This window comes from Nocardia grenadensis (assembly GCF_050942415.1).
GTDB lineage: Bacteria > Actinomycetota > Actinomycetes > Mycobacteriales > Mycobacteriaceae > Nocardia > Nocardia grenadensis.
The window spans coordinates 4,697,436-4,754,150 of sequence record NZ_CP192054.1; the positions used below are offsets into that span (position 1 = coordinate 4,697,436).

Here is a 56,715-nt window from a genome sequence, read left to right on the forward strand (position 1 = left end):
CGCATCCTGCACGACCCCGACCACTTCCCGGCCGACCCGCGCCGCTGGCAGGAGACCGTACCACCGGATTGCCCGCTGCTGCCGATGATGGAGTACCGGCCCAATGCCCTGCGTTCGGCCGGTGACGAGCATCTCCGCCTGCGTTCGCCCATCGTCGCGGGTCTCGAGGCGGTGGATCTGCATCAATTGCGCGCCACCATCGAACGGCTGGCGATCCCGTTGATCAACGACTTCTGTGAGACCGGCACCGCGGACCTGCGCACCGAGTACGCGTTCCCGCTGACCTTCGCCACGCTGACCGAACTGATGGGCCTGTCACCGGAAGCCGGGCATACTGCGTTCGAGGGTATGGCCGCGATTCTGGACGGCACCTCCGCGGAGAGCGCCGCCGAAGGCAATACGCGTTTCGCCGGGGCACTGATGGAGGTCGTCGGACAGAAACGCGCACCTGCCCGGCCCACGATGTGACCTCGTACATGATGCAGCACGAATCCGGGCTCGACGATATGGAGATGGTGCAGCAGGCGGCCCTGGTGTACGCCGCCGGTACCGAGCCGACCACCTCACTGATCACCACCACCCTGCGGCTCATGCTCATCGACGAACGGTTCGGCAGCCATATGCTCGGCGGTTCGCTGTCGACCCGCGACGCGATCGACGAGGTGCTGTTCACCGATCCGCCGCTGCCGAACTTCTGCACCTCCTACCCGCGCCAGCCGATCCTCATCGGAAACACCTGGCTGCCGGCCGATCAGCCGGTGGTGATCAGCATCGCCGCCTGTAACACCGACCCGAAGATCGGTGGCGGCGAACGGATCGGCAACCGCTCCCATCTCGCGTGGGGCCAGGGCAGTCACGCCTGCATGGCCGAAAACATCGCGCGCATCATCGCCGGTGAGGCGGTGGACCAGTTGCTCGACGCCCTGCCGGAGATCGAGCTCGCGATCCCCGCCGAGGAGCTCACCTGGCGCCCCGGACTGTTCCACCACGCCCTGAGCGAGCTCCCGGTGCAGTTCCCCCCGTCCGCTCCCCTGACCCCGCTGATGACAGGAGCACCCCGATGACCCCGGAGCAGTCGCAGACCGAACCGCTGGTCCTCGACCCCGCAGGCGCCGATTTCCACACCGAGATCCATCGGATCCGTACCCGCGGCCGGATGGCCCGGATCGAACTCCCCGGCGGCGTGCCCGCCTGGTCGGTGATCGACGCCGAGCTGCTGGAGAAGTTGTTCACCGATCCCCGGGTCTCCAAGGACGCTCACCGGCACTGGCCCGCCATGCATACCGGCGAGATCCCGCAGGACTGGGTGATGTGGCCGTGGGTCGCGGTATCCAATCTGCTCACCGCCTACGGCGACGACCACCGGCGGCTGCGGAAACTGGTGGCGCCGGCCTTCACCCACCGCCGGACCCAGTCGCTGCGGCCCCGGATCGAGGCGATCACCGCCGAACTGCTCGACGATATCGCCACCACCCCGGCCGATCGGCCCGTCGACCTGCGCGACCGTTTCGCCTGCGCCCTCCCGATCCGGGTGATCGGCGAACTGATGGGCGTGCCCGCCGAATTGTCCGCCGCCCTGCGCACCTACGCCGGCGGCACCCTCGACACCACGCTCACCCCCGAGCAGGCCCAGGCCAATTTCGCCGGCCTCTACACCACCCTGCACGAACTGCTGAACTACAAGCGCCGCAACCCCGGTGACGATCTCACCACCATCCTCATGACGACCCACGACGAGGACGGTTCGAAACTCGGCGAGCAGGAGCTGGGCGACACCCTGCTGCTCATCATCGTCGCCGGCCACGAGACCACCGCCAATCTCCTCGATCACGCCGTCTACGCCCTGCTCACCCATCCGGAGCACCGCATCGCCGCACTCGACGGGCAGCTCGACTGGACCGAGATCATCGAGGAGACGTTGCGCTGGGAACCTCCGATCGCCCATATGCCGATGCGCTTCGCCCTGGAGGACATCGATCTGTCCGACGGCTACCGCATCACCAAGGGCGACGCCATCCTGGCCGGGCTGGCCGGCGCCGGCCGTGACCCGCGGGTCCATCCCGACCACCCCGACACCTTCGACCCGACCCGGCAGTCCAAGGACCACATGGCCTTCGGGCACGGCGTGCACCACTGTCTCGGCGCCCCGTTGGCCCGGCTCGAGGCCGCGGTCGCGCTGCCCGCCCTGTTCGCGCGCTTCCCCGAGATGCGCCTGGCCGCCGACCCCGCCGCCCTCGGCAATGCCCCGAGCCTGGTCACCAATGGACATCGCACCCTCCCGGTCGTGGTCTGAACCCGATCCGGAACTTAGGATTGACTAACCTAAGGCCGATCGCTAGCGTTTCGCATTACCCGAGTGGGTTTCGCCCTGCGTTCCCCCACCCGGGCCGCGCCGGCGGACGAGGTACGCGTCCTCGCGAACATCGCCGCCGTCGCATCGCTTCGCAGGTTGGTCTTAGAAGGGGCCGTCATGTCCAAATTCATCAGAATCGCCACTGTCTGTATTCTCACCGCGCTCATGGGATTCGGCCTGGCGCACCCCGCATCGGCCGATTTCTCCATCCGGGCCTCCCAGACCTCGGATCTCTACGTCCGCGACGAGGTCCCGAGCCTGGCGCAGATCGAGAAGCAGTTCGCCGCGTTCTGGAACCCGAATATCGCCATGGAACCCAAGATCGAAGTGAGCTACAACGGGCCGTCCGCCCGCCCCGCCCTCGAACGGGTCATGGAGGGCAGCAAGACCATGGATTTCTTCTCCATCCAGGGTCGTGCCATCGCACCGGTCGATATCTCCGGCAACACCATGTCCGTCACCGTGCACGGCGTGATGGCCGGGTTCCCCGCACAGAGTGTCCTCTACCACTACATCCGCGAGGGCGGCCTGTGGAAGTTCGACTGGAAGGCCACCTGCCAGGAAATGCAGTGCCAGGGTAACCCCTCCTTCGGCTACTGAGTTCGGACACACCCGGGCGGAGCGACCATGGATCATTCGATCCGGGACCGCTCCGCCCGGGGGGTTACCCATTTCCGAAACAATCTCCGGGACTTCGTTTCCCGGCGGTTTCCGGCACCAGTCACCCAGGAATCCCAATGATCAGCGTTCGGGGCGTTTCCAAACGCTTCGGTGAGAAACTCGCCGTCGACGACGTCACTTTCGAGGCCGAGCCGGGCTCGATTACCTATTTGCTCGGCCCGAACGGTGCCGGGAAAACCACGGTGATGCGCATGATCGCCGGCCTGGCCCGCACCGGTTCCGGCACGATCTCGGTGAACGGCAGCGGATTACGCGACTTCCGCAGTACCCCGACCGAAATCGGTTTCGGCCTCGGCGCTTTCGCCCGGAACCCGGGGCACACCGCCGAACAACATCTCCGCTGGCAAGCCCGCCTCGGCGGCCTCCCCGCCTCGAATATCGGCCCGGCACTGGACCGCGTCGGCCTCGACCGGGTCGCGAAACGCCCCGTCGGCAAGTTCTCCTACGGCATGCTGCAACGCCTGGGCATCGCCTCCGCCTTGCTCGGCGACCCGAAAACCCTGGTCCTCGACGAACCCGCCAACGGCCTGGACATCGAAGGCATCATCTGGCTGCGCGAACTACTCCTCGGCCTGGCCGCCGAAGGCAAATGCCTGCTCGTGGCCTCCCACAATCTCACCGAAGTCGAGATCACCGGCACCCGCGTGGTCATCATGGGCAAGGGCAGAGTGCTGTCCGATACGAGTAAGGACGAACTGGTGACGGCAGGGTCCGGCCCACGCCCGCTGGAAGCGGCCTACATCGAAATCACCAAGGACAGCATCGAATACGCCGCTACCGGAGGTGCCCGGTGATCGCCACCCATCTCGTGCGTGCCGTCCGCAGCGAACTCGCGAAAATTTCCTGGCGCAGCCCGATCTGGTACGCCATAGTCCCTCTCGCCGTCGCGATCCCGCTGGGCATCAATTTCGGTATCGCCAAGGCCACCGAATCCAATGCCCTCAACGGCGCCGGCGGAATGGACACCGACAACGCCGCCTATTGGGTTCTCGTGTTCTCGTCCTTCATCCTCATGGCAGGCGGGGTCTCCTCACTGTGCGCGGAATTCAAGGACAACACGATCGAAACGGTTTTCGGCATCCAAACCCGCCGCTGGATCCTCCCGGTCGCCAAACTCATCGTCTTCGGCGTGATCGCCGCGATCACCGCCGCCGTCGTCACCTTCCTGGTCCTGTGGGCATTTCCGCAGGTGTTCCCCGGGATCTGGGGCCGGGTCGAGGTGTTCTCGGGGGACGGGGTCCAGTTGCTGATCGGGGTCCCGGTCTACACACTGCTGATCTCCGCGCTCGGCTTAGGAGTGGCGGCACTGATCCCGAAGCCGGGGCTGGTGGTCATGATCGTGCTGCTGTGGAAATTCGGGGTGGAGGTTTTCGTGACCTTCGTCCCGGGGGATCTCGGCGTGACCCTGCAACAGCTGTCGCCGTTCAAGAACGGGGAGCTCGGGGTGGGGCAGTTGGCGACGATCGAGAGCATGTTCGGCGGGCAGAACGGGTCACTGATCTACTTCGCGGTGGTCTGCGTGGCGATCTTCGCGGCGGGCACGGTGCGGCTGTCCCGCACGGACCCACAAGGCCACTGACCGGCGACAACGCCCGTCACGGCTAGAACGGCGGATCGTGAATGGCGAGAAGCGGGCGGCGGACCCGAATGATCGGGCCGCCGCCCACACATTCGGCAGAGTGGCCGACCCGCGCGGAACCCCGCCTGCCCTCGTCCCCGGTCCGCAGCAATCCCCGCGACGACGGAAAACGGCTGTTACTGCGCGTGGCGGCGCACCGAAACGACGCGACCGGGGCACTCCTCGGGGCCCGATTCGACCGACCACGTCGTCATGCGAGACCTGTCCACCGGGGTGGTCATAGAAGGGCCACCGTCGAACTCCTGGGACACGGTGCGGCTTGCCGGGCAATCCCATAAGGACATGGCCGCGGCCGTCGATTCCGTGGTAGCGCGTACGCGACCACGAAACGGTCCCGTTCACCACCGACTTCCCGCGGCAGCCGCTCTGTAATAAGGGCATGACAACAGCGTTGACCGATCGGGAGCCGCTCGGGTCCGGCACCCGAACACGGCACCGGGGCATTCTCTGGTTCCTCATACTCGCCTTCGCGGGAGCGTGGATTCCGTGGGGAATCGCCGGAGCCGTCGGATTCTCCCTCGACAATCCGGTGGTCCAGCTGCTCACCGGGGCTTTCGTTCCCGCTCTCGCCGCGATCTGCACCCGGCGGTGGATCACCCGCGAGGGCTTCGCCGATGCCGGTTTGCGGCTGCGGCTCACCCGCCAGTGGCGGTCGTACCTGGTTGCCGCACTGCTCCCGATCGGTGTTCTCGCCCTCGCGCTCGGGCTGGCGTTGGTGCTGGGTATGTGGCGTCCCGAGGCCGGAGATTTCGATTCCGGTCATGTGCTGTTCCTGGCGCTCGCGCCGATCATCCCGGTCGTGGCCGCGCCGATCTTCTTCGGTGAGGAATTCGGCTGGACCACCTATCTGCGCGACCGTCTGGTGCCCGGCCGCCCCGTCCTCACCACATTCGCGACCGGCGCGATCTGGGGGGTGTGGCATTGGCCGCTGCCCTGGGTGGGGTATCTCGGGGCGGGTGGTTCCGCCGCCGACGCGTTCATCGCCATGCTGCTGTGGTTGCCGCTGTCGATCGAGCTCGAGTTCGTGATCGGCTGGTTGTGGACGCGCAGCGGTTCGGTATGGCCGCCGGCTCTGCTGCACGGCGGGAGCAACCTCGTGCTGGCGCTGGGACTGGAACTGTTCGCCGGTACCGCCGACCCGTCGGGCGCCGCCACTACTCTGCTGATGTGCGCAGCATATTCGCCCGTGGTCGCGTGGATCGTCGTAGCGACGAAGCGCGGCGGCCCACAGCGCAGGCAACCGGCGACGACGACCGGAGTCCGGCGGTGACCGCGGTGAGGTCCGCACTCCGGACCGGCCCGCGTTTCCTCATCTCCCGTTGGCCGTGGCGCGCGTTGCTCTCCGTATTCTGCGGTGGTGTCCTCGCGGCGGCCGCGGCGGTCGGTTTCGTGCCGGTAGTACTGCTCGGGCTGACCCGCGATCTGCGGGCCGCCCTGTGGGAGCCCATGCTGCGACTTCACTGCGCTCGGCTCCGACTCGTCGACCCCGACACCGCGGACCACGCCGCCGCCCGGGTGCGGGCCGACGCGGCCGAGCGCCGGTTGCCCAGCGCCCGGCACGCCACCTACCTCGTCGCCACCACTGTGTTCGGCGGTGCGGTGTGCTGCCTGGCAGTGTTCGGTTTCATCGTCGCCGCGGTCCTGCTCGCCGCGCCGCGCCTGGTCCGGAGTGATTACTTCGACCTCGGTCCCTGGGTGGTCGACGAGCCGACGGAAGCATGGATCTGCGCAGGCGCGGGGTTCGTCGCCGCGATCTTGCTGTTGGTACTGCTCAGCGCCTGGTCGGCGCTCGAAGCGCTGGTGGCCCGGACGCTACTACTGGCCCCCGACGCCGACCGTTGGCAGCGCGAAGCCTTCCGAATCGAGAACTCCCGTTCCGCGCTGTTGGAAGCGGAAGGGTTCGAGCGCGAACTCCTCGAATCCGAACTGCACGACCGGGTCCAGCATCGCCTCGTCGCCCTGTCGATGACCCTGGGCCTGGCCGAATCCCAGGATGCGCAGGGACCCACCGGCCGCGTCGCCGCCGAAGCCCACCGGCAGGTCGACGAAATCCTGAGCGAACTGCGGGCCGTCCTGCGCGGCTTCTCGCCCCGGGTCCTGACCGAGCGCGGACTGGGTCCGGCCCTGATCGATCTCGCGGCGGATCTTCCACTCGATATCCGCATCGACCTCGACGACGCATCCGGCCCGGGAAGCCGGCTACCACCGGCCGTCGAGCACATGTCCTACGTCTTCGCCGCCGAATCCCTCACCAATGTCGCCAGGCACACCGACGCCACCCGAGTCGACCTCCACGGCACCCACACCGGTACACAGTGGATTGTGACCATCACCGACGACGGCCCGGGCGGCGCCCACATGGTGGGCGGCCACGGCCTCGACCGCCTGCAACGCCGCCTCGCGGCCCTGGACGGACAACTGACGGTGTCCAGCCCACCCGGCGGACCGACCACCATCCGAATGGAGTGCACAGTGTGACAGCCCCACCCTCTCGACTACGGATCGTGCTGGCCGAGGACAGCCCGCTGCTACGCGCCGGGCTGGAGAGTGTGCTCGCCTCGGCCGGCCATGAGGTGAGCGCGGCAGTCGGCGACGCACCCGGCCTCCTTCACGCCTACGCGGCCTACACGCCCGACCTGGTGATCACCGATGTCCGGATGCCGCCGCACGGCACCGACGACGGTCTCCGCGCCGCCGCCGAACTCCGTAGGCGCGACCCACGCCTACCGATAGTGGTTCTGTCACAGTACGTTTCCGTCGCCTACCTGGACGACTTACTCGGCGATGATTCGACCGCCGGGGTGGGGTACCTCCTGAAAGAACGCGTCGGACACGTCCGGCAGTTCCTCGACACCATCGCCCGGGTCGCCGCAGGCGAAACGATCGTCGACCCCGAGGTCGTCCGAGCCCTCGTCAAGTCCAGCCGGCACCACACTCCCCTGGCCGACCTCACCGCCCGCGAACGGGAAGTACTCGCACTGGTGGCGGAAGGCAAGACGAACTCCGGCATAGCGGAGGTGCTGACGGTTTCGGAAGCCGCTGTGCGCAAACACATCGGCGCCATCTTCGCGAAACTTCCGCTACTCGACGGCGATCGGCGAGTTCAGGCGACGCTCATCTACCTGCGTTCACTCGGCCAGCCCCCGACCCCCTGACCGACGTTGGGCACTCGGTGCCGCTCTCCTCCCTGAGCGCACTGCCTTGCCAACGAGGTCGGATACAGCGCGCACCCACCATCGAGGTCCCTGCAGCCGACACTTCCGCATGGCAAACTGCCACAAGAACCACGGATTTGACGCGTTCGTGGTTCAAGTGCGTTTGCAGATCTGCGGCTTATCCACCGTCAACGGTGCACAGGCGCCAGCGTTGATCTTCGCGTCAAACGTTCGAGTCGCCATCGCCTGCACAGTTGGTCAGCGTGGTTTGGTCATGAATCCCGTACTGTCCGGACTGGAGGAGCGAAGTCGGATCCGCCGTCAGTGCTCGATCGCATCCAGGTAACGCTGCCGCTCATCGGCTGGGATACCCTTGTCCTTCTCCATGTTCTTACGGACGATAGATCGAATCTTCTCTATGTCGATCTCCAGAGATTTCAGAGTATAAACATCTTCACCGTTGGCCTTGGTGGCGTCGATGTCGAGTCCTAGCTCACGCAGTTCCCGGGTTCGGCGCTCCGTGTGGACGGAATCTGCTGTCACGATGCGAAGCCTTGCAGCGGGTACTGGGGCGCCCTTGTCATCGAAGAGCACGCCGAAGAGTTCTTCGTGCGTCCTGCTTCCGTAGGGCACACGTAGATATTTTTCGGGGATCACGTCCCGGTAGCGGCGGACGATCTCCGTGCCGAGCCTCTCGCGCAAATCGTGGAAAGTCCCGCAACGTTCGGGCAGATACTGTCGCATCCGAGCCTGCATGGCATCAGCGGCAAGTGACTTCGCCCGCAGGTAGGCGTCGAATGTGTCCTGTGCCGACTCCCCCGCTTCGAGCTGCTCGAGAAGCTCCTTTACCGCTACTGCGGCCTCACCTCGAAGACGAGGCCAATCATCTCCTCGGGAAAACGTGCTCTCAGTCATGTGCGATATCGCCTCTCATCGCGTCAGAAGTTGGTCAAGGAGGTGCTCAGGAGGGTAGCGCAGCACGTGGGTATCCTCTCCCGCATTTTCGATTGCTTCCAGATCTCCGAGCCACTCCCGAAGAAACTGCGCGCTCTGGCGGTCCTCGGTATTAGCACGCTTGAAAACGACACGGCTACCGATACGGACCCGGGTGTCATGTAATCGGACAGGGGGGGCTTCTGCCAGTGCATCCTGGAGGTCCAAACCGGCTGCGAGACGGCGGATATCGGATACAAAGTCTAGTACGGTGACGCGGTCTTTGCCGGGTGCAAGTCTCAGACCGCGTCCCAGCTGCTGTACGAAGATTCGGCGGCTATGGGTGACGCGCTGGAAGACCACGATATTTACGTCCGGTACGTCTACGCCTTCGTTGAGTACATCGACGGCGCAGAGGACCCCCGTCCGGCCGTCTGCGAAGTCCCACAGTATCCGGTTGCGCTCTGCTGCTCTTATTGCTGTGCCGTTCGACCGTCGCGAAGCTATCATGTCGGCCGAAGTGAAACCAAGTGCGTTGATACGCGCTGCCATGCGCTCTGCGTGATCGATCGTGCCGCAGAACACGATGCCCCGCGGCCGCTGTTGCTCGCCCCAAGCCTCTGCGAGGCGATTTACGACGGCGTCGTCCCACTCGTCGATGAACAGCGTGCGGTTGATCCCCCGGGGGGTCAACCGCACGCCCAATTGAGGGGCATCCCTCGCGAGCCGGTCCCAATCAATGTTGTCGGTGTACATCTGGTAGTCAACGTTCGCGAGATAGCCTTGGCGCAACCCTCGGACGATATCGACGTCAACCACAGGTCTGTCAAACCACCGATGTAAAGCTTGGCCGTCAGGCCTCCACGGCGTGGCAGTGAGACCCACGAGAAAGGCGCCGCCGTCACCGGCGGAGAGTTCGTCGAGGACCGAATCATAGGCCTGCATGCCCAAGTGGTGACATTCGTCTACGATTACCAGGCCGAAGTCGGGCAGAGTCCGTCCGGAGGTGATGGCATGGGCGATACTGTCCACACAGGCGAATACGACATCGACCTCTCTCAGGGCATCCACGTCCGGCCGCTCGTACCCGTTCCACACACCGGTGGCGGCAGAGGCCGGGAGGAGCGGCCAGAAGGCGCGCTCCAACTGGTAGACGAGCTCGTTGCGGTGGGCAAGCACTAAAGTCTTCAGCCCAGGGCGCAGGCCCGTGAAACGGCGGTGAAACTCGCCTGCTACGAAAGTTTTTCCCAGCCCCGTTGCCAGGACGACCAGGGCGCTGCGGGCCCCGTCCATACTCGCCCGCACAAGGCGCTCCACTGCCAATTCCTGGTACGAGCGCAGCTGGAAACGCTCGGGGTCGCGAACGGACATAGGCAGTTCCGGGACACGCTCTGCATGCCGGATGAGTGTGCGGCGGTCCCAGAGTTGTAGAGGTATACCGGAGGCGGCCAGCTGTTTCTGCTGTGTTCGGACCGAGGAGTCGAAACCCGCCGAGCTCACGATCACAGGAATATGCGCGTCGTAGCGTCGGCAGGCCTCCACGGTCTCGGCCACGACAGATGCACCTACACGGCTGCGCCAGTGTTTGATCTGAAACAACCACCGTTTCCCACCGAAGGTCCCGATAACATCGGCCCCACCGTCTCCTGAAGCCCCAGCCAGCTGTACTCCAGCGTAGCCGCGGGTCAGGAGCAAGCGCTGAACAGTGCGCTCGAGCGCTTGCCATCCTGTGCCGGCCAGCAGCAGGTCCGTTACGATGCGCTGCGCGCTCACGCGAGCTTGCCGTTGAGGAAGTCGACAGCAGCCCGAGCGCGCACCACCAGGAGTCGCTCCGGTTGCTCGTAACGGAGGTAGGAAGCACAGTCTTCCAGACAACGCAAATACTTGGTGTGCAGCTCTTCGCCCACTTTGGCAGCGACAACAGGCCCCAAAGCATCGCTGGGCCACGGCTCGCTCCACACCCGACCGCCAAACCACGTAGGCGCATGGCGGTTGAAGAAGGCAACCAGGCTCTCATGGTCGCAGTACCGCAGGTAGGCACCGGAACTTCGAAGCCGGTCCATTTCGGTCAAGTCGACACCGGAGTTGATCATGGACTCTGCCAGGCTCTTCTGCTGACCTTCGTCTAGCTCGTCGTAGAAGTCAGCTGCGTTTGAAGCATCGACGACGCGCTCCCGCAAGGTGTTGAACAGTTCTTTGATCTCTTCGCGAACTGTATCGGCGCTATCGGCCACACGTTCGCCCCACCCAGCCTTGAGTAACTGGGATGTGAGCGCAGCGATCGTATGCCCTGGATGGGCAGCGAGGCGTGAATCCGAGTGCAACGTGTGCAGGAACCGTGCAGCCTCGACGGCCAGAAGATGCTCCGGGCGGAATCCCATCGACGTGAACGCTGGATGGGTGAGGTCTATGTATACCTCAAGGCGCCCGGGGGCCTTGCTCGTGACGAGGGGAACCGATGGCTGCCGGTGTGCCGCAGCTATCGGTCTCACCACTACAAACACTGCGACGTCCAGGGGATCTGTGGTCTTGCCGTTCACGAGTTCAACGCTGAGGCTGCGAACGCTCAGATCCGCGTTCTTTTCGGCCGTCGTCCGCAACACTTCGGGACTCGCCGGGTGAGGCGCCCCTTGAATGGCGCCGCATGTCGTGCATGTTTCAATGCCGGCCTTGTTGCTACATCCGCAGAACGCACAAACCCAGGGAATTTGAACCTTCGGGGTTTGCGCTTCTCCGCAGTTGGGACACGATTGCGCCGAACGCGGAATCTCCCTACGGCACGCATCGTTCAGACACTTTTTGCCGAGAAGGACTCTCGTGCACCCCTGGCACCTCTCAGCTTCGGGCGTATTCTGGAACCCACATTCCTCGCACTCCGGGAGTTCTTCGATGGGCGGTTCGTTCGCCGTCTCTACGAGCTCCCACCACTTAAGGTCGTCGTAGTAGCCGGGCTCTCTGTTCCAGAAACGTTGCTTTAGCTCTTCCTCGCGGTCGCGGCTAATACGCACCGCCCTGCCTTTAGCCTCGTCGTACTGTCCGGGGTACATGTCTGCCCGGCCGATCTTCCGCACTCGGCGGTACCCCTGGAAGAGCAATGAGACGGGTGAATCATTCGGCGGTTCTCCTGACTTCTCCCACGACGAGGGGAGCAAGGATCCGCCTCGCAAGTGCTCCATCGCCTCAAGCCACTCTGGGGTGTTGCGCTGGAAGTCCTGCTTCTGGAAGTCGACGGGGACGTGATCGAGGTGCACTTCCCCCACGATCCGTCCGTATTGGGAGTCCATGGGGTACTCGCGTTCCTCCACACCCGTCGTTGGATTCGTGTAGCTGAAGAACGCGCCCTTTTCCCCCGCGCGAATCGTCCTCCCATTTCGCACCAGATCGATTCCGTACTCGTTTGCGTCGTCGTAACGTTGGATGCCCACCCACCCGTGGACACGTTGCACGACGGGCTGGACGTCGCTTGCGCCGCACGCAGGGCAGTTCTCGGAGTCCCCGACCTCAGTTCCGTCCTTCCAGCAGCGGTAGGACCGACCGAGCACCTTATCGACGGAGATCTTCGCCGGGATTTTTCCGAATTTAGGATGTTCGACGAAGCGCGACTCGTGCCACACACAGTACTCGTGCCCACGGCATGCCTCACCGTTGACCGCGATGTGCAGCGCATTTGCACCATCCCGGCGTAGAAGTGTCGAGTAACGGCGCCCAACCATGTCGCGCAGCTGCTTCTTCGGGAATTTGGCCAGCTGGCGGATGAAACCCCCGTTCGGTTCATCCCTCGGCCACCAGTCGCGAACCTCGACAACGGTTCCGTGTTCGAGCCCCGTTGGCTTCTGGACGCGCTCGGCGGTCACCGCGAACTCGCCATTCTCCTGCAGCATGGGCAGGTCCAGCACGACACGCACCGCATCGGGCTCCTCTGACTGCGCGGAGATCACCGTGGTCACTCGCCCCAGTTTGCTGGTCGCGATGTTGAAACCCATTCCAAAGAGCCCAAGCGAGCCGAACTGCGGCTTGCTGCTGAAGCCGGCGCGCATCGCCTGGGCGATCTGCTCTTGGCTCAGCCCCGGCCCGCTGTCCCGCACCCGCACGACGCCCTCCCCACGCTCGACTTCGCTCTGCCCAGGGACTTCGATCCGGACATGCCTGATGTGTTGAGTCTTGCCGAGCTCCTCGCCGTGGCGGAACGAGTCGATTGCGTTGTCGATCAGCTCACTGACCGCGTCGAGAGGTTTGAGCGGCGTATGACTCAGCGCAACCAGGACTTGAGGAGTGGGGGTGATGTCAAGTTTGTTGACAGCCATTGCCGAGTGCCCCGTTCCGTCCTTCGTGAAAGTTGCCGCGAGCGAGCCTAGTATGAAAATCCAGCCAGCCGTTTGGTTTAGCGCAACTTGGGGCCAGTCACGGCGTGCGGCTTCGGTTCGGCGAGGGCCAGCTGGTGAAGGATGAGCCGATCAGCCCGGGGGATGAATCCGTACACCTGGCTGAACCACGGGGCCACCCACGAAGCAGGGCTTTGCGGCCAGTCGCTTGCGCGTAGCACAGTGCTGGACTCCCAGTGCGGTGCCGGTGGTGTGTTCGTGAAGCATGCCGCAGTGTAGGAAATTCTCGGCTCAGCTTTTACCCGCGTGCGCAGTCCTGTGTCGGCGGTGATAGCGATCAGCCACCACTGGAACGTGCGGTGGGTCGGCGACTGCACCGCATCACGAATCGCTGACGTGGTGAGTCCAGCCGCCCGGTACGCCGCGAGAGCCAAACCCTCAGGGGGCTCGGTCCGAGCCGCGTCCACCTCGTCCAACACCAATTCCTCAGGTGTGCCAACTTCTATTGCGCGCTCCAATTCCTCATATGTAGCGGGAGCGATATCCACGTCGAGAAACTCGTGGATACCTTGGAAGAAGTGCTGCGGTGTCTCGATACGGAGGTCGGCTCCGGTCCGCTCGTGCAGTTCCTCGGAGAGCGACGGCCACGGGCGCGCCGAGCGCCCGCCTTCCCTGGGCTGATACCAGTCGCCTTTGGTATCGGCCGAGACGAGTAGCACAAGGCCGGGGTTGTCGGCTTGCGCCATCCGGTCGATGATCTCCTCCCATAGTAAGTAGTCACCTGCGGCCTGCAGAGTGGTGGCTTTGCCCGCGTCGGCGAACCCGGGGGGGATACCGTTCGGGAATCGGTATGTCTGAGCCTCCTCCACTCTGCGCCTAAGGGTTTCGGCCGCAGGACGCGCGGCAACTCGGTCTCCGTAAAGACTGGCGATCCGGGGCAGCACCGGGTCATCCCGGTCCACGGACTCCGGCCCAAGGTCGTGTCCGGCGGATAGGTCTTTGATATGCGCAAGGAGTATTTTGTTCCAGGGGCTGAGCAGCTCCTTCACGGCCTCAGTGGTGATCTCCACCTCCAGCTGAGCCTTAGCATCGGCATCCTGGGCATAGCGGACCAGCAGGTGCTGGACGTGTTTCGCCGCCTCAAGCACTGACTTCTCGGCCTGCTGCAGCTTCTGATTGACGAAGGCCGGTGCTTTCTTGAGCTCCTCAGAGCGGTTTGCGACAACGCGGTGCCGTCCTCGCACAAATTCCAGACCAACCTGATAGGGGAGCCACAGGCGGTACTGAACCCGTTCGAGTGCGTGGAGCAGTTCGTTCCGGGCGGCAGGCGTGTACTCGTAAAGGTTAAGTAGAACGTTGGTATCCAGGACGACAAGGCCTCGACGGAAGAAATCCTCCCGCGCGCTGTCCCCGATCGCTGCCCCGTTCCGAAGCCACGCCCGGTATCGACGGACGAGCTCCAAGTTCGCGTCCAGCGCTGCCCCCTTCTTCGCCAATTATCAACAGGTCAGCCTCGCGGCAGGATGGTGAGCTGTCAAGCCACTTACACTAAAATCTCAGTTCAGCCAGCTACGCATCCTCTCCCGTCGCTCCTAGAACCAACCAGCAAGGCATGCAAGGGAATCGCACCAACGCAAAGGCGACCTGTGGTCAAATCACCCCAGTACCTTTGCCGTGCTGCTGTCGACGTCGCCCCGGCCGCCGTGGGCACGGTCCCCCAACAGCTGGTCTTCTTCATACGCCGGGCACGCAGCGGGGACGAGTCACGCGATCTCGCCTATAGGAGGCTTAGCCTTAGGCTAAGTGGGATGGGGCCGGTCAGCGGGCGGCCGCCAACTACCGCATTCCCGTTTCTGAAGAAGACAGCTCCCGAGCGCCCGTTCGGTTCCCGCGGCCACGCAGGCGTGTTGCTGGCCACTGCGGTCACGATACGTTAGGTTCGAACCCGTGTTCGATTACGTGGCTCACGCGGACGGCCGCCTCAACGGCGGGCTCATGCTCCCAGACTCGAATTACCACCCACCCCGCGGCCCGCAGTGCCTGGTCAGCCAGCCGGTCCCGCTCAACATTGCGGCGCAGCTTGGGTGCCCAGTACCAGTCGTTAGTAGTCGGTTGTCGACCATGCTGGGGACAGACATGCCAGAAGCAGCCGTCAACGAACACTGCGACTTTGCGGGAGGTGAAGACAACATCAGGCCGCACCCGAACTCCCCCATCGAGCCGGAGCAGCAAGTCCTTACGGTAACGGTAGCCCTGAGCGTGAAGGGCGCGCCTCAAGGCCAGTTCAGGCTTGGTGTCGGCTCGGCGGTTGGCGCGCATATTACGCGAACGCCCTTCGTTGAGCGGCGGCGGAGCCGCCCCCGCTGCATACCTCGCCCTGCTGCCCACGTTATCGTCCATGCCGAAGACCATGGTACCGGCGCCCGCAGGAGCAGGTTAGCTTCCGCGCTGCCGGAACCTACCGCATGCCCAGTCGGCCAACGGGCACACCACCAGCAGTGAGAGGAACGCCGATGGGGAAGCTGACGGTCGTCGAGATCTGTGCCGGCGCAGGCGGGCAAGCGCTAGGTCTCGAGCGTGCGGGCTTCGAGCACGAGCTGGCAATTGAACTCGACGCCGCTGCCTCGGCCACACTGCGCGCTAACCGTGACTGGCACGTCATTACAGGCGACGTGGCTGAACCTGCCGTGTGGGACGAAGCACATGGCAAAAAGTTGGCTTTGCCCGAAAATTTTGACCTGCTCGCCGGTGGAGTTCCCTGCCCACCATTCAGCATCGCCGGCAAACAGCTCGGCGCGAATGATGAGCGCGATCTGTTTGCCTGGGCTGTCGAGCAATGCGACGTGCTGAAGCCTAAGGCGTTGCTCCTTGAGAACGTGCGCGGCCTGAGCATGCCCCGCTTCTCCGGCTATCGCCAGCACATACTTGACCGCCTGGGTGAACTCAGCTATGTGGCTGAGTGGCGGCTCCTGCAGGCGTCGGACTTCGGGGTTCCCCAGCTGCGGCCGCGATTCGTGCTCGTCGCACTGCAGGATGAGTACGCTCCATACTTCCGCTGGCCCGAGCCGCAAGGTGATGCACCCACCGTGGGTCAGACCCTCAGAAACTTGATGGGCGCCCGCGGCTGGAAAGGCACCAGCAAATGGGCCGATAAAGCCAACGATATTGGCCCTACCATTGTCGGGGGTTCCAAGAAACATGGCGGCGCGGACCTAGGGCCCACTCGCGCGAAGCGTGCCTGGGCGCAACTCGGAGTCGACGCGATGGGCGTCGCTGACGAGCCTCCTGGCCCTAATGACGAATATGCGGTCGGCCCGAAGCTGACAACCGAGATGGTGAGCCTGCTCCAGGGTTGGAAACCCGAGTGGAACTGGCGATTCGAGGGCAGGAAGACCTCGCGGTACCGGCAAATTGGTAACGCTTTCCCGCCGCCCGTCGCCGAAGCAATTGGGCGGTCCATTAGGTCAGCACTGCTGAAAGAGGGCAAGCGCTCGGAGCGGACAGTCGACACCGCGCACGACCCGATATACCGCGCCCTCCGCACCGCTGAGGACTATCTAACCGCCAGCCAAATCACCCGAGCTATCGGTGTCACGCTCGAACCGCACGAGCTGGAACGGCGGATCAGTCTCCTTAGCCGCGACTTCGACTTAGAAGTCCGCAACGGCAGCGGCTTGACGGCCTATAAGATCGGCGAATTCAAGGCTTTCATCGGGCAGGATGACCATGTTCGTCATGACCTTTTTCTCCGGAACCGCGCCAGAATCAGCTGACGAACACCATCGCTTGTACCAAGCCCGGGACTATCTCGGTAACGGCTCTGGCCCACTTTCGGCGGTGGCCGGTTGTTCAGGCCAGGAGGATGCGGTGGCGGAGTAGCCGGAATCCGGCGCGGCCATACACTTGTCGCTTGATCAGTTTGGTTTTCGTGTTCACACCTTCGACCGGGCCGTTGCTGTAGGGCATGCAAAGTCCGGCCAGGACCGCGTGGTAGTCACGGTCGATACCGCGCAGGAACGGATCGAGCTCCGTTAGCGCTGCGGCGCGGGCGCTGGTCATCCAGTCGTCGAGGTCACGGCCGCGGTGTTCGGTGACGATGCGGGCGAACCTGCTCACCAACTCCGCGAGCACCGTCAGGTCCGGGCAGGTCGCCAGCAGTTCGGTGTCATGAGCGTGCCGCTGCTCGCCCAGTTCACTGGGGCGGGTGGTGATCCAGGCGGTGAGCCGCCGGGGCGAGAGCATAACCCGGTCGCACTCGGCGCGGCCCTGATTCAGGTACTGTGCAGGGATTTAGGCTATCGGCGTAGCCGAGATCAGTGGTCTCGGCCAGCAGGGTAGTGACCGCGACGCCGGGTTCTGTGGCGCGGCGGGCGCGCAGGTGATCGCGGTAGGGTCGACCAGGCTTGCCCGGTATTGCGGTGGGCGGCGCAGTTTCTCGGGTTCGCTGACGCGGGAATACCGTTTGACGGTGTTCAAGCCGAGGCCGAGCCGGCGGGCGCAGTCCATGAGTCCGACCCCGTGGTCGAGGAGGTTGTGGATGGCGTGCCAGCGGGCCAGGGTTGCGGTTTCTCGGGTCAACTTCCGGCGTTTCGGGCCGACGGCGGCCCAGCAGCGGGCGTGGGCGGCGACCACCTTTTCCGCTGCTCGGACCAGATTGTGCCACAGGTGCCAGCGGTCGGCTATCTGGATCGCGGTCGGGGCTCCGCGGCGGATGGCCTCGGCATAGGTCGCCGACCCGTCACGCACGACAAACTCGACGCCGGGATGGGCCCGCAACCAGGTTTCCAAGGTGGTAGAGCGGCGGTCGTGCAGGACGTCGACGCGCTGGTGGGTCGCGCCGTCGATCAGCACGGTCCCGTATCGGTGGCGGCGCAGCAAGGCGAAATCATCCACACTGAGCACCCTCGAGGACGGCAGCCGGGTGGGCGCCGTGGTGTGCGGTCCACTCCTGGAGGAAACGTTCGGCGGCGGTGGAGTGGGCTCGGTAGCCGAGGCGGAGGCCGTCGAGGAAGACCATGAGGTGGACGTCGGCGCCGAACTGTTGGATTGCCTGGGTGTTCATGGCCGCGCCTGGGTGAGAACACTCAGTAGCCGTCGCAGCATCGCGAGGGAGAGGTGGGTGCTCGGGTGGGCGGCCCGACCAGCGGGTAGGTAAGGCCGCGAGAGACGGCTCGTTCGCCGAGACTGCGTGTGGCAGGGACGAGTTCGCCGGCTTCTGCCAGGAGTGCGAAAGCGGCGGCTTTACGTGGGCAGTCCAAGCGATTGCAGTTCAGGTGGGTCTGCATGATGTGGTGCGCGTCGGCGATGTGCAGCCGGGTGTCGGGTTCGCTGTGCGAGGCCTCGGGCAACCAGATGGGCTCGCGGGGAACGTCATGTGGATTCGTGCCGATTTTCATCCAGAGCTGCCCCGGACAGACCGTCATGAGGTCGCAGGTGTCGCAGACTCGGCCGGGGTGGTTTTCGAGATGCTCGAGGTCGGGGGTGATCAGCGTTGTTGTGCCGGTCGCGCGGACAATCCCGAGGACGTGACCGATGGCGTCCGGAACGGAGTCGGGCCCGAGTCGGACTATATAGACCAGCGTGTGACGCTGCCGTCGGGCGAGTCGACGGATAGCTTCCGCGTCGCGGGTTTCATAGGGCGAGAGGTCGGATCGGAGATAGCCGATCGCGCGGTGGCGATGCGATTGGTGCAATTCGTTCACCGGACGTAACGTCATCTGTTCTATCCCTTTTCGAAGATGGCGATTTGCCCGGTGACCGCGCATGCCAATTCCTGTCGGCACGGCAATGCGATTCCGACAGCTTTCCTGAATATTCGCAATGAAAGTATCTGCGCTCGGGATTTATCCGGGTTCGCGGTCATCGGGTGGATACAGTAGACACCGAAAGCTGTTCGCTGGAAAGACTATTCGGGCCCATTTGGCCAGGTCGCCAGGCGTCCAGCATGGGTAGGTCCAGAAAACATAGGTCCGTACTGGACCACGATGAGATAGCGAGGGTGGGCATGGCTATTGGTTCGACTCTTCCACGGCGCGCTTTGGGGCGGCGGCTTCGGGAACTGCGGTTCGAATCCAAGAAGAGTCAGTTGGCCGCAGGCTTGGCGATCGAAGTGTCCAAGCAAGGGATCGGGAGGTTGGAAGAGGGGCAACCGGTTCGGATCAGTACCGCGCAGTTCCGGGATCTACTGGAGTTCTATGGGGCCGACGACGAAGTAACGGATGAGGTTCTGGGCCTTGTCCAAGAGGTGAAGGTGGCGAAGGGCGATCCGTCGCGTGGGTGGTGGCGCACCTACGCCGATGTGGTGAACCCACACTTCGACCACTTCATGAGCCTCGAGCAGGCGTGCTCCCGGATGACCGCATTCCAGCTGACGCTCCTGCCCGGGTTGGTGCAGACTGCCGAGTATCGCCGGTGGCTGGTTCGGACGGCCGACCCCGAAATGCCGGCGGTAGACGTCGATCGGCGACTCGAGCTGATGGAGAGGCGGCAACGCAGACTTGTTGCGGATCAGCGGTTCACAATTGATGTGCTGCTATCGGAAGCAGCATTGCGACACCAGGTGGGGGGACGCCATGTGATGGCCGGTCAGGCTCAGCACCTCGTCGATCTGGGAAGGATGCCGCATGTTTCCATCCGGGTGATTCCGTTCGGCGTCGGCGGGCACTGTGGATTGATCGTCCAGTCGTTCACCCTCTTCGAGTTCCCATCCCTGCGTACAGCTCGCGCCCCGGAACCGCCGGTCGTGTTCGTGGAGGGCTTTACGGGAGCGCTGTTCTTGGAAGAAGACAGCGCGATCGAACGCCACAGGCAAGCCTTGGCAGATCTTCACGCGGTAGCGTTGAGTGCCGACAACAGTAGGCGCCTGATACAGGAGATCGCAGAGGAGTTTGGCGCGTGACCAGGGATCTAACCGGCGTTAGCTGGTTCAAGAGTAGCTATAGCCAACCGAGCGGAGATTGCGTGGAGGTCGCGCATGCGACCGATGCGGTCGGTGTCCGGGATTCGAAGAACCCCGCTGGACCTATGCTCGTCTTCGCCCCGGCCGAGTGGGATGCGTTCATCGGGGAGATCTCGTCGAGTATCTGAATGCCGCGACTACAGGGCGACTGAATCCGCCGCGATGATCCGCAGCAGTGACACCCGTACGCCGAACAATGCGGAACCGCAGTTCCTCTGACCCCACCCGATCGTCGGTGATCAACATACCTGCGGAGACGAACGTGAGCGCGAAGACGACGGCGACTCGTTCACCAGTGCGACAACGCTTGTCGCTACCGCAACCGGTCGGTGCGGTAGCGACAAGCGGCCACCGGAATTACCGAACCAAAACTATGTGTCGATGACCTGCGTCCCACCCGCCGCGTTGTCGTGCCAACCCTGCTTCGTCGGGCTCGAGCTGATCGTGAACGCGATGGCGATGGCCGCGACGAACCACAGCAACCCGCCCACCCACGGGATCAGGTTGAGCAGCATGTAGGCGTTGCGGATCGCGGAGTCCTTGAGGCTGGGTTTCGGTGCCCTGCCCGAACCGTTGACGTGCAGGCTGAGGAGTTTTTTGCCGGGTGTCGAGCCGGAGGACACCTCGAAGAGGACGAAGTACAGCCAGCCGAAGCCGGCGCCGGGGAGGACCGAGACCCAGTCGGGGAGGTCCCAGACCGTGCCGAGGAGCCAGAAGAAGATGGCGCCGATGATGCCGGCGATGATCCAGTCGACGAACCTGGCTGCCGCGCGTTTGCCCAGGCCGGCAGGTTTGATGCTGCCGGCGGGGCTGGCGGTGGGGCTGTATGTGGGGTCGAATCCACCTGCGGTCATCACGCCTCCTAGCGAACGCTGTGTGGCTCCGGGTGCCTGTCACGTGCTCACGGCATGTCGATCTTCAAGGATTCCATGGTGGGGGCGGCAGCGGCGGCGCCGACACTGTTTCGTGTCCATCTCGCAGCGCGGACTCCATTCGGCCGATAGCGGAAAGTGACACGTGCCAAGCGCCCGGGTACCCGCGCCGAATCTTGGAAACACTGTGTCGCTATGATGCGGACATGATGTTTCCAAACTTCGTCGAAAGATGGCCCAGATGTTCCTAGCCATCCGAGAACTGCGTTTCGCCTGGGTCAGGTTCTCCCTGGTCGGTGCGGTGATCTCGCTGATCGCTGTTTTGATGGTCATGCTGTCCGGGTTCTCCCAGGGGCTCGTCCGCGACGGCGTATCGGGACTGCAACAGCTGCCCGTCACCTCCTTCGCCTTCGCCGACACCGCGCACACCGATTCCGCGTTCTCGCGCAGCGTCATCGACCTGGAGGCGGTGGACACATGGGCGGCGCAACCCGGTGTCGAACATGCCGCGCCCTTCGGTAATGCTCTGGTCAATGCGCGCAGCGATTCCGGCGTCGATATCGACCTGGCACTGTTCGGGGTCCAACCGGATTCCTTCCTCGACCCGGCCGTAGCAGCGGGTGAGGAATTGGGTGCGACGGACGGAATCGTGGTCAGTGAAACCGCCATCGAACAGGGACTGAAGCTCGGCGACACCCTCACCGTCGATCGCGTCGGCACCCGGCTGCGCGTGGTGGGCTCGCTCAGCGGCCAGCACACCTACGGTCACGTGGACGTCGCCTATGTGCCGCTGCCTCTGTGGCAGGAGATCCGATCCGGAATCGGACCCGGCAGCCCGGTGCCCGCGCATGTCCATCGAGAAATCACCGCCGTCGCCATCCAGGCGACCGACCCCGATATGGACTTCGGAGCCGGTGACGCGGCGGCGGGCACGAAGAGCCTCTCACTGAAGAAATCCTTCGACGCGTCTCCCGGTTACAGCGCGGAGACGCTGACCCTGACCATGATCCAGGTCTTTCTGTACGCCATCTCGGCGCTGGTCGTCGGCGCGTTCTTCACCGTCTGGACCATCCAGCGACGGCAAGAACTGGCCGTGCTGCGGGCGATGGGCGCACCCACCGGATACCTGCTGCGCGACGGACTCACCCAGGCATTGATCATCCTGCTGCTCGCGGTGGCCGTGGGCGTGGGTGCGGGCGTGGGCTTCGGCAGCTTGATGGGCGCTGCCGTTCCCTTCTCGATGACCATCTCGGCCATCGGATCGGCCGCCGCGCTGCTCATCGTCCTCGGCCTGGCGGGCGCGGCCGCCGCCATCACCCGGATCACGGCCGTCGATCCGCTCATCGCCCTGGGAGGTAGCCGATGACCGACGCAGCTGTCCACGACACCGACGCGGGTCTGGTGATGCGTGAGGTCACCCTGAGGTTCGGTGACGGTGACGAGACCGTGCGGGCGCTCGAGAATGTCTCACTGACGGTCGCCCCCGGTGAGTTCGTCGCAGTGGTCGGCCCGTCGGGTTCGGGCAAATCGAGCATGCTGGCGGTCGCCGGCGCATTGACCCGGCCCGACTCGGGAACGGTGACCGTGGCCGGACAGGACATGACAGTATCCAGCCGCAAGGCGCGCGCCCGATTGCGCCGAGACCTGGTCGGCTTCGTCTTCCAGTCCGGCAATCTCATCCCGGCCCTGACCGCCGTCGACCAGCTGCGGCTACCCACCGCTTTCGGTGCCGAGCGGGCCGCCCGCGACCCACACCAACTGCTGGCCGAAGTGGGCTTGGCACAGAAGGCGAACCGCCGGCCGCATCAGCTCTCCGGCGGCGAACGGCAACGGGTCGGCATCGCTCGTGCTCTGGTCACCGCACCGACACTGCTACTGGTGGACGAGCCGACGGCGGCGCTGGACCGGTCCCGCAGCCACGAGGTGGTCGAGTTGCTCGCGAAGGAGACCCGCACGCACCGCGCGGCCACTGTCATGGTCACCCATGACCACGACGTGCTGAGCCATTGCGACAGCGTGTACGAGATGATCGACGGGAAGCTGACGCGGACCGACTGATCCCGGCCGCGTCGTCGTCGCCGAGAAGAGGGAAGTGCGCGCCCATGCCGAAGATCCAGGCGGCCACTGTCGCCGAGCATCGCGCGGCGCAACGCCGCGCCATCCTGGACGCGGCCCGCGAGCTCCTGGCCGAAGGCGGGACCGAAGCGCCGGGCCTGGCCGCTGTCGCCGAGCGAACAGGCCTGGCGCGTCCCAGCGTCTACCGCTACTTCCGTTCCCGCGACGACCTACTGGAGGCCGTGATCGCCGACAGTTTCCCCCGCTGGTCCGCCGCGGTCACCGACCGGATGGCAGGGGTGACCGGTCCCGCGGCGCGGGTGCTCGCCTACGTCGACGCGAACCTGCATCTGGTCGCTTCGGGCGAGCACGCCGTCGTCCGGGGCCTGGCCGCGGTCGTGCCCGGCGAACGATTGGCCGAGGACAGCAGGATCCTGCACGAACAGCTACGTGTGCCGCTGACCGTGGCGCTCGCCGATCACGGCGCCACGGACGCGGAGGGAATATCCGATTTGATCCAGTCGATCGTGCTGGCAGCCGGCCGCATGATCGAGAGCGGCGCGCCGGAAGCGCATGTGCGCGAGCTCACCCACCAACTGCTCGAGCCGTATCTGCGGAAAGGGTAGACCGAAGGTGAGCGCCTGGGCGGGTGCGTATGCCCGGGTGCTTCGCCTATCGGGTAGGGCCGCTGGTGAGCTACCCGGGCGCAGTCGTCGGCGCGATATCGCGGGTTACTTCTTGCGTCCCACAGCCGCGTAACCCGCGGCGGGCGGGCGGGGTGCGCCGTTCGGCAACACGGTCACTCCGTCCACCGCCTGCTGTTTCCCCTCCGGGTGCCAGTCCTCGATCGCGACGATCCCCGGCTCCAACAACTCCAGGTCACGGAAGAAACGTGAGACCCCGGCGTAGTCGCGTGCCTCCATCTCGATCCCGCTCTGCCGGTAGGCCCGCACGGTGCCCTCGACCATGGCGGGGTCGAAGTCGGTGGTCAGATGGGTCATCACCAGGTACGACCCGGACGGCAGCGGCGCGAGGAGGGTATCGACGATGTCGTAGATGCGGTCGCCGGAAACGAAATGGCACAGGGCGATGAGGCTCAGGGCCACCGGCCGGTCGAAATCCAAGGTCTCCCGCACCGCGGCCGCGGACAGGATCCGGTCCGGGGCGGTCAGATCCGATTGCACGTACTGGGTTACACCGTCGGGTGTTCCGACCAGTAGTGCCCGCGCGTGGGCGAGCACGATCGGATCATTGTCCACGTAGACCACCCGGGCGTCGGGTGTCGTTTCCTGCGCCACCTGGTGCAGGTTCGGTTCGGTGGGGATTCCGGTGCCGATATCGAGAAACTGGCGGACTCCCAGCTCACTGAGGTGACGCACCGCGCGCACCATGAACGCGCGGTTGTCCCGCGCCACGCCGCGCACCGACGGGATGGCCTGCTCGATCTTCGCCGCGGCCTCCCGGTCGGCGGGATAGTTGTCCTTGCCGCCCAGGAAGTAGTCGTAGATGCGGGCGCTGTGTGCCCGGTCCTGCCGAAGATCCGTCGAACCCTTGTGATCTGCCACGATCTACTCCTCACTCCGGCGCCGCTGTCCGCCGCAACGAGTTAACCACCCGGAACGCACCGCCGCACATGGCCGGCCGGAAATTTCTGTGCCACAGCGAATTCGGTCGAACGGTCGATCAACACGTCAGGCGGAAGCGGGCGGGGCAGAGACCCGCGCCCCGTCGATACCGCTGCGGTGCGCAGACTCCCGGAGATCGCAACCGTCGGCGATATCGCGGATCAGCCGGGCGAAGCGTTGCGGTTCGGCCAGCGGTAGATAATGCCCGGCCCCGGGCACCACGAGCACCCTTGCCCGGGGCGAGGCCGCGACGAAACGCTGCTCGTGACCGCGGAAATGGTCGCGGCTTCCGTTGATCAGCCAGACGGGGCCGGGGTATCGACGGAGTTCGCCGAGCGGATCGAAACTTGCCGTGGCTCTGGCAATATCGGGAATCACCTCGGTGGCGATACCGCCGGCCGCCACGGCAGCGGCGACCTGCGCGGGGAGGACGGCGTCGAAGAGCCGACGACTGAGCCGCTCCCCTCCGTCGCACTGGATCGACAGCAGTAGATGTGCGATCCGGAAGGGAATCGTCAGGGCGGCGTTCGGAATACGCGTCGACCCGGCGACCACCAGACCGGCCACGCGGTCGCCGAGTTCGGCGGCCACCGCGAGGGCGACGTACCCGCCCAGCGAATGGCCGACGACCAGGGCCCGGCCGCCGACGCTGTCGATCGCCGCGCGGACGGTCTCGATCGACGCGGGCATGGTGAAACGTTCGCCGCGATGGGCACCGTGCCCAGGGAGATCGGGGGTGACCACCGATCGCTCGGGGCCGATTTCTGCCTCGACGGAGATCCAGCAGCGGCCGCTGAGCCGGATACCGTGCACCAGAACCACGGGAAGAGCCATAACGCCTCCAAACGCAACGCAACGTTGCGTTGCACAGTAGTCGGCCTTGGCGGTGCAACGCAACGTTGCGTTGTATTGTCGGCATATGGATGACCCCGCCGATACGAGCACGACCGCCCGGCCCCGCCGGGCCGAGGCGATCTTCGCGGCCACCCTCGAACTTCTCGCCACCACGGGCTACGAGGGACTGACCATGGAGTCGGTCGCGCTCCGCGCCGGTGTGAACAAGACGACCCTCTACCGGTGGTGGAAATCCAAGGACGAGGTGCTCGCCGCCGCGCTGACCGGCTCGGATCTGCTCGGCTTCCCGGTGCCCGACACAGGAAGCCTTCGGGGCGATCTCGTCGAAACGAGCCGGAGCATCCACCATCTGCTCACCGATGCCGCGACCGCCCCCATCGCGGCCGCCGTCCTGGCGGCCTCCCCCGGCCGGCCGTCGCTGGCGGCGATCGGCCGCATGTTCTTCGCCGACCGCGCCGCCCGCGAACACCCGATCTTCCGCCGGGCGGTCGAACGCGGCGAACTCGATGAGGAGACCGATCCCCGCCTGGTGATGGATATGCTCGCCGGAGCGATCTGGTTCCGCCTGTTCCTACGCGCCGAACCGGTCGAGGCCGCCGATATCGAAGCGGCCGTCGCTCTGGTGCTGGGCGGCGTAGCCCCCTGATGGCACACCGCGGCAGGCGGCCGCCCGCATTCCGCCCGGCGCGGGTTCGCCCGGGCCGACGTACGGCACAACTTTCCGGGTGCGGGCGGATTCCCGGCTCGGCTACCCCCGCAGAGTGCGGTCGAAGAGGGCCAGCAGTTCGCGGTAGTGCCGTTCGGCGAACTCGGCATCGTAGGCGGCGGTATCCGCCTGGGTGTAGCCGTGTTTCGCACCCTCGTAGACCTCGGTGCGGTGGCGCTCACCGGCTGCGGCGACCGCCTCGTCGAACCGATCGAAAGAATCGGGCGCCCTCGCCACGTCTTCGCCGGCGTGACCGAAATACAGCTCCCCCGTGATGTTCCCGACGAGCAGATGCGGACTGTCCGCGCTCTCGGTGATCAGCGGACCACCGTGGAATCCGGCCACCGCCGCGACCCGATCGGGGAACGCGGCCGCGACCAGCACCGCGAGTCGCGCACCCATGCAGTAGCCGGTGACACCGACCTTCCCCGCGGCGACCTGTGGCGCCGCGGCCAGCCAGGCGAGATAGGCGCCGGCATCGGACCGCAGCAGCTCCGGTGTCAGCTCGCGGATCATCGGGACGAGCTGCTGGAAGATCTCCGGGCGCGCCTCCGGGTCGATGAAATCCGGTAGCTCCAGCACCGGCGCGCGACCGTGCCGGTAGAAGGCATTCGGCAGCAGGACGGTGTAGCCGTGCGCGGCGATACGGTCGGCCATGGCCCGCAGGCCGGGCCGCAGTCCGAAACCGTCCTGGATCAGCAGTACTCCCGGATGGGCGGCACCGTCGTCAGGGTAGGTGACGTACGCGTCGGCGACACCGTCCGGGGTTCGGATATCGACCGACATACCGTGGACTTCGGTCATCGTGAAACCTCCTGTGGTGTCGGGCGATCTCGAACATACCGGGTTCGGATCGGCCGATTCGATACGGTGCGCGGCCCACCGATCGTGGTTCGGCGCGGCACCATCGCGGTTCCGGCGGCGCCGCACGGTTCGTCGAACTCCCCGGCGTACTTCAGCTCGTACGTGCACGGGCCGGCCCGCCTTCCGCGTCCTGGTCGAACCGCATGCGGGCACGTTCGACCTCGGGCAATGTTCCGGTGGCCCAGTGCAGGAGCGCGTCGATGAGGTCCTGTAGCGACCGGCCGAGCGGCGTCAACCGGTACTCGACGGCGACCGGCCGGGTGTGCGTGACGACCCGGTCGACCATCCCGTTGCGTTCGAGCCGCCGCAGCGCGGTGGTGAGTGATTTCTGCGTCACGACCGGGATGGCCCGGCGTAGGTCGTTGAAGCGCAGCGGGCCGTGCTCGCACAGCGCGTCGAGCACTTGGAGCGACCATTTGTCGAGGACCTGATCGAGTAGTTCGCGGTGGGCCTGCGTGAGTTGCGGGCCGACCGGGGGCAGTGGCGCGGTTTCCGGCATGACACCTAGTCTCGTTGAAGTTCCCTTCGGACACCAGGTAGACATCGGATACCTTGTTCGATCAGTGAAAGGGATCATGATGGCAGTGCAGTTGCGCACCCCCGAAGGCATGTTCGCCCCCGTGCCGTACCACCATGTCGCGATCGGCTCGGGCGCCCGGCAGGTACACGTGGCGGGCCAGATCGCGCGCGACGCCGCCGGAAATCCCGTCGCGACCGGTGACCTCGCGGGCCAGGTCGCCCACGCCCTGCGCAATACGGCACGCGGTCTGGCGGGCGCGGGAGCGACCTTCGCCGATGTCGTCCGGCTGCGCTTCTTCGTCACGCACTGGACCCCGGACAAGTACGACGATTTCGTCGCGGGTATCGAGCGCGTCGTCGAGGAACTCGGCATACCCCAGCCGTTGCCGCCCTTGTCGGCGATAGGTGTCGACTACCTGTTCGAGCCCGATGTGCTGGTCGAGGTGGAGGCGTACGCCGTACTGGACTGAGTGGTGACGGGAGCGCGCGGGAAAACTCCGCCCGAAGGTCACATCGGCCGCACATTGCGCAGTAGAGCGGATCCTCGACGGACCCCGCTCGGAGGACACCGACGTCCGGCACGGGTCTGCCTCTTGGGCATCATCGGTCTGTGTCCTTGGGATGACGAGGCGATGCGTAGACGAGCCGAACAGTACGGCTGCCGTCGTCGATCACATATCGAATCCGGCCGCCGCTCGTCACTTCATATTCCCACTACTCGAGGTCGGCTCCGTTGTGCCGATATGTGCCGAGATCGCCGCGCAGCCGGTGCTGACGATCGGGGTTGGTACGCGAGCGCGGATCGGCACGAAGTACCTCGAAACAGCGGCGAGTATTCGGCAGCGCCAGCCGACAGAGCTCCTCCCAACCACGAACTGCGTCGGTGGTACCGAAGCGGACTTCCCACTCGCCATCCGGCGCGGGCACCGTAACCCGGTCGCCACGCTTCGGGCTCATATGGTGAGGCCCACAGGACCGAAATCACCGCTGGTCGGAGTTCGCGCTGCGCGATACCCGTCCGGGTCGGCCTTGATACGCGCAGTTGCCTGCCATCCCGCAATGGCCTCTCGGACAGCGGGGTCGGTATCCAATTCGGCTGCGTCCGAGAGCACTTCGGCCAGTTCGACCGTGAATTCCCGGATTTCCTCTTCGGAGAGGTGACGCACCCAGGGAAATACGTCGGGGATGGCCAAGCGCAGCGTCACGGCGGCCGCGTCGTGTTTCAGCAGGGCGAGAAACAGCCGGGAGGCGGCCGATAGCGACTCGTCCCGTAAGTCTTGCCGGTCAGCGGCCGTGAGATAGAAATCCACCGCATCGCGGTGCGTGATGCGCACCCGGCCGAGCCGGGTGGCTCGCTCGGCAACCTCTTCGGGATGCCGCGACACGTCGGAAAAGGTGACGTGGTCATCGGCAGTCAGGCTCACGATGCGATCGCATATCAGAATATAATCTGAATACAGGTATCGGTTGCGGAAGGGGCCCTCCCGCAATCTGCGGAAGGGCCCCTTTCAGCGCTGGATCGGCGGACCGCTCAGGCGGTTTCGGTGATCGGCCGGTCCACCCAGCTCATCAGGTCGCGCAGCTTCTTGCCGGTGACCTCGATCGGGTGCTCGGCGTTCTGCTTACGCAGGCCCTCGAGCTCCTTGTTGCCACCCTCGACATTGGCGACCAGACGCTTGACGAAGGTGCCGTCCTGGATGTCTTTCAGGATGTCCTGCATCCGCTTCTTGGTGTCGGCGTCGATGACCCGCGGGCCCGACAGGTAGCCACCGAATTCGGCGGTGTCGGAGACCGAGTAGTTCATGCGGGCGATACCGCCCTCGTACATCAGGTCGACGATCAGCTTCAGCTCGTGCAGCACCTCGAAGTAGGCCATCTCCGGGGCGTAGCCGGCCTCGACCATGACCTCGAAACCGGTCTTGACCAGCTCCTCGGTGCCACCGCACAGCACGGCCTGCTCACCGAAGAGGTCGGTTTCGGTCTCTTCCTTGAAGGTGGTCTTGATGACGCCGGCGCGGGTGCCGCCGATGCCCTTGGCGTAGGACAGCGCCAGCGCCTGACCCTCGCCCTTCGGGTCCTGGTCGATGGCGATCAGGGCGGGGACACCCTTGCCGTCGACGAACTGGCGGCGCACCAGGTGGCCGGGGCCCTTGGGGGCGACCATGCCGACGGTGATCTCGGCGGCCGGCTTGATCAGGCCGAAGTGGATATTGAGACCGTGGCCGAAGAACAGGGCGTCGCCGTCCTTCAGGTTGGGCTCGATGTCACTGGTGAAGATCGAGGCCTGTGCGGTGTCGGGGGCGAGCAGCATGATGACGTCGGCCCACTCCGAGACCTCGGCGGGGGTGCCGACGGTCAGCCCGGCCTCTTCGGCCTTGGCCCGCGACTTGGAGCCTTCCTTGAGGCCGATGCGGACCTCGACGCCGGAATCGCGCAGGCTCAGCGAATGCGCGTGCCCCTGGCTGCCGTAACCGATCACCGCGACCTTACGGCCCTGGATGATCGACAGGTCGGCATCGTCGTCGTAGAACATCTCGACTGCCACTTGGTGGTATCCCTTCTGACTTATTCGAACCCGCGAAACGCGGGAAACGGTAAACGAGGCACGTAATGCGGCCGGGCGCGGGGTGCGCCCGGCCACGGATCAGCGGGTGGCGGTGATGGATTTCGGTCCGCGGCCCACGGCCACCACCCCGGATTGCACGATCTCCCGGATGCCGTACGGCTCGAGCATGCGCAGCAGCGCGTCGAGCTTGGACCGGGTGCCGGTCGCCTCGACGGTGAGCGCGTCGGGCGAGACGTCGATGACCTTGGCGCGGAACAGGTTGACCGATTCGATCACCTGGGTGCGCACGCTGGCGTCGGCGCGGACCTTCACCAGGATCAGTTCGCGGGCCACGGAGGTCTCCGGGTCCTGTTCGACGATCTTGATCACATTCACCAGCTTGTTCAGCTGTTTGGTGACCTGCTCCAGCGGCAGATCGTCCACGGTGACCACAATGGTCATCCGGGAGATCTCCTTGACCTCGGTCGCACCGACGGCCAGGGATTCGATATTGAACCCGCGCCGGGAGAACAGGCTGGCCACCCGGGCCAGCACGCCCGGCTTGTCCTCGACCAGGACGCTGAGGGTGTGGGTGGTGCTCATGCTGTGTCCTTTCGGGCCTGACCGGACGCCTCCGTGGTTACGCTGCGCTGCCTCCTCCGACGCTGACCGGTCATGCTGCGTCCTTTCGGGCATGACCGGACACCTGCGTGGTTACGCTGCGCTGCCTCCTCCGGCACTGACCGGTCATGCCGGGTTCCCCTCGGTCTCGGCCTGCTCGCGGTTCATGGCCTCGTGGATGATGGCGGGTTCGGCGGCCTGCTCGTCCTCGTCGAACAGCGGGCGGATACCGCGCGCGGCCATGATCTCGTCGTTACTGGTGCCGGCGGCGACCATCGGCCACACCTGCGCGTCCTTGCCGACGATGAAATCGATCACCACGGGACGGTCGTTGATCGACTGCGCCTCGCGGATGGCGGCCTCGACGTCCTCTTCCTTCTCCACCCGGATGCCGTGGCAGCCCAGCGCCTCCGCCAGTTTCACGAAATCGGGGATGCGCAGACCGTGGGTCTTGAGATCGGTATTGGAGTAACGCTGGTCGTAGAACAGAGTCTGCCACTGGCGGACCATGCCCAGGTTGCCGTTGTTGATCAGCGCGACCTTGATCGGCACGCCCTCCACCGCGCAGGTGGCGAGTTCCTGATTGGTCATCTGGAAGCAGCCGTCACCGTCGACCGCCCACACCTCACGGTCGGGCGCGCCCATCTTGGCCCCCATCGCCGCCGGAACCGCGTACCCCATGGTCCCGGCACCGCCGGAGTTCAACCAGGTCCGCGGCTTCTCGTACTTGATGAACTGGGCGGCCCACATCTGGTGCTGGCCGACACCCGCGCAATAGATGGCGTCGGGGCCGGCCAGGCGGCCCAGCGTCTCGATGACGAACTCCGGCGAAACCGACCCGTCCGACGGCTTGCTCCAACCGAGCGGGTAGGCATCGCGGACACCGTCGAGGTAGGTCCGCCAGGCGGTCAGGTCGAGTTCGAAACCGGCCGGGTCGGCGCGCAGGGTCTCGATGAGTTCGGTGATCACCTCACGGCAGTCGCCGACTATCGGCACATCCGCGTGCCGGTTCTTACCGATCTCGGCCGGGTCGATATCGGCATGGATCACCTTCGCGCCGGGCGCGAAGGAATCCAGCTGCCCGGTGACCCGATCGTCGAAGCGGGCGCCGAGGGTGACCAGCAGATCGGATTTCTGCAGGGCGGCCACCGCGGCCACGGTGCCGTGCATACCCGGCATACCCATATTGAGTTCGTGGCTATCGGGGAACGCGCCGCGCGCCATCAGCGTGGTGACCACCGGGATACCGGTGAGCTCGGCGAGCTCCAGCAGTTCGGCCGACGCCTCGGACTTGATCACACCGCCGCCGACGTAGAGCACCGGCTGCCTGGACTCGGCGATCAGCCGGGCGGCCTCGCGCACCTGCTTACCGTGCGGTTTGGTGACCGGGCGGTAGCCGGGCAGCCGCATCTCCGGCGGCCAGCTGAACGTGGTCTGCTCCTGCAGCACATCCTTGGGGATGTCCACCAGCACCACCCCGGGCCGACCGCTGGACGCCAGGTAGAAGGCCTCGGCGAGGATCCGCGGGATATCGATGCCCTCTTTGATCAGGAAGTTGTGCTTGGTGATCGGCATGGTGATGCCGGAGATATCGGCTTCCTGGAAGGCGTCGGTGCCGATCAGGCTACGGCCGACCTGACCGGTGATGGCGACCATCGGCACCGAGTCCATCTGGGCGTCCGCGATCGGGGTCACCAGATTGGTCGCGCCGGGACCGGAGGTCGCCATACACACCCCGACCTTGCCGGTGGCCTGGGCGTATCCGGTGGCCGCGTGGCCCGCGCCCTGCTCGTGCCGCACGAGCACATGCCGCACCTTGGTCGAATCGAAGAGCGGATCGTAAACAGGAAGGACAGCACCGCCCGGAATACCGAATACGGTGTCGACGCCGAGCTCCTCGAGGGAGCGGACGACGGACTGCGCGCCGGTGACCCGCTCGGGCGGGACCTGGCGGCGGTTCGCCTGGGTGGTCGGAGCGCCGGCCGGAGCCGACGGGTTCGAAGGCGCGGGCCTGCGGGCCGCGGGCCCGGGCCGGGTGGTTGGTGCGCTCACCGTCTTGGTTCCTTACTGCTTGTCGTTCACTGGTCCCGACATAAAAAAGCCCTCGACAGCCGGCGGCTGTTCGAGGGTGGCGCGTCGCAGTGCGAGCTGACGTATTCGACTCCGGATCGTCTGGCTCAGCGCTGGACGCGCCGGCCGATTACGAGCAACTCGTTTCGATTCACGCGCATGACGGTATGTGTGCGTGTGGTGCGGAGTCAAACAGCTGACCGCTGTCTTCCCATTATGTGGGAAGGTAGCGGGTGCTCACGCCGGTCCACCATGATGCGAGGATGGTGAGGTGTCATCACCGCATCAGTCCGTGCCACCTCCTGAATCGTCCCACAACCCCGCGACCGCGGAGGTAACGGGTGGGGATACGGCGCCACCCGGACCGCGGCGTGTGATCCGCACGACACGACTGTCCTTCCTCGGCGTGTTCCTCCTCGCGATGTGCGTGTTCTTCCCCATCGTGGGCTGGCCGGCCGGGCTGTTCTGGCTCGCGCTGATCCCGCTCGCCGCGATCGTCTGGCTCGTGCGCACACAGACGACGGTCTCACCGGCCGGCCTGGATCTGCGGTCGGTCTTCTCCTCCCGGCACATCGACTGGGCGCAGCTGAAGGGCCTGAGCATCCCCAAACGCGGGTTCGTCCGCGCCCATCTGGACGACGACAGCGAGGTGCCGCTGCCGGCGGTGAGCTACGACCGGTTGCGTGATCTGGTGGACGCCTCCGGCGGGCGTATCCCCGACCCGTTCGCGGTCCCCGACCCGGCCCCGGCCGACGCCGACGCTTCCGCCACCGACGCCGGCGCGTCCGATGACAGCGCACCCGGCACCGAGGAAGATCCCGCGGCCGCCGAACCGGCGGCGGGCAACGCGGCGACCGGCGAGGCGACCATCGGCGACGAAGCGACCGGGAACGCGGCGTCGACCAACACGACTTCCGAACATCCCGGGCCCGCCGGCACCGACCGTTCCGCGCCGGCGGGAACGGCTTCCGATGCCGCACCCGCCGGTAACACGGCTGCCGACCGGCCCTCGACTGCCGGCTCCGACACGCCACGTGGCACCTCGCCAACCACCGGGGCCGCCGATACCGACACCGGCTCCGCTCCCGAACGGGAGTAGCCTGGAAAATCGCCGATCGCACCCGACCGCGGTCCCCGCGCCGGGCGATACGGCGCTGTCGCAACTTTCAGCCCCGCGACCCGACCGAGGACACTCATGCCACCGCTTCGTTCCCGAACAACCACCATCGGCCGCAATGCCGCCGGCGCCCGCGCCCTGTGGCGGGCCACCGGTATGACCGATTCCGATTTCGGTAAGCCGATCGTCGCCATCGCCAACTCCTACACCCAGTTCGTGCCCGGGCACGTGCATCTCAAGGACGTCGGCGAGATCGTGGCCGACGCGGTGCGGGAAGCGGGCGGGGTACCGCGGGAATTCCACACCATCGCGGTGGACGACGGAATCGCCATGGGACACGGCGGCATGCTGTATTCGCTGCCCAGCCGGGAGATCATCGCCGATTCGGTGGAGTACATGGCGAACGCGCACACCGCCGACGCGCTGGTGTGCATCTCCAACTGCGACAAGATCACCCCGGGCATGCTGAACGCCGCCATGCGGTTGAACATCCCCGCCGTGTTCGTCTCCGGCGGGCCGATGGAGGCCGGTAAGGCCGTGGTCGTGGGCGGGGTCGCGCAGGCCCCGACCGATCTGATCACCGCGATCTCGGCCAGCGCGAATTCCGCGGTGACCGATGACGGATTGAGCGAGGTCGAGCGCAGCGCCTGCCCGACCTGTGGTTCCTGCTCGGGCATGTTCACCGCCAACTCGATGAACTGCCTCACCGAGGCCCTGGGTCTGGCGCTGCCGGGCAACGGGTCGACGCTGGCCACCCACGCGGCCCGACGGGCGCTGTTCGAGCGGGCGGGCCGGGTGATCATCGATATCGCGACCCGCTGGTACCGCGACGACGACGCGTCGGTGCTGCCGCGCAATGTCGCGAACGAGAAGGCCTTCCGCAACGCCATGGCCCTGGATGTGGCGATGGGCGGATCCACCAACACCGTCCTGCATACGCTGGCCGCGGCGCAGGAGGGCGAGATCGATTTCGATCTGCACACCATCGAGACCATCAGCCGCAAGGTGCCCACCCTGTCGAAGGTGTCACCGAACTCGGACTATCACATGGAAGATGTGCACCGGGCCGGCGGTATCCCCGCCATCCTCGGTGAGCTGCGCCGGGCCGGGCTGCTGGAAACCGATGTGACGACCGTGCACAGCGCGTCGGTGGACGAATGGCTCGACACCTGGGACATCCGTTCCGGTAAGGCGTCGGAGGAAGCGCTGGAACTCTTCCACGCGGCACCGGGCGGAGTGCGCACCACCGAACCCTTCTCGACGGAGAACCGCTGGTCGTCGCTGGACACCGATGCCGCGGGCGGCTGCATCCGCGATATCGAACACGCCTACACCGCCGAGGGCGGGCTGGTCGTGTTGCGCGGCAATCTCGCGGTCGACGGCGCCGTGCTCAAGACCGCCGGTATCGATGAGGAACTGTTCTCCTTCGAAGGCCCGGCCGTGGTGGTGGAGTCCCAGGAGGAAGCCGTCTCGGTGATCCTGGGTAAGAAGATCCAGCCCGGTGATGTGCTCGTGGTGCGGTACGAGGGCCCGGCCGGCGGGCCGGGGATGCAGGAGATGCTGCATCCGACCGCCTTCCTCAAGGGCGCGGGCCTGGGCAAACAGTGCGCCCTGATCACCGACGGCCGATTCTCCGGCGGTACCTCGGGTCTGTCGATCGGCCATATCTCGCCGGAGGCGGCCAGCGGCGGTGTGATCGGTCTGGTGGAGAACGGCGACCGGGTCCGCATCGATGTCGCGACCCGCACCCTGGAGGTCCTCGTCGACGAGGCGGTGCTCACCGAGCGCCGGGCCAAGATGGAGGCCCGCGAACGTCCCTGGCAGCCGCAGAACCGGGAGCGGACGGTCACCACCGCACTCCGCGCCTATGCCGCGATGGCGACCTCCGCCGACAAGGGCGCGGTCCGGCACGTGCCCTGATTCGCCCGTGGAAACGATGAAGGCGCTCCCTCGGATTCGAGGGAGCGCCTTCTCGTCTCACGAAGTCAGTCGAAGGGGCCGATACCGGTGAGCGGGTTGCCGTTCTGCAGCCACCAGTAGGTGAGCACCGCGGCGGCGACCGCCAGGACGAAGACCACGAACGATCCCGCTCCCGGCCGGACCGCCCAGCCCCGTCCGCGGTCGAGCGACCAGCGTCCGGGCCCGGTGAAGATGAGGGCGACCGCGGTGCCGACGAGGATGCTCTCCATCTCGACCGCGCCCGGACCGGCCTTGTACTGGAATCCGGGATACATCCCCTGCTTCCAGAACCAGGCGTCCAGGATCACCGCCAGCACCGCGCCCGCGGCCAGCGGTGTGGCCAGGCCCAGGATCAGCAGCACCCCGCCACCTACCTCGCCGGCGGTCACCATGGCGGCGGCCAGCGAGGGATGCTGCCAGCCGCCGCCCTCCATCATGGCCTTGGTGCCGTCCAGTCCGGGGCCGTGGAACCAGCCCGTCAGTTTCTGGAGGCCGTGGTAGAGGAAGGTGGCTCCCACGACCAGCCGCAGGATGAAGAGCCCGAAGTCGAGAGTGCCGCGGCGGAAATCGCCGTTGCGGCGGCGCAGGCCCCCATTGGGCTGATTACCGGCCGGCGGGATGCTCGCGTAGTCGTAGGTGTCGTCGCGGCCCCCGGCGACGCCGGGACCACCCGGACCCGGCGTATCGGCGGATGTGCCACCGGTGGTCGCGGACGCGTTCACCGGAATCTCCTTCGTCATGGCCACTGGGGGGAACTGGCCGGTCGGGGAATCGTAGGGACTCCCGACCCCGCCCGCGGTGGTCGACACCGCGCGCTGCTCTCCGGTAGACAGATTCCCGGGCCCCGCGGCCTCGGAGGACGCGGACCCGTTTCTCGCCTTGGCACTCACTCCTCAACAGTAAGCCGACCGACCGCCCGGCACCGGATGAATCGGCGGCGTGTCCGAGCCACCCGCCGGCCCCGTGTCACAGGGCGGACGAACCCGCACCGAAAGGACGCTTCTCGCCGCCGCGGGGCCTTCGGGGCACGGCCGGCGTCGTTTCCACTACGTTGGGAGATTATGAGGTCGGTTGGCGCGCGGCGCGTGACGGTGGGGCTGGTACTCGGAGCGTTGGTGCTCAGTGGATGCGCCCGATTCGACGATTCCGCATCCAGTCCGTTCACCCCGGAACCGACGCTGGACGGCGCGGAACTCCGGCCGAAGAAGCCCGAGCGTTCCGAGAGTTCCACCACCCGGCCCAGCGGTCCGTGTATCGACCCGGATCCGGCCGTGGTGGTGAGCTGCCTCGACACCACCGGCGGACTGGTCGAGATGGGCGGGTACGCACTGGTGGCCGAACGCCGTAGCGGCCGCATCCTGCAGGTGGCGCCGGAGCAGCAGCCGATCGAAGTGGCCCGGGTCGATGTCGACCCCGCGGGCGACGGCGGGTTGAGCGATATCGCGATCTCCCCCACCTACGCCGAGGACGGGCTGATCTACGCCTATGTCACCACACCCAGCGACAACCGGGTGGTGCGCTTCGCCGAAGGGGGGCCCGCGAAACCGGTATTGACGGGAATCCCCAAGGGCGCCACCGGTAATCGCGGTGCGATCGAATGGTCGAAACCCGATCAGATGCTGGTGCTCACCGGCGACACCGGCAATCCCGCCGCGGCCGCCGATCCCGGGAGCCGAGCCGGGAAACTGCTGCGGGTGAACAATCCGAGCTCCACCGGGGACGCGCCCACCGAGGTCGCGGTCGCCGGAATCGGCTCGGCGGGCGATATCTGCCTCGGCGGTGACCAGATCTGGATCACCGACCGCACCCCCACCATGGACCGGCTTCAGCGCATCGGCCCCGACGGTGTGGTCACCACCGCCTGGACCTGGCCCGACCGGCCGGGCGTGGCCGGATGCGCGGTAACCCCCGAGGGCGTGGCGATCTCGCTGACCGATGCGAAAGCGCTCGCCATGGCCGCGCCGGACCCCAAGACCTTCGCCGTCACCGCACCCCCGAGCGTTTTCGTCGCCAACAAGTACGGCCGCCTGCTCGGTGCGTCCCCGGCGATGGACGGGACCATCTGGGTGTCGACGGCGAACAAATCCGACGGTGGCGAGCCGACGCCGAACGACGACCGGGTGGTGCGCATCCCGCCGCCGTCCGCCGGTGGGGGCGGACCGGACTAGAGTGCCGAGTTGTGGGCGAGCAAGCCGCTCGCCCACAGGTCGGCGGTATGCGTGCCCGGGCACGCCGGTCCACGACCCGCACATTGCCCGGAGCGCCATACCGGGCCGGCCCGCGCTCCTCAGGGAGTTCGCGGCGCGACCGGCTGCCGAAGGATCGTGCGGAGTTTCTCGGGTGCCACCTTGCGGGCATCACCGAGATAGATCTCGTGGTGCCGGCCGACCATCCGGAACCCGTTATCCGGCACGAATTCATGATGCATCCGTGCCAGTACCTCGGCCTCGTCGTCGTAGGAGCCGATATGCAGCGTCTGCACACAGCGCCCCTCCGACAGGCCGGCCAGACGCACATCGAGCAGCCGCGCCGGCCGGTTCTTGGCCGCGACCTGTTCGACGGCGCGCGCGAACAGCCCGGGTTCTATCCAGTCGGGGACCATGATCATCAACGTCCAGTCCCAACGGGACTTGTCCCGCGCGGCGGTGAAGGCGTCCATATCGTCGGCCCACCACAGACCCTCCAGCGGCATGACGACATAGTCGCGGCCGAGTTCACGTTTGCTGGCGAACTTGAGCGCGTAGGCCAGGGGGTAGAGCGCCTCGGTCGCGTGCGCGAAGTCGGGATCGGTATTGGGATCACCGTGCCCGTCGATCATGAGGTATTGCAGATCGGGCACGTCCACCACCTCGAATCGGCCCCGGCGGGCGCGATAGGCCGCGATCTCTTTCTTGAAATCGATCTTGTCAGCCGTTTTGTCCACCATCGGATACCTGGACTCGCCGCGCGAGCCACGACCTCTCTGCCTCCAAGAGGCTCAGCGAATAGGAGAAGACCTCGCGCGCGGGTAGCGCGAGGGGGGATTGCGCGGCTGCCGCCGCCTCGATCGCGGCAATTCGCGCCCGCACCTGCCCGAGCCGTTCGGCCAGCGCCCGGCGGTATTCCGGCTCGGTGAGCAGCGACAGATTCGACACACCCACGAGAAAGGGATTCGATACCGGCTGCGGTTCCGCGACGAGCGCCAGCGCCGCGCGGGTGGCCGCCTCCTGCCCCGCCGCGGTGGCCTGGAAGACACGTCGACCCTTCGCGGCGGGCGCCTCGGGCGCGTGCACGAAACCGCGTTTCTCCAGTTTGGTGAGCAGGTAGTAGATCGAGGAGAACCCGATCTCGGTCCACTGCCGTATCCCGCGGCGCTCGATCACCTGCTCCAGGTCGTAGCCGTGCTGAGGGGACTCGATGATCAGACCGAGGACGACGAGTTCGGACGAGGTGAGCTCCACAGCATTATTCTAGCACTAGAATAGTGCGGCGGGCGGGACCTCTCACCACGTCGACGAAAGGCGTCCACACCCGGACGAGGTATCCCACTCCCGACTGGTGCCGACCTGCCCGCCACGCGAACCGGCCCGCCCCGCAAGAGGCGGGACGGGCCGGTATCGGAATTTCTCGGAGCTACCCGCCGCAGGCGGCGAGGACCAGTTCACGGACCCGGGCCGCGTCGGCCTGACCCCGCGTGGCCTTCATGACATCACCGACGATCTTGCCCGCGGCCTGCACCTTGCCGGAGCGGATCTTGTCGGCGATATCGGGATTGGCAGCCAGCGCCTTGTCGACCTCGGCCTGCAGCGCGCTGTCGTCGCTGACCATGCCCAGGCCCTTGCTCTCCACGATATGGGCCGGATCGCCTTCGCCGTCGAGTACCAGGTCGACCACCTGTTTGGCGACCTTGTTGTTCACCGTCTTGGCCTCCACCAGGCCGATCACCTCGGCTACCTGCGCGGGCGTGATCGGCAGGTCCTCGAGGGCGACACCGCGCTCGTTGGCTTTCTCGGTGAGGTAGGCGACCCACCAGGAACGTGCTTCCTTGGCGGGCGCGCCGGCATCGACCGTGGCGATGATCAGGTCCAGCGCGCCGGCGTTCACCAGATCACGCATCACCTCGTCGGAGACACCCCAATCCGACTGGATGCGCGCGCGGCGCAGCCACGGATATTCGGGAATGGTGCCGCGCAGTCCGTCCACCCAGGCCGTATCGGGCGCCACCGGTTCCAGATCGGGTTCGGGGAAGTAGCGGTAGTCCTCGGCGGTCTCCTTGCGGCGGCCCGGCGAGGTGGAACCGTCGGCCTCGTGGAAGTGCCGGGTCTCCTGGATCACCTCGCCACCGGTCGCCAGCACCGCGCCCTGGCGGCGCATCTCGAACCGGACCGCGACCTCGACGCTCTTGAGCGAGTTCACGTTCTTGGTCTCGGTGCGGGTGCCGAAGACCTCGGCGCCGACCGGCATGAGCGAGACATTGGCGTCGCAGCGCAGCGAGCCGTGTTCCATCCGGACATCGGAGACATCCAGGGATTTCAGCAGGTCGCGCAGCGCGGTGACGTAGGCGCGCGCGACCTCGGGCGCGCGGTCACCGGCGCCGGTGACGGGTTTGGTGACGATCTCGATGAGCGGCACCCCGGCCCGGTTGTAATCGAGCAGGGAATGACTCGCCCCGTGGATACGCCCGGTCGCACCGCCGACGTGCACCGATTTACCGGTGTCCTCCTCCATGTGCGCGCGCTCGATCTCCACCCGGAAGGTGGTGCCGTCGTCGAGCGGGACGTCGAGATAGCCCTCGGTGGCGATGGGTTCGTCATACTGACTGATCTGGTAGTTCTTCGGCTGGTCCGGGTAGAAGTAGTTCTTGCGCGCGAACCGGCCCCACGGGGTGATCGAACAGTTGAGCGCCAGGCCGATCCGCACCGCCGATTCCACGGCCTGCTGGTTGACCACCGGCAGCGAACCGGGCAGGCCCAGGCAGACCGGGCAGACCTGGGTGTTGGGTTCGGCGCCGAAGGTGGTCGGGCAACCGCAGAACATCTTGGTCGCGGTGTTCAACTCGACATGGACCTCCATGCCGAGCACCGGCTCGTACCGGGTGACGACCTCGGCGTAATCCATGAGTTCGACGGTGGGTGCGCTCATGGCCCACAGTCTAAGCGGCCGGGAAGTACCCTCCGGTGGGCGGTCAGTCCGCCCGCACCCGGACGCCAAGCCAGCCGGTGACCGTTTCGAGGGCCATCGGCGCGATGGTTGTCTCGATGGACTCGTACTCGGTGGGCAGGCCGGTTCCGGCGGGCTGCATCAGATGGTTGAGCCCGTCCAGCACCGTGACGGTGGCGTCCGGGCCGGCGCCCAGCAGATCACGCATGGGCTGCGCGTTCTGCGCCGGCGGGACCTGCACATCCTTGGACCCGAAGAACGCCAGCACCGGTATCCGCAGCGCGGACAGCGCGGGTGCCGGATCGTAGGACACCAATGCGGCCATGTACGGGGTGTTCTCCCCGGTGAGGGCTTCGGAGACGGCGCGCAGACCCTGGGGCAGCGTGCGGTTGTAGGTCTCCGACAGCCGCGCCGCCCTGGTGAGCCGGCCGTCCCGCAACGCCGCGGTCCAGTCCCGCAGGAAGGCGAGATGGGTGTCCAGCTGCTCGGGCGTGGCGCCGGCCTCGGTGAAGGTCCGGCGGCCCTGGGCCAGGACGATATCGGTGCCCGGGACGGCGGGGGCGGCCATCAGGATCGTGAACGCGATCCCGTTCTCGGGCCGCGCGGCGACGAGCGGCGCCAGATAGCCACCCTCGGAGTGGCCGAGCAGGCCGATACGGCCGGAATCCATCTCCGGGCGCTCGCGCAGGAAACGCAGCCCGGCCTCGATATCACCGGTCAGGTCGGTGTAGTTCGCCTGGTTCAGGTTGCCGCCGGTACCGCCGACCCCGCGATCGTCGGTGCGTAGCACCGCGTACCCGGCACGGGTGAGGGTATCGGCCAGCAGGAGGAAGGGCTGATGTCCGGCAATCTCCTCGTTGCGGTCCTGGGGCCCGCTGCCGCTGATGAGGACGACCGCCGGCAGCGGGCCGGTGGCCGCCGCGGGACGGGTCAGCGTCCCCGCGACGGTGATACCGCCGCTCGGGTACGAAACATCTTCGGAGATATAGGGATACGGCGGCGCGGGTCGCTGGGGGCGGGCCGGGGGTCCGACCGGCCGGCGGTTCAGCCGCAGTCCGAAACTGTGCCCGGACTGGCTGAAATCACCCACGATGGCATCGGCCGATTCGTCGAGCCGGCCCGCGAACCGCGCGTCACCCGGCATATCCGGCACCCCGAATTCCACCCGCTCCGGTTCGGCCACCACCCCGGCCAGGGCACGGCCGGTGACCTTCTCGGCGGGTATATCGATCCGCCCGCTGTGCCGGCCGGTGAAATCCACCGCGACCACGACCGGCGCGCCGGGAACCTCGATGGCCCCGTGCCATTGCCCGCGGACCCGGTCGTCGACAGCGCCGCCAGAGCAACCGGCCAACACCGGGACGAGCATCGAGAGAACCGCAACCAGCAACACTCCCCTGCCATGGCGCATGGTGCGACTGTATCTCCGCGCCACGGCCGGACCCGGGTGAAGCACCGGGGTCGCAGCGAGGATTTCGGCCGGACCGCCGATTCCGGACCCGCCGGGCGGCGCTCAGCCGAAGAAGGCCCGGGCCTCATCGTAGCGGTCGGCCGGAACACGTTTGAGTTGTTTGGTCGCCTCGTGCAAGGGCACCAGCCCGATCTCGGTGCCCCGCAGGGCCACCATCTGACCGAAATGCCCGGCGTGCACGGCTTCGGCCGCGTGCAGGCCGAACCGGGTCGCCAGCACCCGGTCGTACGGGGACGGGCTACCACCGCGCTGCACGTGCCCGAGCACCGTGGTGCGGACCTCTTTGCCGATACGGCGTTCGATCTCCACACCCAGCTGCTGCGCGACGCCGGTGAACCGTTCGTGCCCGAATTCGTCGATCCCACCCTCTCGCAGGGTGAAACCGGAATCGGGGGCCGGGTGCGAGCCCTCGGCGACCACGCAGATGAAATGTTTGTCTCCGCGCTGGAAGCGGCTCTTGATGAGCGCGCAGACCTCGGTCACGTCGAAGGGCTGTTCGGGGACCAGCGTCAGATGAGCGCCCGCCGCCATACCGGCGTGCACGGCGATCCAGCCCGCGTGCCGACCCATGACCTCGACCAGCATCACCCGCTGATGGGATTCCGCGGTGGTATGCAGCCGGTCGATGGCCTCGGTGGCGATGGACAGGGCGGTGTCGTGGCCGAAGGTGACATCGGTGCAGTCGATATCGTTGTCGATCGTCTTCGGGACGCCGACGACCGGAACGCCTTCCTCGGACAGCCAGCTGGCGGCGGTCAGCGTGCCCTCCCCGCCGATCGGGATGAGCGCTTCGATGCCGTTGTCGTCGAGGGTCCGGCGGATCCGGCCCAGGCCGGCGCGCAGGATATCGGGGTTGGTACGCGCCGTACCGAGCATGGTGCCGCCCTTGGCGAGTAGACGGTCGGTACGATCGTCGTTCTGGATCCGGATCTTGCGGTCCTCGAGTAATCCGCGCCACCCGTCCTCGAAGCCCACGATCGCGTCACCGTAGCGGCCGTTCGCGGTGCGAACGACAGCGCGGATCACCGCGTTCAGTCCCGGGCAGTCCCCACCTCCGGTCAGGATTCCGATGCGCATGGCGCCCATCTTGCCCGCTGCGCGACACCTTTGCCGCGTCGGGCCCGTGAATGTCCGGTAACACCCGCGCACCGTGCGGGGCCACCGGTCATCGAGCCGGGCACGACCCGCCGGTGAACTCGCCGAGATGCTGTGAGATCAAGCCCGCCATCTCGTCGAGAAGACTCATCCCGTCGAAGAACGTGCCCGAGTCCGGTTGCGCGGCAAGCGCTATTGCCACCGAGCCGTCGCGTGCCGGTACCAGCCCGAACTGACGCACCAGATAGGCGCCCTCGGCGTCCGGACCCCAGCCGCTCTTGAACTCGGCCGCGTCGAACACCGAACCGAGGCCCCACTGCTGGTTCGCGCTGACCGAACCCATCAGCTGCACGACCTTGTCCGTCCCCGGGAGACAGGGCAGTTTCGAGGCGAACCGCACTTGGTCGGCGAGCGACCATTCGGACTGGCCGAACGACGAGTATTCCGCGCGCTTGGGCTTCTCGGCCACGACGGTGACATTGTCACCGCCCTCGCGCAGCACGGCCTGCACCGACTGGGCCGCCTCCCGCGGGGTGCCCAGCGCGGACCACAGGCTGTCCGCGGCGGAATTGTCCGAGGCGGTGATGGCGGCCGAGACAGCGTAGGACTGGCCGCCGGGGTTCTTCCGTTCCGCGGCCACCACCAGCGGGACCTTCATAGTCGACCAGGCAGGGCCGGTGGTCCATTTCCCCAGTCCGACGAGCTGCTCACCGCCCACCGGCATGATCGCCAGACCCAGCTTCCCTTTCGCCGACTGCTCCATCACCGTGAAATCGGCCGCCAGCGTGCCCGGAATGGTGATGGAGACCTCGCCGCCCGGCGCTTCGGCCGCCGCCTGGGTGATCGAGGTGGCCAGCGGACGCTTCTCCGGCTCGGATCCGCAGGATGCCACAAAGGCCGCGACGAGCAGGCAGGCGGTGACCGCGAGCAGGCGGCGGACCAGTGGGATTTCCCGTTTCTTATCGGCCGACACTTCTCTCCGCATGGCTCTTGCGATCTCCCACAGTCCCGATGATTCGTACCCGGTCGGAAAACCGTACTCCATCGACGGCCTCGGGCCGGATCGGATGAGCCCGCCGAACCGGCGCGGGAGTGCCCGATTCCGTATCGACCGGCAGGTCAGTAGAGATAGACGACGGCGTTGTTCCCGCCCCGGCAGGTGACCACACCGCCGGCAGCGACGCATTCGAGCGTGTAGGCCTGGCCGGTCACCGGACTGGTGGCCTCGACGGAGACCGGATCGCCGTCGGCCGAGACGACGGCCGGATCGAGGTAGGCCTGCCGGACCGCCTCGGCGAATTCGCAGCTGGTCACCGCGGTACCTGTTGCCGCCGAGCCGTATTCGGAGCTGCCCGTCGCCGAACCCGAGCAGGGTTGCGCGCCTGCGGGCAGATCGGCCCGGCGCGTGGTGGTGGTCGCCGACGTGGTGGTGCTCGTGCGCGCGGAGGTGGTGGTGGAGGGTTCGGCGCTGCTGCCGGCCGCCGAGGTCTGTTCGGGCGCGGAGGTGGTGGCGGCGCCGGTCGTATCGGCGGCGCCGGTGGATTCCGGGCCGCCGGCGCCGCCGAGGAACTGGAGACCGAGTACCGCGAGGATGACCACCACCGCGAACACCCCGATACCGGTCAAAATCGGAACGACCTTGGACCGCTCGCCGCCGGGGGCGTTGTCGCGGGTTCGCGCGTTCGCGGCGTAACTGTCGCGATAGCCGGCCTCGTAGGCGGCCGCGTACGGGTCGGCCGGGGGCGGGCCGGAATCGTCGGCCCGGTAGCCGTAGTGGTCGTCCGGCGCCGGAGCGTCGTAGCGGCCGGTCGGTTCGGACGGCGGGTACTGCGGCCGGTACGCGCCGTGCGCGTCCTCCGCGGAATAGGCGAGCCCCGACGAAGCCTGATCCACCGGCCGATAGGCCCGGGTCGCCTCCTCGGCGGAGTAAGCGAGCCCCGCGGGCGCCTCCTCCACGGGCCGGTAGGCCCGAGTGGCCTCCTCAGCGGAATAGGCAAGCCCCGACGAAGCCTGATCCACCGGCCGGTAGACCCGGGTCGCCTCCTCCGCGGAATAGGCGAGTCCCGAAGACTCCTGGGCCGTCGGCTGGTAGGCATGCGTCGGCTCGTCGGCGGAGTAGGGCGCGGGCGCCTCGTCCACCGGTTGGAAGACACGGGTGTTCTCCTCGGCTCCGGGGAGCGGATAGCCGGGTTCACCGTAGATGCGGGTCGCCTGATCGTGCGGGTAGAAATCCGCCACCGGCATACCCCCGGTCGCGGGCGCCGGATTCTCGTACTGTGACGGATCGGCGGCCGGATGCAACTGCTCGTTCTGGTAGAGATGCGCGTCCGGGAACGGGCGGATAACGCCGGCCGGCGCCTCGGGGTCGGCCGGCGTGGGATCGTCGGCGGGTAGCGGTGTGAACTCGGTTTCGGTGGGCCGGAAGGAGGTCGGGTCGCCGGGGATGATCGCGGGCAGCGTGGTGGCCGGGTCCGGCGCGCCCTCCTCGCGCGGCATCCGGACCACCAGGGTGGGAATTCCGCCGGTCGGCGGCGCGGACGGACTCGACACCTCGGGGATAGCGGGAGATTCGCCGGGTCGCGGCTCCGGACCGGCGGGATGCGGGGAACGCGCCGGGGAGTTCAGCGCGGTGCGGGCAGCTACCGCTAGTTCACCTGCGGTAGCGAAGCGCTCGTGCGGATCCTTGGCCATACCCCATGCGATCACATCATCGAGCCCGGCCGGTAATCCGGTTCGCTGCACGCTTGCTCGCGGGGGTGGTTCGGTCAGATGCGAGCGGATCAGCACACCCACACTGGTCGTCGAGAACGGCGTCGCCCCGGTGAGGCATTCGTGCAGCACACAGGCGAGGGAATAGATATCGGCGCGCGGGGTCACCGGGCCGCTGTCGAAACGCTCCGGCGCCATGTACGTATAGGAACCGATCGCCACACCCGCCTGCGTGACGCCGGTATCGCTCTCGTGGCGGGCGATCCCGAAATCGGCCAGATAGGCGAAATCGGCCGGGGTGACGAGGATATTCGCCGGTTTCACATCGCGGTGCACCAGACCGCCCTCGTGCGCGGCATCCAGCGCGGCGGCGATCTGCTCGATCACGCCGACCGCCCGCTGCGGGCTCAGCGGCCCCTCCGCCTGCAACAGTGCCCGCAGATCGATGCCCTGGACCAGGCGCATATCGATGAACAGGCGACCGTCGATAACACCCCAGTCGTGGATCGGGATGATGTGCGGTTCGGCGAGGCGGGCGGCAGCCTGCGATTCCCGGCGGAACCGGATCTGGTACTCGGGGTCGCCGGCGAGCGCGTCGGAGAGCAGTTTGAGCGCGACGACCCGCTCCTTCACGGTGTCGTAGGCCTCGTAGACCTCGCCCATCCCGCCTTTACCCAGCAGTGAGCGCAGTTCGTAAGGACCGAACCACCTATCGACTTCCGAGCCAGGCGCCTGCACCCGTCCATCCTCTCCACGCGCGGGCACCGTCTCAGCCGGCCACGGATCGCACCCGGGCTGCCCGTCAGACCCTGGATTGTCCAGGGGACACCACACCGTGGTCAAACGCGTAGACGATGGCCGCCGCGCGGTCGCGCACGCCCAGCTTCCCGAAGATATGACCCACATGGGATTTCACGGTCACCTCGGAGATTCCGAGCGCGTGCGCGATTTCACTGTTGGCCCGGCCGCGGCCGATCAGCGCCAGCACCTCGCGTTCCCGGGAGGTCAGCGCGACGGCCACCGCGGATGCGGCCGGAGCGGCGGCGGTACTACGGTAGGTGGACAGCACCCGCCCGGTGACGGCGGGGTCGAGCCAGGCACCGCCTGCGGCGACGGTGCGGACGGCGCGGATCAGGTCCTCGGCGGGGGAATCCTTGAGCAGGAACCCGGCCGCACCCGCGCGCAGGGCACCGGACAGCAGTTGGTCGTCGTCGAACGTGGTGAGCACGAGCACCGGGGGTTCGGGAGCGCGGGCGCGGAGCAGACGGGTCGCCTCGATACCGCCGACCCGCTTCATCCGCAGATCCATCAGCACGATATCGGGGCTGTGCGCGGCGACCGCCGCGAGCACCTCGTCACCGTCGGCGCATTCGCTGATCCGGAAACCGTCGCGTCGGCGCAGAATACGCCGCAACCCACCGCGGACGAGTTCCTGGTCATCGGCGATCAGCACCTCGACCGCCTCCGGATCGGTGTCGGCCGGCCTGGTCATTGTTTCTCCCTCGGAGCAGGTGCGTACGGTCCGCGGAGGCGGAGGTCGCGCCTCATCGTTCCGCCGGCGCGTTCGCGCGCGCGCCGGCGGTGGATCCGCCCACGGTCGTCCCGGCGTCGGCGCCGTCGGGCCGGCGGCGGGGTCGCCGGGCCCGGCCGCAGCCTCTCATGCCGGACGCGGTTCGTCGCCGGGGCCGGGGCCCGCGTCGTGGTCGGCGATGATCTCCGAGATGGGGCAACGCAGCCGGTCCCGGCTCGGGGTCGCGGCATGCGCGGGATGCTCGTCCAGCGGGAACTCCGCGCGCACGAGCCACCCGCCGGCCTCCGGTCCGATCCGGATACGACCGCCCAGCCCATCGGACCGGTGCCGCATCCCGGCGACCCCGGTCCCCCGGCCGAACTGTGAGGGCAGGCCGCGGGGGATCGTATTGTGGACGCGTACGACGGCCGAGCCGCCGTCCACGGATACCGTCAGCTCCACCTCCGCGCCCGGGGCGTGCTTGGCGATATTGGCCAGCGATTCCTGGCAGATGCGATAGAGCGCCAACCCGACGGCCGCCGAGACCCCGGCCAGATCGCCGGTGAAACGCCGGTTCACCATGAGGCCGGCATTGACGAAGTCGCCGACGAGGGCAGGGATATCGCCGGCACCCGGTTCGACCCCGGCCGCCGACGGCACCGAATCCAGCAGGCCGACCGTGCGCCGGATATCGGACATGGCCTGGCGGCCCAGTCGTTCGGCGTCGACGAGGGCGTCGGCCGCCTCGTCCACATCACGATCGGCGGTCAGGGCGTGCCGGGCGGCCGTCACGTGCAGCAGGGTCACAGTGAGCGAGTGGGCGATGACATCGTGTACCTCGCGCGCGATCCGGTTGCGTTCGGCGGCCGCGGCCTGCGCGGCCCGCGCGCTCTGATTCTCCCGTTCCTGGTACAGGAACAGCCGCTGATACTGCAGCATCACCCCCACCAGCCAGCCGAGCAGGATGCCGAGCGCGTACATGGGGAAACCGGTTCGCAGCGAGTGGTCGCCCCACAGTGCCTCCCCCACCAGCGCGAAGGCGAGCAGTTCGGCCGCGGCGACCACCGCCAGCAGGATACTCAGCCGCTTCGGTGCGATCGCCGCGATCTCGGCGATACCGACCATCAGCACGAAGGGGGCGAAATCGGAGTCCACCGGCTGGACGAAGAAGAGCGCCGCCGCGATCATCGTGGCAGCGAACAGTGGCAGCGGCCGCGGCACGATCCCGAACAGCACATAGACCGGGCCGGAGGCGAACAGCAGCACCAGCGCGATCACCGGCAGTGCGGTGGGGAAGTATTCGTGCCGCTGCAGACAGGCCACCACACCGATGACGAAGAACGCCAGATCGGTGAACAGCACGACCTTGGGCGGATAGTCGAAGGGCAGTTCCCGTAGCGGGTACGGGGCCCCGGGGAGCAGTTTCGCCACCCCCGCGCCCAGCCGGCGCCGAGCGCGCGCCCACCCTGCGGGCCGGGTCGCGGCCACCGCTTCGCCCGGGTCCGTCGTCGTAACCGGCGGGGCCGGGGCGGGCGGGCCGAACCCTTCCTCCGCGCCACCACCCACCGGCTGCGCGCGGTCCCCCGCGGCGGCAACCCGTGTGAAGTGGCTCTCAGTCATTCGTCCAGGGTAAGCACCCCCGGCGGCGCTCGGCATCCTGCTACGGCCGGTTCCCGGCTCCACCCACGGTAGGACAGCGATTCACATCCACGGCACGACGATTTACCGGCGCCCGATTCCTAGCGTGGAACACGAGGTCGCCGCACCACCGGGCCGGCGAACACCAGGCCCCCGACCGAAAGGGCTCGGATCATGTCTTGGGAAGATCAGCACCTGCGCACCGACATCCTGCACACCGTCCTCGACCGCGCCGCCCTCGATCCGGCGCGACCGGACCTCTTCGACGACATCCCGCACCTCGACCGTCTGTTCGGCGGACCGCAAGGAGTACTTGCGGCGCTGCGCTATCGGTGGAACATTCATGTGGACGCCAAGCTGGAGCTCGACCCGGGCCGCTGCTGGACCGCCGAAGAGGCCCGGCTCGAGCTGGCGAGTCAACAACCCGTGCTCTACGCGGTGCTCTACGCGCGCACGGCGTCACCCGTGCCGGTGGCCTGACCGGGCCGCGCACACCGAACGAACGTCCGTGGAAGATCGGGGTGGCGATGACGCAGCCGGCCATGCGCCCACCGGCAATCTCGATTCGACAACCGGCGCGTCGATCCTCGAACTGCTGGGCGAGGTGGCCGAATCCGGTAACTCGGTGGTGATGGTGACCCACGACCGGGGTGCGGTCGACTACTGCGGCCGGGTCGTCACCCTCGGCGACGGCCGGATCGGCGCCGACGAACGCACCGTGACGCGGCACACCGTCGACGCCTGACGCCCACCCGCCGCACGGCGGCGCTCACAGTGGGGCGTTCGACCACCAGCGGTCGATATCGCCGCGGGCTCCCGTCCCCCAGTAGCGGACGAACAACAGCGAATTGCTCCGGGGCGAATCGGTCCTGGCACCGAAACCGACCACCATGTTCGCGGTGGACCGGCCCCGATCGCCGGGCTCCTCCCACAGATGCGCGGTATAGGGCTCCCCACTCTTGGCACCGGAGACCGGATCGTGGGGCGGCAGGCTTTCGATCACCTCCAGGGTGTCCTCGGCATCCGGATAGGTGATGATCGTGTAGTCGAGCCGGGTGGCCTCCAGCGAGCGCTGCCGGCAGTCCCAGATCGATACCCACGGGCGGGTTTCCAGGACCTCGTCGAAGACCGGGACCACTTCGAGTATCGGGATCTGCTCACCCGGTTCGTACTGACTGCACAGCGCGTCCTGATAGCCGAACCCGTCCGGTTCCGACCCCTGCGGCAGCAGGGTGGAGAACAGCCGCCGGGTGCGGTCGCCCGGCTCCGTCTTCGGCGAGTTCTCGGATTCGCCGCTGGTACCGGCGACCGGGCCCCGTTCGAGCGTGGAGGGCTGAGCAGCGGCCGGCGCGCCCTCGGAACCGGAATCGTTGCTGCCCAGCACCACCAGAACAGCCGCCACGGTCACGGCCAGCACGATGAGCGGAATGAGAACGGCCACCGCGATCCACGCCGCCCGGTTACGCCGGTGCGCGGCCGGAGCCGGGTGATAGCCGTGGTACTGCCCGGGCGCCGGAGGTCGCGGGACGGCCTGCACGGGTATCCCCCCGGTATGCTCGCCCCCCACGCTCTGCGCCGCACCGGCGGGGCCGGTGTGTTCCGTGGCCGGGCGCGGCGCCGGACCGGGCGGTGTCACGACCGGCTGGGCACCGGTGTGCTCGATATCCCCCGCCCGCATCGGCGCGCCGGCCGGAGCCATCGATGCGCCACCGGTGCGTTCCACGGCCGGTCCCGGCGCACCGGGCGGCAGCACGGCACCGGCGCGACCGGCCGGGTAGCCACTGTCTGCGTAACCGCCGGTCACACCCGCGGGCGCACCCGGCGCCCCCGCGACCGCTCCCGGTGACCCGGTAGGCGCACCGTGCACTCCCGGTGGTCCCGCGGGCGCACCGGGTGGCCCCGCCGGTGCCGGCGCGGCGCCGGGAACGGCCGAATATCCGCCCGCCGCAACCGAATACGCCGTACCTGGACCGCTCGCCTCGGTCGGCGGCACATAGCTCTGTGTGGGCGCCGGGGCGGTGAGCGCCTGTTCGGCGGCCCGAGCGAACTCGACACAGGTGCGGTACCGGTGACCGGGGTGTTTGGCCATCGCCTTCGCGAGCACCGGATCCAGACCCGGCGGCAGGCCCCGTCGTTTCACCGCGAGCGGCGGCGGGGCGAGTTGCAGATTGCCGTGGATGATGTCGGCGGGATTGGGTGAATCGAACGGCGCCATACCGGTGAGCAGCCAGTACAGCGCGCAGGCCAGCGAATACTGGTCCGATCGGCCGTCCATGTCGCCACCGGTCATCTGTTCCGGCGAGGCGAAGGCGAGGGTGGCGGTGAACATACCGGTCTGGGTCAGCCGCACCGTTTCCGCGCGAAGTCGGGCCAACCCGAAATCGGTGAGGAAAACGCGTTCGCCCTGCCCGGGATTGGCCCGGGCGAGCAGGATATTGGACGGTTTCACATCACGGTGCAGGACCCCCATACCGTGCGCGTAGTCGAGCGCGTCGGCCACACCGGCGATGATCTGGACCGCTTTCTCCGGAGCCAGGGCCAGCGGGTTGACCGTGCCGGCGTCGGCGCCGTCGATGTATTGCATGCACATCCACAGGTGGTCGCCCTCCACCCCGCGGTCGTAGACCGTGACAATGCTCGGATGGTCGAGCGCGGCAGCGAGATCGGCTTCCCGTTCGAACCGGGTGCGGATCGCGGCGTCGGCGAACAGTTCCGGTTTGAGCAGCTTCAACGCGGTCTGTTTTCCGAGCCGGGGATGCCGGGCCAGATATACGGCGCCCATTCCGCCTTCGCCGAGCAACCGCTCGACGGTGAACCCGGCGAACACGTCACCGCTGTTGAGCAACACGACCCCCTTCAGGCGACCGACAGACTGGTGAGCCTACCGGGCACAGCGCGCCGTTTCCCCCGTGACAACGGGAATCAGGGCACTTCATGGAATACCTGGCAGTCCGTTCAGCCGGGGGTGACCAGCCCGGATTCGTAGGCCAGCACCACGGCTTGCGCGCGGTCGCGCAGATCCAATTTGGTGAAGACCTTGGACACATGTGTTTTGACCGTCTGCTCGGCGATGAACAGCGCCGCGGCGATTTCGGTATTCGACATCCCGCGCGCGACGAGTTCGAGTATCTCGCGCTCGCGCGGGGTCAGCGACGCCAGCGCCGGGGCCGGGGTGCGCCGGGACGCGCGGCGGGTGGTCACTTCCGCGATCAGCCGCCGGGTGACGGTCGGCGCGAGCAGTGCCTCCCCGGCGGCGACCACCCGTACCGCCCGAACCAGTTCCTCGGCCGGCGCGTCCTTGAGCAGGAACCCGCTGGCACCGATTCCGAGCGCCTCGTACACATAGTCGTCGATATCGAAGGTGGTGAGCATGAGTACGCGCACCGGCGGATCGAATCCGGCCCCCAGGATCGAGCGGGCCGCGTCGAGCCCGTTCATCTCCGGCATACGCACATCCATCAGCACCACATCGGGTCGTAACCGCGCCGATTCGGCGACTGCCACTTTTCCGTTGGGCGCGTCGCCGACGACACTGATATCGGGTTGGGCGGCGAGCAGTGCTCCGAATCCTTGCCGCACCATGGCCTGATCGTCGGCGATCAACACGGTTATTGCCACGGGCCCAGCTTAATTCCCGGACGAAACCGGCGTGCGCCGAGCGTCGGGCGGCGATCTCCGCCGCCGGAGAAAGGATTACTCGCGCCCGCGGCGCGGTCCCACGGGCCGGAGCGCCAGCGCAACCACCGGATCAGCGCGCACCCGCCTGGGCGGATGCGGGCGGCGCGACCGCCAGGGTGGGTGTGAGCGGCAACCGCGCGTGGACCCGGAAGCCGCCGTCGGCGGCGGGGCCCGCGTCGAGCCGGCCACCGACGGCGAGCGCGCGCGCCTGCATACCCGGGATACCGTGCCCGCCCGTCCCCCCGCCGGCGGCACTGCCGCCCGGGCCGTTGACCACGGTGAGGTCGACCTCCCCCGTGCAGGCGATCGTCACCCGCACCGGTGCGCCCGGCGCGTGCCGGCCGGCATTGGCCAGCGATTCCTGGACGATTCGGTACAGCGCGGAACCGACGGTATCCGGGATCGCGGTCAGGTTCCCGTCGACCGACCAGGTGAGATCCACCCCGGCGCGGGCCGCACCGACGAACAACGCGTCCAGGTCGGCGGCGGTCGGCTGGGGCGCGTGTTCGGCGAGCTGGCCGTCGCTGCGCAGTACCCCGAGCAGACCGCGGATCTCGTTCAGCGCCTCCCGGGCGGTGGCACCGATCGATTCGAACTCCGCGCGCGCCGCGTCGTTCACACCCTCCACCCGGTAGGGTGCGGTCTGCGCCTGCACGACGACCAGCGACATATGGTGGGCCACCACATCGTGCAGATCGCGCGCGATGCGCGCCTTCTCCTCCAGGATCGTGCGGCGGGCCCGTTCCAGATCACTGAGTTCGGTCTGTTTGCTCAGCTCGGACCGGGAGCGGATCAGCGACCGCACCAGCAGCGCGACGAAGACCAGCCCACCCAGCGACACCGGCCAGGCCCACGGGTCGGCGTCGATCCCCTCGGCCGACAGTGCGGCGCCCAGCAGGAGTGCGGTCGCCCCCCACACCACCGCGACCAGTTGCAGAGGTGAGCGCAGGGCCACCGCGAACACCAGGAAGTACAGCGCGACGATATGCGCCACCTGGACCGGCATCTCCTCCCCCGGCAGGTTCGGCACGGCCAATGCGATGAACAGCGCCGAGCCCGCCGAGACCGCCCAGCCCAGCAAGGCGTTTCTACGCATCAGCAGAACCGGCAGCGCGGCGAACGCGGCGATCAGCGGCGCGAGCGGCGCGGGCACATCGTGGGTGAGATGCAGGGTGGGCCAGGCCACCGAGAACAGTGTCACCGCGGTCAGGACCGAGGCGGCGTCGAGCCACCAGCGCAGACCCAGCCCGACGATCAGGCCCCACAGGCCCCGCCGCGGGCGTCCCGGCACCGCGATGCTCGTTTCGTTCATACCCCCGAGACTAGGAACTCCGGCCCCGGCGCACCTCATACCGTGGGGTGAATCGCGGGCGGTACGCCGGGGTTAGCCCCGTACCGGCGTAGGTTCCGGGGTCGGCGCACAAACCCCACCCGAGCGGGACGGCTCCGACCGCCTTCCGTTCCTAACGTTCTCGGCCATGGCTGTCTCGAACATTGCCGTGCGCCTTCCGGCCCGGCTCTCCCTGCAAACCGCGCGGTGCGCGGTGACCGCCGCGGCCGGAGTCGCCGCAGCGGTGTCCCTGCTGTCGGCGCCCGCGGCCGATGCCGCCGGTCTCGCGCCCGCACCGGCCGCCGCGGCGGCGGTACGCGCGCTGACCACACCGGGAGCAGTCGCCACGATCCCCGCGGATTTCCGCGCGGTCGCCGGGTACGCCCCGGCACGGGTGGACGGGATGCTGGTCGCACCGCACGGATCGTGTTCCTCGCCGGTACCGCTGCCGGCGGAGTTCGAGACCGCCTGCCAGGCCCACGACCTCGGCTACGACCTGCTGCGTTACGCCGACCGCACCGGCGCCCCGCTCGGCCCCTGGGCCCGGCAGGAACTGGACCGGACCCTCGCCGAACAGATGCACACGGCGTGCGCGCAACGACCGGAGCCGCTGCCGCGCGCCCGCTGCGTCGTGATGGCCGAGATCGCCGAGATCGCCGTGGACCTCAATTCGATGCGGCAAGACTACGGCGTACCGGTCGTGGAGGACTTCCCCCTGGCCGACACGGTCACCGCGTGGCTGCCGCGGATCTGCGGCCTGCTCCTGCTCGTAATCGCCGTCCTCTTCCTGGGCCGCCCGGTCACCGCGCCGCTGCTTCCGGCGATCGGGGCCCGCGGTCCGATCCGTCCGCACCACACCGTGCTCGGGGGTTCCCATGCCTGACACCACCACCGCCGCGCCGGGTCCGGCACCGTCGCGCTCCCGGCCACGCGCCGACCTGCCCGGCCACGTCCCGGCGCCCGCCGGGACACGACTCCGCCACGATCCATCCGATGACGCCCCGCCACCCGGCCGGTCCCGGATTCGCACCGGCACGCCCGGGAGCATCACGTCGCTCTCTCGAACCCGATCCCGTCCGGACACAGCCGACGACAACCCGGCACCCGCCCGGTCCCGACCGCGCACCGGCACTTCCGAGCGCAGCCCGGCCGCAGCGGAACCCTTCTCCGAAGGACCCGACGATGCCCCGGTGCCCTCGCAACCCTGCCCTGGCACCGGTCCGGCCGATAACGTTCCGACCCCATCGCGACCGAGTATTCGCAGGGGCCTTCTCGACTACGTCCGAACCCGGTGGCCGCGGCATTGGCCACCGGTAGCGACCACACTCGCCGTCGGTGCCGGGACGGCGGTGTCCCTGGCCCCCGGCCTGCTGCCCCGGACCGCCGCCGCCCAGGCCGTACTCACCGCGGTGGCCGTGGTCGTCGCACTGGGCGTCGCGCGGGTCGTCCGCCTCGTGATCCGGCACACCACGGGTTCCGCCCCGGTCGCCACGCCGCGAACCCGGCGATCGGTGTTCGCGGCCACCGCGGCCGGCGTCCTCGGCGCGGTGGTGTACGCCGCGCGCTGGCAGCAGACACTGCGGTCGGCGATGGAGGTGGCGCCGGCCGGTCCGGGCCACTGGGCCGGGTGGGCGGTCGGTGCGACCCTGCTCACCGTGGGGACGGTGGCGGTGGTCCACGGGTGCGGCCGGTTGCTCCGGCGGATCGGCTGGTCCCGGACGCTGGTGATGACGGTGGTCGCGGGCCTGTCGATGGCGCTGTTCGCGGTCCCCGCGGCGGTGAGCTGGGGCGACCGGACCTATGCCGCCGCGAACGCCGCCCCCGAGCCGGGTCTGATCCGGCCGGTGGCGGTGACCCGATCGGGGAGCGCCGAGTCCATGGTGAGCTGGTCGACCCTGGGACGCGAGGGACAGCGTTTCGTCAGCGCCGGGCCGGCGGGCGCGGTCCGGGTCTATATCGGGCTCCGCTCGGCGCCGGATCTGGCCGCGCGCGCCGCGCTGGCGGTTCGGGAACTGGATCGGGCCGGCGGATTCGACCGCTCCGATCTGGTGATCGCCGTGCCCACCGGATCGGGCTGGGTGGACGCGCGGGCGCTGGAGGGTTTCGGTGCCCGATTCGGTGGCGATGTGGCGGTGGTCGCGCTGCAGTACTCGTACGCGCCGAGCTGGGCCACCTTCGTCTTCGGCCGGGATGCGGCGGCGGCCTCGGCGCGGGCATTGGTCGCCGCCGTCGAGGAGCGCATCGCCACGATGTCCGATCCGCCCCGGCTGCACCTGTACGGACAGAGCCTCGGCGC

Annotated in this window: 54 protein-coding genes and 1 pseudogene (2 of these 55 running past the window's edge); 24 read left to right on the plus strand and 31 right to left on the minus strand. The window is 67.3% G+C overall.

Annotation, left to right across the window (positions count from 1 at the left end; all coding sequences use genetic code 11):
- The 9 genes from ACQPYS_RS21440 to ACQPYS_RS21480 form a co-directional block, all read left to right on the plus strand.
- A protein-coding gene (locus tag ACQPYS_RS21440; protein ID WP_433490589.1) for a hypothetical protein crosses the window boundary here: on the plus strand, positions 1–468 show its 3' portion. 219 nt of this gene lie to the left of the window's left edge; the window shows 468 of its 687 coding nt (coding positions 220–687); its start codon lies off the left edge, out of view; it ends in the stop codon at positions 466–468.
- A gap of 8 nt (positions 469–476) precedes the next feature.
- Complete coding sequence (locus ACQPYS_RS21445; protein WP_433490590.1) at positions 477–1,064, plus strand: hypothetical protein; 588 nt, start codon at positions 477–479, stop codon at positions 1,062–1,064.
- Positions 1,061–2,293: a cytochrome P450 family protein gene (locus ACQPYS_RS21450; protein WP_433490591.1), complete on the plus strand. Its 1,233-nt coding sequence runs from the start codon at positions 1,061–1,063 to the stop codon at positions 2,291–2,293. The genes ACQPYS_RS21445 and ACQPYS_RS21450 overlap by 4 nt, the downstream gene beginning before the upstream one ends.
- Before the next feature lie 177 nt (positions 2,294–2,470).
- Positions 2,471–2,953 (plus strand): hypothetical protein, encoded by a 483-nt coding sequence (locus tag ACQPYS_RS21455; protein WP_433490592.1) that lies wholly within the window; start codon positions 2,471–2,473, stop codon positions 2,951–2,953.
- Between the two features lie 137 nt (positions 2,954–3,090).
- The gene (locus tag ACQPYS_RS21460) at positions 3,091–3,828 is read left to right on the plus strand and encodes an ABC transporter ATP-binding protein (RefSeq protein ID WP_433490593.1); all 738 of its coding nucleotides are present in this window, start codon (positions 3,091–3,093) and stop codon (positions 3,826–3,828) included.
- Entirely contained in the window at positions 3,825–4,613 is a 789-nt protein-coding gene (locus ACQPYS_RS21465) for an ABC transporter permease (RefSeq protein WP_433490594.1), read from the plus strand. Before ACQPYS_RS21460 ends, ACQPYS_RS21465 begins: the two co-directional genes overlap by 4 nt.
- Before the next feature lie 439 nt (positions 4,614–5,052).
- Positions 5,053–5,943 carry a CPBP family intramembrane glutamic endopeptidase gene (locus tag ACQPYS_RS21470; RefSeq protein WP_431940423.1) on the plus strand — a complete coding sequence of 297 codons (891 nt, stop codon included), beginning with the start codon at positions 5,053–5,055 and terminating at the stop codon, positions 5,941–5,943.
- Between the two features lie 5 nt (positions 5,944–5,948).
- Positions 5,949–7,151, plus strand: a complete 1,203-nt coding sequence (locus ACQPYS_RS21475) for a sensor histidine kinase (protein ID WP_433490595.1) — start codon at positions 5,949–5,951, stop codon at positions 7,149–7,151.
- Positions 7,148–7,828 (plus strand): response regulator transcription factor, encoded by a 681-nt coding sequence (locus ACQPYS_RS21480; RefSeq protein WP_433490596.1) that lies wholly within the window; start codon positions 7,148–7,150, stop codon positions 7,826–7,828. The genes ACQPYS_RS21475 and ACQPYS_RS21480 overlap by 4 nt, the downstream gene beginning before the upstream one ends.
- Before the next feature lie 321 nt (positions 7,829–8,149).
- Here ACQPYS_RS21480 and ACQPYS_RS21485 read toward each other — a convergent pair whose 3' ends face one another.
- From ACQPYS_RS21485 to ACQPYS_RS21505, 5 genes are all read right to left on the minus strand, one after another.
- Positions 8,150–8,743: a hypothetical protein gene (locus ACQPYS_RS21485; RefSeq protein WP_433490597.1), complete on the minus strand. Its 594-nt coding sequence runs from the start codon at positions 8,741–8,743 to the stop codon at positions 8,150–8,152.
- 15 nt (positions 8,744–8,758) lie between these two features.
- Complete coding sequence (locus ACQPYS_RS21490; protein ID WP_433490598.1) at positions 8,759–10,534, minus strand: DEAD/DEAH box helicase family protein; 1,776 nt, start codon at positions 10,532–10,534, stop codon at positions 8,759–8,761.
- On the minus strand, positions 10,531–13,065 hold the full coding sequence (locus ACQPYS_RS21495) for an ATP-binding protein (RefSeq protein ID WP_433490599.1): 2,535 nt from the start codon (positions 13,063–13,065) through the stop codon (positions 10,531–10,533). Before ACQPYS_RS21495 ends, ACQPYS_RS21490 begins: the two co-directional genes overlap by 4 nt.
- Positions 13,066–13,142: 77 nt before the next feature.
- Positions 13,143–14,579 (minus strand): PIN-like domain-containing protein, encoded by a 1,437-nt coding sequence (locus ACQPYS_RS21500; protein ID WP_433490600.1) that lies wholly within the window; start codon positions 14,577–14,579, stop codon positions 13,143–13,145.
- Between the two features lie 427 nt (positions 14,580–15,006).
- Positions 15,007–15,495 (minus strand): very short patch repair endonuclease, encoded by a 489-nt coding sequence (locus ACQPYS_RS21505; protein ID WP_433490601.1) that lies wholly within the window; start codon positions 15,493–15,495, stop codon positions 15,007–15,009.
- Positions 15,496–15,596: 101 nt separating this feature from the next.
- Here ACQPYS_RS21505 and ACQPYS_RS21510 point away from each other — a divergent pair, with 101 nt between their 5' ends.
- On the plus strand, positions 15,597–16,856 hold the full coding sequence (locus ACQPYS_RS21510; protein ID WP_433490602.1) for a DNA cytosine methyltransferase: 1,260 nt from the start codon (positions 15,597–15,599) through the stop codon (positions 16,854–16,856).
- 76 nt (positions 16,857–16,932) lie between these two features.
- Here the strand turns inward: ACQPYS_RS21510 and ACQPYS_RS21515 are convergent, their stop codons facing one another.
- From ACQPYS_RS21515 to ACQPYS_RS21530, 4 genes are read right to left on the minus strand one after another with little or no spacing between them, the layout of a single operon-like run.
- Positions 16,933–17,325 carry an ISL3 family transposase gene (locus ACQPYS_RS21515; RefSeq protein WP_433490603.1) on the minus strand — a complete coding sequence of 131 codons (393 nt, stop codon included), beginning with the start codon at positions 17,323–17,325 and terminating at the stop codon, positions 16,933–16,935.
- 48 nt (positions 17,326–17,373) lie between these two features.
- Complete coding sequence (locus ACQPYS_RS21520) at positions 17,374–17,976, minus strand: transposase (protein WP_433490604.1); 603 nt, start codon at positions 17,974–17,976, stop codon at positions 17,374–17,376.
- A complete protein-coding gene (locus ACQPYS_RS21525) occupies positions 17,969–18,145 on the minus strand; it encodes a hypothetical protein (RefSeq protein WP_433490605.1) in 177 nt (58 codons plus the stop codon). The genes ACQPYS_RS21520 and ACQPYS_RS21525 overlap by 8 nt, the downstream gene beginning before the upstream one ends.
- A gap of 22 nt (positions 18,146–18,167) precedes the next feature.
- Positions 18,168–18,800 (minus strand): hypothetical protein, encoded by a 633-nt coding sequence (locus tag ACQPYS_RS21530; RefSeq protein WP_433490606.1) that lies wholly within the window; start codon positions 18,798–18,800, stop codon positions 18,168–18,170.
- A 287-nt stretch (positions 18,801–19,087) separates the two neighbouring features.
- Between ACQPYS_RS21530 and ACQPYS_RS21535 the strand changes: the two genes are divergently transcribed.
- Positions 19,088–19,981, plus strand: a complete 894-nt coding sequence (locus ACQPYS_RS21535; protein WP_433490607.1) for a helix-turn-helix domain-containing protein — start codon at positions 19,088–19,090, stop codon at positions 19,979–19,981.
- Positions 19,978–20,169, plus strand: a complete 192-nt coding sequence (locus ACQPYS_RS21540) for a DUF397 domain-containing protein (protein ID WP_433490608.1) — start codon at positions 19,978–19,980, stop codon at positions 20,167–20,169. The genes ACQPYS_RS21535 and ACQPYS_RS21540 overlap by 4 nt, the downstream gene beginning before the upstream one ends.
- 243 nt (positions 20,170–20,412) lie before the next feature.
- On the opposite strand, the gene ACQPYS_RS21545 is transcribed toward ACQPYS_RS21540, so the two are convergent.
- Positions 20,413–20,895, minus strand: coding sequence for an RDD family protein (locus ACQPYS_RS21545; RefSeq protein WP_433490609.1), 483 nt, complete (start codon positions 20,893–20,895; stop codon positions 20,413–20,415).
- 259 nt (positions 20,896–21,154) lie between these two features.
- Here ACQPYS_RS21545 and ACQPYS_RS21550 point away from each other — a divergent pair, with 259 nt between their 5' ends.
- Genes ACQPYS_RS21550 through ACQPYS_RS21560 form a run of 3 tightly spaced genes read left to right on the plus strand, consistent with a single transcriptional unit; the run spans position 21,155 to position 23,594 of the window.
- Positions 21,155–22,279, plus strand: coding sequence for an FtsX-like permease family protein (locus ACQPYS_RS21550; protein ID WP_433490610.1), 1,125 nt, complete (start codon positions 21,155–21,157; stop codon positions 22,277–22,279).
- Positions 22,276–22,971: an ABC transporter ATP-binding protein gene (locus ACQPYS_RS21555; RefSeq protein ID WP_433490611.1), complete on the plus strand. Its 696-nt coding sequence runs from the start codon at positions 22,276–22,278 to the stop codon at positions 22,969–22,971. Before ACQPYS_RS21550 ends, ACQPYS_RS21555 begins: the two co-directional genes overlap by 4 nt.
- Positions 22,972–23,015: 44 nt before the next feature.
- The gene (locus ACQPYS_RS21560; protein WP_431940433.1) at positions 23,016–23,594 is read left to right on the plus strand and encodes a TetR/AcrR family transcriptional regulator; all 579 of its coding nucleotides are present in this window, start codon (positions 23,016–23,018) and stop codon (positions 23,592–23,594) included.
- A 105-nt stretch (positions 23,595–23,699) separates the two neighbouring features.
- Here the strand turns inward: ACQPYS_RS21560 and ACQPYS_RS21565 are convergent, their stop codons facing one another.
- Both ACQPYS_RS21565 and ACQPYS_RS21570 read right to left on the minus strand, forming a co-directional pair.
- Positions 23,700–24,533, minus strand: coding sequence for an SAM-dependent methyltransferase (locus ACQPYS_RS21565; protein ID WP_433490612.1), 834 nt, complete (start codon positions 24,531–24,533; stop codon positions 23,700–23,702).
- Between the two features lie 126 nt (positions 24,534–24,659).
- Positions 24,660–25,427, minus strand: coding sequence for an alpha/beta fold hydrolase (locus ACQPYS_RS21570; protein ID WP_433490613.1), 768 nt, complete (start codon positions 25,425–25,427; stop codon positions 24,660–24,662).
- An 85-nt stretch (positions 25,428–25,512) separates the two neighbouring features.
- Between ACQPYS_RS21570 and ACQPYS_RS21575 the strand changes: the two genes are divergently transcribed.
- Positions 25,513–26,094 carry a TetR/AcrR family transcriptional regulator gene (locus ACQPYS_RS21575; protein WP_433490614.1) on the plus strand — a complete coding sequence of 194 codons (582 nt, stop codon included), beginning with the start codon at positions 25,513–25,515 and terminating at the stop codon, positions 26,092–26,094.
- 102 nt (positions 26,095–26,196) lie between these two features.
- Here ACQPYS_RS21575 and ACQPYS_RS21580 read toward each other — a convergent pair whose 3' ends face one another.
- Positions 26,197–26,958, minus strand: a complete 762-nt coding sequence (locus ACQPYS_RS21580; protein WP_433490615.1) for a dienelactone hydrolase family protein — start codon at positions 26,956–26,958, stop codon at positions 26,197–26,199.
- 151 nt (positions 26,959–27,109) lie between these two features.
- Positions 27,110–27,517: a winged helix-turn-helix transcriptional regulator gene (locus ACQPYS_RS21585; RefSeq protein WP_433490616.1), complete on the minus strand. Its 408-nt coding sequence runs from the start codon at positions 27,515–27,517 to the stop codon at positions 27,110–27,112.
- Positions 27,518–27,596: 79 nt separating this feature from the next.
- Here ACQPYS_RS21585 and ACQPYS_RS21590 point away from each other — a divergent pair, with 79 nt between their 5' ends.
- Positions 27,597–28,007 (plus strand): RidA family protein, encoded by a 411-nt coding sequence (locus tag ACQPYS_RS21590; RefSeq protein WP_433490617.1) that lies wholly within the window; start codon positions 27,597–27,599, stop codon positions 28,005–28,007.
- Between the two features lie 483 nt (positions 28,008–28,490).
- Here the strand turns inward: ACQPYS_RS21590 and ACQPYS_RS21595 are convergent, their stop codons facing one another.
- The 4 genes from ACQPYS_RS21595 to ACQPYS_RS21610 form a co-directional block, all read right to left on the minus strand.
- Positions 28,491–28,961, minus strand: coding sequence for a hypothetical protein (locus ACQPYS_RS21595; protein ID WP_433490618.1), 471 nt, complete (start codon positions 28,959–28,961; stop codon positions 28,491–28,493).
- Positions 28,962–29,068: 107 nt separating this feature from the next.
- Positions 29,069–30,070 carry a ketol-acid reductoisomerase gene (gene ilvC, locus ACQPYS_RS21600; RefSeq protein WP_433493099.1) on the minus strand — a complete coding sequence of 334 codons (1,002 nt, stop codon included), beginning with the start codon at positions 30,068–30,070 and terminating at the stop codon, positions 29,069–29,071.
- A gap of 111 nt (positions 30,071–30,181) precedes the next feature.
- Positions 30,182–30,685: an acetolactate synthase small subunit gene (gene ilvN / locus ACQPYS_RS21605; RefSeq protein WP_030521893.1), complete on the minus strand. Its 504-nt coding sequence runs from the start codon at positions 30,683–30,685 to the stop codon at positions 30,182–30,184.
- Between the two features lie 144 nt (positions 30,686–30,829).
- Positions 30,830–32,755 (minus strand): acetolactate synthase large subunit, encoded by a 1,926-nt coding sequence (locus ACQPYS_RS21610; RefSeq protein WP_433490619.1) that lies wholly within the window; start codon positions 32,753–32,755, stop codon positions 30,830–30,832.
- A gap of 391 nt (positions 32,756–33,146) precedes the next feature.
- Here ACQPYS_RS21610 and ACQPYS_RS21615 point away from each other — a divergent pair, with 391 nt between their 5' ends.
- Together ACQPYS_RS21615 and ilvD are read left to right on the plus strand one after the other, a co-directional pair.
- Positions 33,147–33,872, plus strand: coding sequence for a PH domain-containing protein (locus tag ACQPYS_RS21615; RefSeq protein ID WP_433490620.1), 726 nt, complete (start codon positions 33,147–33,149; stop codon positions 33,870–33,872).
- Positions 33,873–33,968: 96 nt separating this feature from the next.
- Positions 33,969–35,810, plus strand: a complete 1,842-nt coding sequence (ilvD, locus tag ACQPYS_RS21620; protein ID WP_431940443.1) for a dihydroxy-acid dehydratase — start codon at positions 33,969–33,971, stop codon at positions 35,808–35,810.
- A gap of 65 nt (positions 35,811–35,875) precedes the next feature.
- Here the strand turns inward: ilvD and ACQPYS_RS21625 are convergent, their stop codons facing one another.
- On the minus strand, positions 35,876–36,571 hold the full coding sequence (locus ACQPYS_RS21625) for a DoxX family protein (RefSeq protein ID WP_433490621.1): 696 nt from the start codon (positions 36,569–36,571) through the stop codon (positions 35,876–35,878).
- Between the two features lie 339 nt (positions 36,572–36,910).
- Between ACQPYS_RS21625 and ACQPYS_RS21630 the strand changes: the two genes are divergently transcribed.
- Complete coding sequence (locus tag ACQPYS_RS21630; RefSeq protein ID WP_063041429.1) at positions 36,911–38,017, plus strand: PQQ-dependent sugar dehydrogenase; 1,107 nt, start codon at positions 36,911–36,913, stop codon at positions 38,015–38,017.
- A gap of 119 nt (positions 38,018–38,136) precedes the next feature.
- On the opposite strand, the gene ACQPYS_RS21635 is transcribed toward ACQPYS_RS21630, so the two are convergent.
- The 9 genes from ACQPYS_RS21635 to ACQPYS_RS21675 all read right to left on the minus strand — a co-directional run bounded on the left by ACQPYS_RS21635 (position 38,137) and on the right by ACQPYS_RS21675 (position 49,393).
- Entirely contained in the window at positions 38,137–38,775 is a 639-nt protein-coding gene (locus ACQPYS_RS21635) for a GyrI-like domain-containing protein (RefSeq protein WP_433490622.1), read from the minus strand.
- Complete coding sequence (locus ACQPYS_RS21640; protein ID WP_431940447.1) at positions 38,756–39,289, minus strand: PadR family transcriptional regulator; 534 nt, start codon at positions 39,287–39,289, stop codon at positions 38,756–38,758. Before ACQPYS_RS21640 ends, ACQPYS_RS21635 begins: the two co-directional genes overlap by 20 nt.
- A gap of 172 nt (positions 39,290–39,461) precedes the next feature.
- Positions 39,462–40,970: an Asp-tRNA(Asn)/Glu-tRNA(Gln) amidotransferase subunit GatB gene (gatB, locus tag ACQPYS_RS21645; protein WP_431940448.1), complete on the minus strand. Its 1,509-nt coding sequence runs from the start codon at positions 40,968–40,970 to the stop codon at positions 39,462–39,464.
- A gap of 43 nt (positions 40,971–41,013) precedes the next feature.
- Positions 41,014–42,399, minus strand: coding sequence for an alpha/beta hydrolase family protein (locus ACQPYS_RS21650; RefSeq protein ID WP_433490623.1), 1,386 nt, complete (start codon positions 42,397–42,399; stop codon positions 41,014–41,016).
- Positions 42,400–42,501: 102 nt separating this feature from the next.
- Entirely contained in the window at positions 42,502–43,536 is a 1,035-nt protein-coding gene (locus ACQPYS_RS21655; protein ID WP_063041558.1) for an ATP-dependent 6-phosphofructokinase, read from the minus strand.
- A gap of 88 nt (positions 43,537–43,624) precedes the next feature.
- Positions 43,625–44,527 (minus strand): hypothetical protein, encoded by a 903-nt coding sequence (locus ACQPYS_RS21660; protein ID WP_433490624.1) that lies wholly within the window; start codon positions 44,525–44,527, stop codon positions 43,625–43,627.
- Positions 44,528–44,673: 146 nt separating this feature from the next.
- Positions 44,674–47,001 carry a protein kinase domain-containing protein gene (locus ACQPYS_RS21665; protein WP_433490625.1) on the minus strand — a complete coding sequence of 776 codons (2,328 nt, stop codon included), beginning with the start codon at positions 46,999–47,001 and terminating at the stop codon, positions 44,674–44,676.
- Positions 47,002–47,065: 64 nt separating this feature from the next.
- Positions 47,066–47,755: a response regulator gene (locus tag ACQPYS_RS21670; RefSeq protein WP_433490626.1), complete on the minus strand. Its 690-nt coding sequence runs from the start codon at positions 47,753–47,755 to the stop codon at positions 47,066–47,068.
- Between the two features lie 165 nt (positions 47,756–47,920).
- Positions 47,921–49,393 carry a sensor histidine kinase gene (locus ACQPYS_RS21675; protein ID WP_433490627.1) on the minus strand — a complete coding sequence of 491 codons (1,473 nt, stop codon included), beginning with the start codon at positions 49,391–49,393 and terminating at the stop codon, positions 47,921–47,923.
- A gap of 192 nt (positions 49,394–49,585) precedes the next feature.
- On the opposite strand from ACQPYS_RS21675, the gene ACQPYS_RS21680 reads away from it, so the two are divergent.
- Both ACQPYS_RS21680 and ACQPYS_RS21685 read left to right on the plus strand, forming a co-directional pair.
- A complete protein-coding gene (locus ACQPYS_RS21680; protein ID WP_433490628.1) occupies positions 49,586–49,891 on the plus strand; it encodes a hypothetical protein in 306 nt (101 codons plus the stop codon).
- Between the two features lie 67 nt (positions 49,892–49,958).
- Positions 49,959–50,156 (plus strand): annotated as a pseudogene (locus ACQPYS_RS21685) (ABC transporter ATP-binding protein); the annotation flags it as partial.
- Between the two features lie 24 nt (positions 50,157–50,180).
- Here the strand turns inward: ACQPYS_RS21685 and ACQPYS_RS21690 are convergent.
- The 3 genes from ACQPYS_RS21690 to ACQPYS_RS21700 all read right to left on the minus strand — a co-directional run bounded on the left by ACQPYS_RS21690 (position 50,181) and on the right by ACQPYS_RS21700 (position 54,401).
- A complete protein-coding gene (locus tag ACQPYS_RS21690; protein ID WP_433490629.1) occupies positions 50,181–52,259 on the minus strand; it encodes a protein kinase domain-containing protein in 2,079 nt (692 codons plus the stop codon).
- 107 nt (positions 52,260–52,366) lie between these two features.
- The gene (locus ACQPYS_RS21695; RefSeq protein ID WP_063041464.1) at positions 52,367–53,029 is read right to left on the minus strand and encodes a response regulator; all 663 of its coding nucleotides are present in this window, start codon (positions 53,027–53,029) and stop codon (positions 52,367–52,369) included.
- Positions 53,030–53,159: 130 nt separating this feature from the next.
- Complete coding sequence (locus ACQPYS_RS21700) at positions 53,160–54,401, minus strand: sensor histidine kinase (RefSeq protein ID WP_433490630.1); 1,242 nt, start codon at positions 54,399–54,401, stop codon at positions 53,160–53,162.
- Positions 54,402–54,567: 166 nt separating this feature from the next.
- On the opposite strand from ACQPYS_RS21700, the gene ACQPYS_RS21705 reads away from it, so the two are divergent.
- Together ACQPYS_RS21705 and ACQPYS_RS21710 are read left to right on the plus strand one after the other, a co-directional pair.
- Positions 54,568–55,302 carry a hypothetical protein gene (locus ACQPYS_RS21705; protein WP_433490631.1) on the plus strand — a complete coding sequence of 245 codons (735 nt, stop codon included), beginning with the start codon at positions 54,568–54,570 and terminating at the stop codon, positions 55,300–55,302.
- A 466-nt stretch (positions 55,303–55,768) separates the two neighbouring features.
- Positions 55,769–56,715: the 5' portion of an alpha/beta-hydrolase family protein gene (locus tag ACQPYS_RS21710; RefSeq protein ID WP_433490632.1), read on the plus strand. The gene runs 346 nt beyond the window's last position; only the first 947 of its 1,293 coding nucleotides appear in the window; the start codon lies at positions 55,769–55,771; its stop codon lies beyond the right edge, outside the window.

Excerpts from the sequence above, each read along its gene's own strand:
- ACQPYS_RS21445 (WP_433490590.1), top strand. The coding sequence starts at position 477 with ATGATGCAGCACGAATCCGGGCTCGACGATATGGAGATGGTGCAGCAG.
- ACQPYS_RS21450 (WP_433490591.1), top strand. The coding sequence starts at position 1,061 with ATGACCCCGGAGCAGTCGCAGACCGAACCGCTGGTCCTCGACCCCGCA.
- ACQPYS_RS21455 (WP_433490592.1), top strand. The coding sequence starts at position 2,471 with ATGTCCAAATTCATCAGAATCGCCACTGTCTGTATTCTCACCGCGCTC.
- ACQPYS_RS21460 (WP_433490593.1), top strand. The coding sequence starts at position 3,091 with ATGATCAGCGTTCGGGGCGTTTCCAAACGCTTCGGTGAGAAACTCGCC.
- ACQPYS_RS21470 (WP_431940423.1), top strand. The coding sequence starts at position 5,053 with ATGACAACAGCGTTGACCGATCGGGAGCCGCTCGGGTCCGGCACCCGA.
- ACQPYS_RS21485 (WP_433490597.1), bottom strand. The coding sequence starts at position 8,743 with ATGACTGAGAGCACGTTTTCCCGAGGAGATGATTGGCCTCGTCTTCGA.
- ACQPYS_RS21495 (WP_433490599.1), bottom strand. The coding sequence starts at position 13,065 with ATGGCTGTCAACAAACTTGACATCACCCCCACTCCTCAAGTCCTGGTT.
- ACQPYS_RS21505 (WP_433490601.1), bottom strand. The coding sequence starts at position 15,495 with ATGGTCTTCGGCATGGACGATAACGTGGGCAGCAGGGCGAGGTATGCA.
- ACQPYS_RS21510 (WP_433490602.1), top strand. The coding sequence starts at position 15,597 with ATGGGGAAGCTGACGGTCGTCGAGATCTGTGCCGGCGCAGGCGGGCAA.
- ACQPYS_RS21515 (WP_433490603.1), bottom strand. The coding sequence starts at position 17,325 with ATGCTCTCGCCCCGGCGGCTCACCGCCTGGATCACCACCCGCCCCAGT.
- ACQPYS_RS21525 (WP_433490605.1), bottom strand. The coding sequence starts at position 18,145 with ATGAACACCCAGGCAATCCAACAGTTCGGCGCCGACGTCCACCTCATG.
- ACQPYS_RS21530 (WP_433490606.1), bottom strand. The coding sequence starts at position 18,800 with ATGACGTTACGTCCGGTGAACGAATTGCACCAATCGCATCGCCACCGC.
- ACQPYS_RS21535 (WP_433490607.1), top strand. The coding sequence starts at position 19,088 with ATGGCTATTGGTTCGACTCTTCCACGGCGCGCTTTGGGGCGGCGGCTT.
- ACQPYS_RS21545 (WP_433490609.1), bottom strand. The coding sequence starts at position 20,895 with ATGACCGCAGGTGGATTCGACCCCACATACAGCCCCACCGCCAGCCCC.
- ACQPYS_RS21550 (WP_433490610.1), top strand. The coding sequence starts at position 21,155 with ATGTTCCTAGCCATCCGAGAACTGCGTTTCGCCTGGGTCAGGTTCTCC.
- ACQPYS_RS21555 (WP_433490611.1), top strand. The coding sequence starts at position 22,276 with ATGACCGACGCAGCTGTCCACGACACCGACGCGGGTCTGGTGATGCGT.
- ACQPYS_RS21560 (WP_431940433.1), top strand. The coding sequence starts at position 23,016 with ATGCCGAAGATCCAGGCGGCCACTGTCGCCGAGCATCGCGCGGCGCAA.
- ACQPYS_RS21570 (WP_433490613.1), bottom strand. The coding sequence starts at position 25,427 with ATGGCTCTTCCCGTGGTTCTGGTGCACGGTATCCGGCTCAGCGGCCGC.
- ACQPYS_RS21575 (WP_433490614.1), top strand. The coding sequence starts at position 25,513 with ATGGATGACCCCGCCGATACGAGCACGACCGCCCGGCCCCGCCGGGCC.
- ACQPYS_RS21580 (WP_433490615.1), bottom strand. The coding sequence starts at position 26,958 with ATGACCGAAGTCCACGGTATGTCGGTCGATATCCGAACCCCGGACGGT.
- ACQPYS_RS21585 (WP_433490616.1), bottom strand. The coding sequence starts at position 27,517 with ATGCCGGAAACCGCGCCACTGCCCCCGGTCGGCCCGCAACTCACGCAG.
- ACQPYS_RS21590 (WP_433490617.1), top strand. The coding sequence starts at position 27,597 with ATGGCAGTGCAGTTGCGCACCCCCGAAGGCATGTTCGCCCCCGTGCCG.
- ilvC (WP_433493099.1), bottom strand. The coding sequence starts at position 30,070 with ATGTTCTACGACGACGATGCCGACCTGTCGATCATCCAGGGCCGTAAG.
- ilvN (WP_030521893.1), bottom strand. The coding sequence starts at position 30,685 with ATGAGCACCACCCACACCCTCAGCGTCCTGGTCGAGGACAAGCCGGGC.
- ilvD (WP_431940443.1), top strand. The coding sequence starts at position 33,969 with ATGCCACCGCTTCGTTCCCGAACAACCACCATCGGCCGCAATGCCGCC.
- ACQPYS_RS21630 (WP_063041429.1), top strand. The coding sequence starts at position 36,911 with ATGAGGTCGGTTGGCGCGCGGCGCGTGACGGTGGGGCTGGTACTCGGA.
- ACQPYS_RS21635 (WP_433490622.1), bottom strand. The coding sequence starts at position 38,775 with ATGGTGGACAAAACGGCTGACAAGATCGATTTCAAGAAAGAGATCGCG.
- gatB (WP_431940448.1), bottom strand. The coding sequence starts at position 40,970 with ATGAGCGCACCCACCGTCGAACTCATGGATTACGCCGAGGTCGTCACC.
- ACQPYS_RS21650 (WP_433490623.1), bottom strand. The coding sequence starts at position 42,399 with ATGCGCCATGGCAGGGGAGTGTTGCTGGTTGCGGTTCTCTCGATGCTC.
- ACQPYS_RS21655 (WP_063041558.1), bottom strand. The coding sequence starts at position 43,536 with ATGCGCATCGGAATCCTGACCGGAGGTGGGGACTGCCCGGGACTGAAC.
- ACQPYS_RS21670 (WP_433490626.1), bottom strand. The coding sequence starts at position 47,755 with ATGACCAGGCCGGCCGACACCGATCCGGAGGCGGTCGAGGTGCTGATC.
- ACQPYS_RS21675 (WP_433490627.1), bottom strand. The coding sequence starts at position 49,393 with ATGACTGAGAGCCACTTCACACGGGTTGCCGCCGCGGGGGACCGCGCG.
- ACQPYS_RS21680 (WP_433490628.1), top strand. The coding sequence starts at position 49,586 with ATGTCTTGGGAAGATCAGCACCTGCGCACCGACATCCTGCACACCGTC.
- ACQPYS_RS21700 (WP_433490630.1), bottom strand. The coding sequence starts at position 54,401 with ATGAACGAAACGAGCATCGCGGTGCCGGGACGCCCGCGGCGGGGCCTG.
- ACQPYS_RS21705 (WP_433490631.1), top strand. The coding sequence starts at position 54,568 with ATGGCTGTCTCGAACATTGCCGTGCGCCTTCCGGCCCGGCTCTCCCTG.